Here is a 57,671-nt window from a genome sequence, read left to right as displayed (position 1 = left end):
CGTGGGTTGGGGATTGAAACGAGCCTCCACCGGCAAGCGTCCCGTTGTCGTTCATACGGTCCACGGGGCACCGTTCCATGAGTACCAATCCAAACTGGCTCATGACTTCTTTGTTCGTTGTGAACGGTGGGCCGCTTCGCGTTGCCACAAGCTGATCTCCGTCGCGGACGCGATGACGGATTTGATGGTGGAAGCGGGCGTCGCACCACGCGAAAAATTTGTGACGATTCACAGCGGGATGAATGTCGACCCATTCGTTCATGCGGTGGATCACCGCGAGGCTGTTCGGCAAAGGTACGGCTTGCGAGACGAGCATGTTGTGGTGGGCAAAATCGCTCGATTGTTTCATTTGAAAGGTCATGCTGATTTGGTTCCTGCCGCCAAGTTGGTCGCGGATCGGCATCCCAACGTTCGGTTTCTGCTGGTCGGAGACGGAATATTGCGAGGGGAATTGGAACAACAAATCGAATCGCTGGGACTGAAAGAACACTTCATCTTCACCGGCTTGGTCCCTCCGTCAGAGGTCCCCGCCATGATTGGAGCGATGGACATTTTGGTTCACGCGTCCTACCGGGAAGGCCTGGCTCGAGCGTTGCCTCAGGCGTTGATCGCCGGTCGTCCGGCGATCAGCTATGACATCGACGGAGCTCGAGAAGTCGTGATCGATGACCAAACTGGGTATTTGGTTGGGGCAGGGCAGGTCGCTGACTTGGCGGACCGAATGATTCGTTTGGTTGGCGACGGGGAGCTTCGCCTGCGAATGGGGGAAGAGGGGCGAACTCGATTCACCGACCTGTTCCGCCACGAAACGATGACCCAACGGATCCGCGAGCTGTATGCGGATCTGATTTCTGCTCGCTGAACGGGGGTTCGCTACCGGGCGGTCCCGTGTTTGGAACTGCGTTGGTGAGCCGAGGAGGGCAGGGTGGTATCGAGCGGAAACGCCGATTCCCATGGCGGTATCCCGCCTCCCGCCGAGCGATTTACGGTGTCGGGCACACGTCTTTCGGCTGTGGGGGCGGTTGGACTATCATGCGATGCCACAAAATCGTTTTGATCGTTCAACTCGATCGTCCCGTTTCCGACAAAGCCCCAGCCGCTCGATGTCTAAATCACGCGACTTTCTAGGTCCTTACCGACTCGCTCGTCTGATCCGTATTGGGTCGACCGCCGAAGTTTGGGAAGCGATTGATGAAGGGGATCAAAAGCGATACGCGCTGAAGATTTTGCGGCAGTCGATGTCAAACGACAAAGCTGAGTTGGCGTCACTGAAACATGAGTACAACGTCGGCAAAGCGCTGAACAGTCCGCGGATCATCAAGATGATCGATCACCGCGTCGAAAACGGTCGCCCGTTTTTGGTGTTGGAATTGTTCAGTGAAATGAACATGAAACAGGCACTTCGCAAGGGCCCCGAATCGCTGGCCTACATGCTCGACAAAATCATCGAGCAAGCCGCCGAAGGCCTCTACTACATGCACACGAAGAATTGGATTCACCGCGATATCAAACCAGACAATTATCTGGTTTCTCATACCGGCGAGACCAAGCTGATTGACTTCACAATCACCGAACCGAAGCGAACCGGTTTGAGCAAGATGTTCTACAAGGCAAAGAACATCCAGGGCACGCGCAGCTACATGGCTCCCGAACAAATTCGCGGGAAGCTTTGCGACGAACGCAGTGACATTTATTCGTTTGGATGTGTGCTGTTCGAAGCCTGCACGGGCAAGCCGCCTTACACCGGTCAGACTCCCAACGATCTCCTTTCCAAACACTTGTCGGCATCGATCCCGAGTCCAATTGTCTACAACGACAACGTGACCAAAGATTTTGCGGACTTGGTCAAAAGCATGATGGCGAAGTCGCCCGATGCTCGGCCGCCATCGGTTTGGGAATTCTTGAAAGTCTTCCGCAACATCGAAGTTTGGCGGAAACGTCCTCGTCGACCTGAAGTGACCATCTTCGATGATGACACTTCCATGAAGTCGCCCGAGGACATGATCAAACGCCCCGAACCTACCAGCGACGAAGAAGAGGAAATTTAAGCGATGGCCGGACCCGGATTAGAATTCGAAAACGAGATCGCGGATCTGGAGGAGCAAATCGCTTCGCTGGAACGGAACACTGATCGCAGTGAAGAAATTGACTCAGCGATTCGATCGTTGCGTTTGGCTCGTGTTGCCAAATTGAAAGAGACGTACTCATCGTTGGACCCTTGGCAAACGGTCCAAGTGGCTCGTCATAAGAACCGTCCTTACACGCGCGATTACCTCAACTTAGCGTTTGACGAATTTGTCGAATTGCACGGTGACAAACACTTTGGCGACGACCGCGCGATGCTGTCGGGTTTCGCGAAGCTGGATCGATTCAAGGTGATGGTGATCGGTCACCAAAAAGGTAGGACCTACAAGGAACGTGCGGCTTGTCACTTTGGTTGCGCTCATCCGGAAGGTTATCGCAAGGCCATGGTGAAAATGAAAATGGCCGAGAAATATCGCTTGCCGGTCATTTGTTTCATTGACACGCCGGGAGCGTATCCGGGGATCGGTGCCGAAGAACGTGGCCAAGCTCAAGTGATCGCAGAAAGCATGTTCATGATGAGTGATCTGAAGACGCCCGTGATCTGCGTCGTCATCGGCGAAGGCGGATCCGGTGGCGCTCTCGGGATCGGCGTCGGCGATCGAGTCGCGGTTTTGCAGCACGCTTACTACAGCGTTATCAGCCCGGAAGGCTGTGCCGGAATTCTGTGGAAGAGCCACGAACACGCGCCCAAAGCGGCGGCCGCACTTCGGTTCACAAGCGACCATTTGTTGCGTCTCGGCGTCGTCGATGATGTGCTCGAAGAACCGCTCGGTGGCGCTCATCGGGACCATCATCAAATGGCGACTCGGATGAAGACTTATCTGTCGCGTCAGTTGTCTGAACTGGAAGAGATGCCGGTCGATCTGATGCTCGAGCAACGCTACGAAAAGTTCCGCAAACTCGGCGTCTTCTTGGAAGAGAGCTGAGGCCGACGCTGAAGAGTCGTCGCGTCTCTCAGCGGAGCGGCGCGAGCCGCCCGGTGTCGCCATACCGAGGGCTGGCAGATGGGATCGACGCGTCGAATCAGGGCGGATTTCGACCGCCCCGCAACGTCCGATAATGCCCCTTATGTTGTATTCGAGGTGCGTAAAACCCGTGTTTCAGGCGTTTTCCGCGTCTGGGCTTTGGCTTGGTGACGTTGCAGATCGCTGTGCCCCGGCGATCTCGAATACGCCCCGCCCCGATCGTTCGCCGTCATCGCGATTCCAAGATGGCGGGCGATCATCGTCGTGGCGTTTGCCACAGCGGCGTCGCGGATTGACGCCAAGTCGGAGCCGGTTGTTGCGAGCCCGCGGCAGAGTTGAAATCAGCGTTGGGCGTCGGTGTTGAGCTTCCTCCAAATCCACCAAATGGCGACTGCGATCGCGGGTCATTTTGGGCTTGTTGAAAGCCGTTTTGCGGCGCGAAGTTGTTCGCCGTTGGAGCGTTCGAATGGGACCAGTTTGGATCGATGTTTGGTGCGATCGGAGTTTGTGAGAGCCAGGATCCTTCTGAGGCCGATGGCTCGCCCAGTTCTTCGTCGCTGAACTGGTCCAGGTACGGTCGGACGACGCTGTCCAGTTCCGGCGGCATGATCGAGTTGGACTCGGCGAGCACGCGAGCGATCAGGCGGCCGCTTTCGCTGGCGACGATCGCTCGTTGAGTTCGTTCGCCAAACAACGTGACCGCGAAGAGCGTGATGATCGTGCACAGGAGTGCTCCTTTGGCGAGTCCAAACAGAGCTCCGATTTGGCGATCGAATTCTTTCAATCGCATTCGGTCGATCATCCCGCTGACCATTCGCAGTGCGACCCAGATTACGAACGACGTGCCAACGAACAGGATGAACATCGCCAGGAATTGATTCCATGGCGGAGCTGCATGAATGTTCTGGCTGAATGGTTCGCGATAGTGGTACGCGACGCAATAGCTGACGACGATGGAAGCGATTGATGCGAGTTGCCATGCAAATCCACGAATCGCGCCCAACAAGGTTGCGCCGACCAGGATGACCGTCATCAGAATGTCGTAAGTCTGCATGAGCGCAATTTCACCGCTGCAACGGATTCGGACCGTTTTGACGCTTGTAGCAAAATGGAAGGGGCAGGGCGAACAGCAATTTTTTTCGGGCCGGCGATGGGGACTCGTCGGGGGCAGGGGCCCAATTGGCGGAGCAAAAATTTCCGGTGGCGGGCGCGGGCCCGAATTTGGTAACGCCAATGGTTCTCGGTGCGCGACCGCCCTGCTCCGCCCTCGTGGTTGGGTGGCCTTGCGGTTGGTGTCTCGGGAAATCTTGTCGGACCACCCTTCCCCGCCCGTCGTCTCCTTTCCGTTCGCGTTTCATTGGCTGGCTTCAAAACCCATATTTCGACGAGCACCGTTGTCGGATGCGCCTATGGATATTGGGGCGTGTTCGATCAAGGCATGTCGATGGAGAGTGCGCTGTTGGCCGGTGGGCTGTGCAGCGTCTCGGGGATGTTGCCGGATTTGGACAGCGATTCCGGCGTGCCGCTTCGCGAAACGAGTCTGTTTTTGGCGGCGGTCGTACCGATGCTGATGATCGATCGATGGCGAGACTTGGGGTTGTCACACGAAGCGATGGCGCTCGCCGCAATGATCGTCTACATCGCGATTCGATTTGTTGCCGTGGAGGGTTTCCGTAAGTTCACGGTTCACCGAGGCATGTGGCACAGCATTCCAGCGGCGCTGGTCGCGGGATTGATCGCATACATGGCGATGCCTTGCGCCAGCGAAGCGGTTCGCGTCTACAAGTCGTGCGCGGTGCTGGTTGGTTTCCTGACCCATTTGATCTTGGACGAGATTTGGTCGTTGGATTTCAGTCGTGGCTCGATGCGAGTGAAAAAATCGTTCGGCACGGCGTTGAAATTCTTCGGCAGCAGTCCGCTGGCCAACATTTTTGTTTGGGGCCAGCTCGGGTTGTTCATCTATTTGGCATGGGGCGATCACGAAATTTTGGACCGGCTTCGCCAGCGAGTGCGAATGGATCGCGATCGCTACGCCGTTCCGAGCCAGGATGAGATCAATCCGGACTACACCAATCCGTCGTTGTTCGCGCCCTGGGAAAGTCGCGAGCCGCCGCAGTGGCAACCGCGAGTGACATCGCCGCAGGAGTCGCCTTCCAACTTTGGCTGGCCCTCACCGGCTCAGCCTGGTGCGACGCAGCCCGGTGTGGTTCAGCCGGGAATGGGCCAGCGAGTTGCCCGACCGAATTGGCCCCCTGCCCTGCCCCAGCGATAACTGCCGCTCACCTTTGAACGTGCGTCACAGTTCCAAGATGATGGTGACGGGGCCATCGTTTGTCAGTGAAACAGCCATGTCGGCCGCGAAGATCCCACAAGGCACCGACAATCCCGTTTTGCGAAGTTCACTGACGTAGTGCTCGTAAAGCTCGTTCGCACGATCTGGCGGTGCCGCATCGGTGAACGCTGGCCGGCGTCCTTTGCGGCAATCTGCCAGCAAGGTGAACTGACTGATCGCGAGCACGTCGCCACCGGCATCGATTACATTGCGTTCCATTTTGCCGTTGTCGTCCGAAAAAATCCGAAGTCCAGCGGTCTTATCGGCCAATGCGGATGCGGTTGCTTCCGTGTCCTCGTGACCGATGCCAATCAACGCCACCAATCCACGCTCGATCTGACCGACGATTTTGCCATCCACAGAAACGCTGGCGTGTTGGCTGCGTTGCAAAACAATTTTCATTGGGTGGTTCGCGATCCAAGTCGTGGCGAGATGGGCTAAATTGGTGGCTGGACGCACACGCGGTGCATCACTGATTAGATGAAAGGATCGTATGACGTTTCTGTTCACTTGCCCACACTGCCAATCGCAAACCGAGGTGGAAGATGAATACAGTGGTCGCACGGGCGACTGCGTCGTATGCGGTCGCGAAATCACGATGCCTGAGTTTGCTGGTTCGCGGCGGATGGGAAATCGTCCTGGCAAACGCAACAAGTCGGCGATTTGGTTTGTCGCGGCCGGATTGGCGTTGCTGCTGATCGGAGCCGGTTTGATTGCAGCGGTTCAAGTTGGCAGCCGGACGGCCAAGAAAATTCGCACGGGCCGCCAGCGATTGAGCAGCATCAAGAATCTGGAAAAGATCGCCTCGGCACTCAATGCGTACGCTGCCGATCATGGCGTCTACCCTGCCCCGTACACGGTGGATGCCGCGGGACGAAAACTGCACTCGTGGCGGGTGACGATTCTGCCGTATCTGGACGAGGACGGTTTGTACAACCAGATCGACAAGGATGTTCCCTGGAATGAGGGCGAAAACCAAATGCTTCTTTACAGCCAAACACCGGCGGTCTATCGGCATCCGGAAAGCAGTAGTTGGGGAACAGGCACCGTCTATCACTTGGTGACCGGCGCCGGGACATTGTTTCCCAGTACGGGACCATTGGGACCTCGGCAGGTGACCGATGGGGCGACGAAGACGATCTTGCTAGCCGAGGGTCAGATGAACACGATGACTGAATCGTGGATGGAGCCCTACGATTTGGATATCGGGTCGGTCGGTGGACTCATCAATCCGCCTTCGGGAAATGGTTTGGGGGGAGCAACCGATGGGGGTGTCTGCGTCGCGACGGTGGAAGGCAGCGGATACTTCTTGCCCGATACAACGCCACCGTTGACGGTCCAGGCATTGATCACTCCGACGGGAGGTGAGCCGCTATCGGACGATGTGCTGGACGAATGGGCGTCGACGCAACCTTGAGTCGAGCATTGGAGAGATAACTCGCGTCCATAAAAAAACGGCGAGGTTTTGAACCTCGCCGCGATGCTGAGTTGGCAAAGACTTGAGTCGTTGCCCTGTCAATCGTTGATCCAAGTTAGAACTTGCGTGGTGACACGCGGCCTTGGACTCGCGACGGCAAGCCTTGGATTCGCAGGAAGCCTTCGGCGTCGTCTTGGTTGTACGAGCCGCCGCCTTCCATGGTTGCGATCTCTTCGTCGTACAAGCTGTTTGGGCTGGTTCGTGAAGACACCATGATGTTGCCCTTGTAGAGTTGCAACGTGACTTCGCCGGTGACTGGACGCTGAGCGGTTTCGATGAACGACATCAGTGCGTCCATCTTGGGCGTGTACCAGAAACCGTAGTAAACCATTTCAGCCACTTCGGGAGCCATGCGGTCGCGAAGGTGCATCAGGTCGCGGTCCATGGTGAGTTGTTCGACGTACATCAATGCGTCGTACAACACAGTCATGCCGGGCGACTCGTAAACACCGCGGCTCTTCATGCCGACGAAACGATTTTCGACCATGTCGATGCGACCGACGCCGTTGCGTCCAGCGATGTCATTGAGTTGCTCGACCATTTCCAAAGCGTTGACGGCTTTGCCATTCAACGTTTTTGGTACGCCGGATTCAAAACCGATCGTGACTTCTTCTGGTTTGTCGGGAGCATCTTGAGGTGAAACGCCCATTCCGAATTCGACCAGCTCCACGCCGTTGACGTCGAGTTCTTCAAGCTTGCCCGCTTCGTAGGAAATGTGCAGGACGTTTTCATCGCTGCTGTATGGCTTTGCAGTCGAGGCTTTGACAGGAATTCGCTTCACGTCGCAGTACTCGATCAGTTCGGTGCGGCCAGGGAAGGCATCGCGGAACGATTTGATTCGCCAAGGAGCGATCATTTCGATGTTTGGATCAAGAGCTTCGGCAGCAAGTTGGAAACGACATTGGTCATTGCCTTTGCCTGTTGCTCCGTGAGCGTAGGCGGTCGCGCCGACTTCGCGAGCCACTTCCAAGCAAACCTTGCTGATCAGCGGGCGAGCGATCGAGGTGCCCAGCAGATAGATTTGTTCGTACTTGGCTTGCCACGCCAACACGGGGAAAGCAAAATCGCGGCACAGTTCTTCACGAACGTCCACCAAACGAGAGGACTTGGCCCCGCAGGTACGAGCCTTCTCCATGATGGCATCGCGATCCTCACAGGGCTGCCCGAGGTCCACGTAAACACAGTGAACTTCGTAGCCTTGGTCCTGGAGCCAGCCCAGAATGACGGACGTATCGAGACCACCGGAATAGGCCAGCACACAACTTTTCATCTCAGATCTGCATCCAAATGCGGGGGAATCGGCTATGTTTGAAGGCCTCGCATTTAAGTTGTCCGGTGCGAAACACGCAAGGACGGTCAGAAGGATCCTGGCCGGAAAGTCAAGCAGCACGCTATGAACCTACCCTCCAATCAACCCCCCTCCCCTGCCCTGCTGCAGATTCTGCAGGACCTCGCTTCGGGGCAAACCGACGTGGAAGCCGCGGCGGAATCCATTCAGGCCAGCTCGATCGGGTCAGCTGCGGACATGCAAACGGTGCCCGGCGCGACCGTCGATTTGGGACGTCTCGCCCGCTGTGGTTTTGGCGAAGTGATCTACGGCGAGGGGAAATCAACCGATCTGATGACCCAGATCGTGCAAACTCAGGTCGCGGTCGGCCAAGGGTGTTTGATCACGCGAATTGATGCGACCGCGGCGGCTCAGTTGCGGCGAGTTTTCGAAAACACTCGGTACAACCCGTCCGCACGCACGCTGAGAATCGGTTGCGGGGACGAAAATTTGGATCCGATCGGTGTCGAAGGTCACTCAACCCACGTTGCCGTTGTCACCGCGGGCAGCACCGATGCGCATGTGGCGGAAGAAGCCGCGGAGACATTGGCATGGATGGGGGTCGCTTGTGAACGCATCGACGACATCGGGGTCGCCGGGCCTCAACGTTTGTTGGCCGCCGTCCCCCGATTGCGAGCGGCTGCCGCTATTGTGGTGGTCGCAGGAATGGAAGGCGCTCTGCCGGCGGCGTTGGCCGGGCACGTGGCCACACCCGTGATCGCGGTTCCCGCCAGCACTGGATACGGAGCCAACTTTGCGGGCCTGACGCCACTAATGGGCATGCTGACATCGTGTGCCGCGAATGTTGCGGTGGTCAATATTGATGCAGGATTCAAAGGCGGCTACTTCGCTGGTTTGATCGCCAGCGGCATTGCCAATGCGAAATCAGAGGCGGCTTCGGCAGAAGAAGCATGATGGCGGATCGCGATCAGCCTTTGACGCCCCGATAGAGAATCTCTTGTCGTTGGACTTTGTGAGCCAAGCACAATTCGGCAATGTCGTTTTGGTGACCGACCACGATCACGATATCGTTGACTTCCAGAATCAAAGTGCCGCTGGGGTTCATCTGAATCGGATCCTCGCCACGCTTCACACCGACAATTAGAAAACCACGATTGCCGCGAACTTGGATTTCGGCGAGCGGTTTGCTCACCAATGGAGAGCTGCTGGTCAGTCGCAGTTCCTCCAAGTTCAAACCGATGGCAGACAGTTCTTCGCTGATCCCATGCGACAGTCCATGGGATTCCAGCACCGCAGACGCGGTCGGGCGAACAAGCAACTGAGTGACCCGCATCGCACCGATGGTTGCTGCCATCACAACGTAATTGGCACCGCAGCGAATCAGTTTCTTTTGAGCGGAATGGTTCTCGGCTCGCGAAACAATTTCGACTTTCTCGGCCAGGTCTCTCGCCGTCACGCAGATGAACGCATTGGCAGCGTCGTCGGGCAGCAACGTTGCTAGGCCGCGAGCGTGGTCGATTCCGGCCGCCATCAGGATGTCTTCGTCCGTGGCATTGCCGACCATGGCCAACATTCCCGCTTGTTGAGCTTCCTCGACGCGGGCCGCGTTTTCATCGATCACGACAAACGGTTGGCCAAGCTCCTGAAGTTCTTCGGCCACGCGGACACCCATGCGTCCAAATCCGCAGACGATCGTGTGTGCGCGAAGACTGGCAATGCCTTGGCTCATTTTTCGATTCCTCAAAAGGCTTTGTAGTTCGCCATCAACTAGAAACTGAATGAATCCACCGACGGTGTAAATCGCGGCTCCATACCCCAACACGATGATCGCAATCGTCAGTGTTCGCAGAGCGGGTGTGTCGACGGGTTTGACTTCGCCATAGCCGACACCAAAGATCGTGATCACGACCATGTAGATCGCGTCGCTGACGGACCATCCCATTTGGATGTAAGCGATGATCGCGATCGCACAAATCAGCGAAAACACGCCCAAGCCGAGCAGAATTCGACGGAGCGGTGTGGGCTGCATAACAAACGGAAATTGCGACGAATTAAACGTAGAGAAGTTTGGCTCGGGAAAGCCACGCGACTCATGAATCAGGATCCGGTTCAGCGGTGCAACGTTTGCACGCCATTTGCATTTCATCCGCTCCGATTGATACGTTGATCGCGACGGGAGGAACGGTCGGGAAATCTTCTTCCCGCTCACTGCTAAGTTCGTGAGCGGGAGTCATTGGGTTTGATCACGTAGCGGCGTCTCTCCGAGACGCTGTCATTTGCGAGTCTCAGAGAGACTCGCCCACGTGAGGTTCTACCCGATCATTCCTGCCGACCTGCATAGTGCGACAATCAATCAACCTGCGAGCCTGAAATGCCATCCATTGAGACTCAGTCTACCAGCCCGCCGCCGCTGCGGATTCCGCATCGCGAAGCATCGGCTCACAAAGGCAATTTTGGTCGCGTTTTGTTGATCGGTGGCTCACGCGGCATGGCGGGCTCGATCGCGTTGTCATCGATCGCTGCATTGCACACGGGATCGGGTTTGGTGGCGGCAGCGGTTCCCGATTGCATTCTAGATTGTGTAGCCGGTTTTCATCCGGCGTTGATGACAATTGGGCTGGGCGATGACGGGGAGAAGTTTGCCGATCCGGCGTGGCAGTCGTTGAAGGATCGATTGTCAGCTCAGGCGGCCATCGGTTGTGGACCCGGCATGACGACGGGATCAGGTGGGGCGACGATCGTGGAGGGGCTGCTCGCGAAAAAGGATCTGCCGTTGGTTTTGGATGCGGATGCGTTGAACATCATCGCTCAAAACGATTGGCTTTCAGATGGCCGGTTCGAAAGAAGCAAGGCCGATGCCGCGTGCGTTCTGACGCCACATCCTGGTGAGCTGCAGCGTTTGACGGGAGCGTCTGCGAAGGATGTCGATGCCCAAGTCGAAGCCGCGGCAGAGTTGGCGTGTCGATTGGGTTTGACCATCGTTGTAAAAGGTGGACCGTCACACGTTGCGTATCAAAATGGGGACGGAGGAAAGCAGGTTTGGCAGAACACAACGGGCAATCCAGGGATGGCCACGGCGGGCTGCGGCGACGTGTTGACCGGCATCGTGACATCGTTGCTTGGGCAAGGTTTGAGCGGTCCCGATGCGGCGAAGTTGGGTGTATGGATTCATGGTCGTTGTGGTGACGAGGCGGCGGCCCGATGGAGTCACGCGGGCATGACTTCTCTGCATGCACTGGATGCGTTGGCCTTGGTCGCGGATGAAATGACTCAGCCTGCGGACTGAAGCCACTGAATCAAAGATTGCGCCCCGCCATGGGATCTGACGAAATCGAGGTGAATCAGGCATACTGAGGCCAATCTGTTCGTTTCTTTTTGCCTCTCCCCTGCCCTGCTCCGTTTGAATGACTTCCCTGATCCACTTGAGCGACCTTGCGGGCGACTCCGACCTGCATCTATCGCTTCAGGGTGGTGCGGTCAGTATCGGCAATTTTGATGGGGTTCATTTGGGACACCGTGCTTTGCTCGAACGTGTCCGATGGCATGCTCAGCGGGTTGGCGGTAAAGCAATCGCAATCGTGATGGATCCGCACCCAGCATCGGTGCTGCGGCCACACGGGGCACCACCCAGTTTGACCAGTTTGTCGCGTCGGGCGGAGTTGATGTCCGGTTCGGGGATCGATCATTTGCTGGTTTGCGAGGCCACTCGCGATTTTTTGAATCAAACCGCCGAAGAATTCTTCCAGCGATTGATTGTGGAACAGTTGTCAGCCAAGGCGATCATCGAAGGCCCGAATTTTTTCTTTGGACGCGATCGTGCCGGCAACACAACTCGTTTGAAAGAGTTGGCTGCGGAGCGTCAAATTGACGTCGAGATCGTGGTTCCATCGGTTCGCGACGAACGCATGGTCAGCAGTTCACGCATTCGCGAAGCAATCGCATCAGGCGATATCGTCTTGGCGAATCAAATGCTCGGCAGTCGCTACCGTCTGACCGGTGTGGTGACGACCGGTGAACAACGCGGCCGTACATTGGGATTTCCCACCGCGAATTTGGGCGGCGTGACGACCTTGCTTCCTGAGCACGGTGTTTACGCGGCGCTGGCGTGCGGAGATGAATGCGATGGACCGACCAATCATCCCGCCGCGGTTCACATTGGTCCGAACCCAACGTTCAACGAACGCCAAGAGACAAAGATCGAAGCCCACTTGCTCGACTATGATGGCGATCTTTATGGGAAATCGTTGTCGCTGACTTTGGTGAGTCAAGTTCGGGGCGTGATCAAGTTCGCCGACGCGTCCGCCCTAAAACAACAATTGCAAATCGATTTGCAAACCGTTCGTGAGACGGTTTCATCTCTTCAATCTCGACCTTGAAAGAAAGACCCGCTCGTGGGAGTTAACTGGAAAGCATTTGTTGATCAAATTCAACATTACCAATCGTTCGTTTTGGTCAGCCATATTCGTCCCGACTGCGATGCATTAGGCAGCGAATTGGGAATGGCAGAAGTCCTGCGAGCGGTTGGGAAGGATGTTCGCATCATCAATGCTCACCGGACCCCGCCGGCTTTGTCGTTCTTGGATCCCGCTGGCAACATCGAGGTGTTGGGCGATTCAGTGGAGGCCGAAGATGTGAAAGCGGACTGCATTATGATTCTCGACACCAGCGCATGGGCTCAGCTTGGGGACATGGGCGATGTCATCCGTGCGTCTCGCGCCGACAAGATGGTGCTGGATCACCACGTGGGTGAAGATGAGTTGGGTGCGAGGATGTACAAGGACTACCAATCCGAAGCGACAGGTCATTTGGTCGTTCAAGCCGCCGATGCACTGAATGTTCCACTGACGCGAACGATGGCGACGCCTTTGTTTGCTGCCATCGCGACCGACACGGGATGGTTCCGGTTCCCGAGCGTTACATCGGACACATACCGCACGATCGCTCGTTTGATCGATGCAGGTGTCGTTCCCAGCGAAGTCTACGGCGATCTGTATGAACGTGACACGCTCGGCCGGCTGAAACTTCGCGGGCTGATTCTGTCTCGAACGACCACCGAGATGGATGGGGCGTTGGTTTATACATCGGTCAACAAAGAAGACTTTGAGTTGTGTGGCGCGCAACCCAATGACACCGAGGACGCGATCAATTTGACGTTGGCCATTCGTGGCACCCAAGCCGGTGTAATCTTCGTCGGGCAAGTGCGAGGTGGTTTCAAATTGAGCTTTCGGAGTCGTTGCAGCTTGGATTGCAACGAGGTCGCTCGTCAATTTGGCGGCGGTGGCCACAAAGCTGCCGCGGGAGCCTTTTTGGAAGGCACGTTGGATGAGGTCCAAGACCGAGTTCTGCCCATCGTTCGAGAAGCACTCGCCGTCGCGCTGGGGTAAACTGGCACACGGGCCAATCCAACTGTTGCATCACTGTCGAAGAACGGTTGGGAGAAAGTGTCAGGTGCTTTTTGCCGGAACGGCCTGCTGCGTGCTTTGCATCAAAAGTATGTGACACTTTTTCCCGCTCATTGCTCGATGATGAACCGCGGGAGTTTCGATGGCCGGACGTCGGATTGTGTGTCCTCAATGCAAAACCACTTTGCAGATTCCCGCGACGATGGGCGCAGGAAAAGTGAAGTGCCCGAAGTGTGAGTTGATGCTTGCAGTTCGGGCGCCCGTGACGGTCCATGTTCCCGAAGAAAACCTGTTTGATAACCTGCCCAGTTTAGGTTCTTCGGCAGCGGCACCGCCGAGCTCAGTCTTTCGTCCCTCGGGACCGGTCACCGTTTACCAACCGCCCAAGCCCGCGAAAAAGCGAGGTGGTGGATCCAAGGCTGCTGTGAAGATCATCAGCACGATCGCGGGGCTTGGCCTATTGTGTGTCTTGTTGTGCGCCGGCGGAATCTTTGCGGTTGGGTATCTGGGGTCGCGTCACAGTGGTTGGACATCGGTAACGTACAAAGGCTACACCGTCAGCATGCCTGCGGGTGAAGACCGGAGAGACAAGTCGCAGCAGTTTCCAGGCACGACCGTTCATGAGCTCACCGGCCGGAGGAAAGAAACCGGATCTCAGTATTCACTGGTGGTGGCTGATTTGCCGGCTGTCATCGATCCGAACATTCCCATCGCGGAATTGTTGCGAGACATGAGAATCCGTCTGTCGAATCCTCGTCCCGTTACCCGATCTGGTGTGGAGGGAATGGCGGGGACCATGCAATCCGGTGTGGGAGCGATCGAAGGGTCGGACTGCGAAATCTATGTTCACAATCGAAACCTTGTGGTCGCGGTGTACTCGCCGTACTCCGAAATCAAAGATCTGGTTGGCGGCCAACGCAAGCCACGATCCAACGAAAGTGAATTGGACAAGCCATCGGAGTTCTTTGACTCGTTGGAGTTTAAGTGACGGCATCTCAACTTGGCCGGAATGTCTCGCTCATGAAACGTCAGCGAATCAACGTATGACAATAGTCCTAGGTATCAAGAACTACGTTACCCCATGCCTCTTTGCTCGAGATTCAACTAAGTGCATGACGACGCTTTCGAATCACGTAGGCTCGCACAGGAAAAGCATCTTGCCCTGATCGCTCAGCCTGAAAGGCAAACCAATCCAAGTTCATTCATCGTCTTGACTGATTGCTTTCGCATTTCCCTTGGATGGATCATTATCCGCTCACCCTTGCCTTGATTGTTGTCCGAGGTCGAGCGATCGATTCGATCCAGCTCGCTGGTCCGAACGGGCTACCGAGTCGCATCAAACCATGCGCTGGAATCGAAAAAGGGTTGGAGGGTGAATGCCGAATTGTTGTTCCACTCCTGTTTTTTGACTTCCATTTTGTGAAGCTCTGCAACAACGATCACAAAAGATCAGCCATCTAAAATCAATTCAATTTGAAACATCCCACCCTGAATCCAAGCGGCTTCTATTTTGGAACCGCGCAGAAGCCTCGTTCCGAGCAAGGGTTCGTCGAGTACTTGGGCTTGAACGGTCAGCGGATTTCCATGCCAGATCACGGTCAGTTCAACCGTGTCGAAGAAGCTTGAGCGTCCGTCGGCGGTCACGCCCTGCTGAACATCCGACAATGGCAAGCCGAGTTGGTGGACCAAGCGGAATGGTATCGAGAGGAATCCATTGAAACCAGTATCAACCAAGAAAGCGATCGTGTGGGTCGTGTCATCAAGTTGAATCTCTAAGTCAACGAAGGCTTCAACGTTATTGTCGATCCTGCCTTCAATCATTCCGCTCGATCCCGTCACCGCTAGTAAGCCTCAGGGCGTGGAATGCAGCTGAATGGCCGACCTTGGCGATGAAGACCTGTGGATCGGAACGACGCTGGCGCAACCGTGTTCCAGCAGCATGAGCTTCATCCGCCACTTCATAGTCACCGGTTTCCACATCAATCGCAACGAACTGGTCTCGCGAGCCTTGTTCAAGCAGTTTTTTCAATTGCGTTTCATAGATCTCCGAGCCACGACTACCGATCTCTTCGCGTGATAATCGTCGTGTTTTCATCGTTCGGCTCCGGCGTGTTGAGTCCAATCGGCCCACAGCAGTGTAACTTTCCCGTATTCAATTGCCAAATCGAACACTGGTGCTGGAATCGGAATGGTGGGCTCATGTGTCGGCAGCCTGCAATGGCACCCAACGAGGTTTTGAACGAAGCCTGAACTGATGAATTGCACCATCCGCGTGTTGCTTTTGGAAGCAAGGAGCGGAAGTCGTTCTCTCAATTCCCCGATGAAAAGGCTCGCCCGGGTGTGGACAATCGAATTGGGGGGATCATCAGTCTTCGAATGTCCTTCACGCCGTTCTAACTACCCCTACGCTTGGGTTTCGCTGCGTGAGAGTTCGTTGATATCGGTGCCGGTGGCCGGCAAGATCATTCGGAAACGGGCTCCTCCACTTGCCGCATCGTCGACGGTCAATGTGCCTCCGTGTTCACGCAGCACTTTTGCGCTGACGGGCAAACCCAGGCCCGTGCCTCGTGCACCTTTCTTGGACTCAAAGAGCGAGAAGATTTGCTCACGGTCTTCTTCGGGAACACCTTCGCCATCGTCTTCCACATCGACGATCCAGCCTTGAGCCGCATCGTAAAACGTTTTGACCAAAACTGTTTTCGTGGCGGCATCGATTGCATTGGTGACCAAGTTCAGAACGGCGCGGTGAATCGCTTCGCTATCAAAGGTGGCGATTGGCAATGTGGCATCCAGGTCGGAAACCAGTTCAATCTCGCTCTGCCCTGCCCTGCTCTGCATGAGTTCGACCACGTCGCTGACAACTTCGTTCAGATTGCCTTCCTGCAGATCCGGTTCGCGTTCCTTTGAGAACGTCAGCATGTCGAGCACGAGATTGCTGATTCGTTCTTGGTTGCGATCAACGATGGACCATCCCCGGCGGATCGCATCGGTGTCGTCTTTTTGCAGACCTGATTCGATCAGATAGCTGCCGCCTCGAACGCCTTGAAGGATGTTTTTGATGTGATGTGAAAGCGTAGCGATCGTTTGGCCCATCGCGGCCAGTCGTTCGCCTTGCAGGAGTGCTGAGTAATAGAACGTGTCTTCGATCGCGAGTGCGGCTTGGTGCCCAACGGCGGTGATCAGCCGTAGGTGTTCGTCATGGAATCGCGTCGCACCGCCCTTGCGGACCAGTTCTCCTGGTGTGGTGTAAGTGTCGACATATAACATGCCGACGATTTCGTATCTGCCCTGCAAAGGAACGCAAAGGGCTTCGCGAACGCCGCCTTGAACAATCGAAGCGGCGGAATCGAATCGTTCGTCATCGAGCGCGTCGTTTGTGCGAACGCCCTGTTTGTGTTGCAGAACGTAATCCAAAATCGTATGGCTGATTTGGATACGGTCTTGTGGTTTGGATGAAGGGTTTTGTTTTGTTCCACCGGTCGCTGATTCGCGATCGCAGCGAGCGGCCGGGGTCAGTCGCTTGGATTCCGGGTCGCGAAGCATGATGCATCCGCGATCGGCTTCGACCCAGTCAAAAACTAACTTGAGAACACGGTCCAGCACCTCATCCAAGTCGTCGGTCCGTCCCACCGCGATCGCGGTCAAGTACATGACTTCCAGTGAACGGTCTGCATCGAGTCGACCGATGACAGGCGGTCCGTGGAACTGACCAGGTGGATCAGAACCCGAAGCCGAGGAATCGACTCTTTCGTCCTCAGATGGCGTCGGAGGATTTTCGACAGGTGGCGGGATTGGTGGCGGCAGAGTCGTCGGCGAGGTCGCGGGTTTATCGGTTGATGGGCCGTTGGATGAAGAGCCACCCGGTGTGTATGGCGAGACGACGCCTTCGCGGGACAACGAAGAAACAATGTTGCTGGCATCGCCCCCGCGGACTTGCCGGACGATGTCGACGCCGTGAGCCGCATCGAGAGCCGACACGTTGCCGGTGCCGGTAAAAATTAGCAGCGTCGAACCGATCTCCACTCGGTCGCCGCTAGTCAGTACGTGCCGTGTGATCTTGCGATTGTTGACGAGTGTGCCGTTACTGCTGCCCAGGTCGACCAGTTCGTAACGACGCCCCGTCCCGTCACCGCGAATTTCGGCGTGGCTTCGCGAAGCCTCGTTGTCGAGTAACTGCACATTGTTGCTGGATTCACGTCCCAGTCGCGTGACCGTCGGTGCGAGCTGGAAGTGTTTTCCTTGGTCACGTCCTCGAATGACGAACAACGAAGCCATACAAAAAAATCAGCGTGGGGCGAGAACGAGTTTCACGGACAGTTTCTAAGTCTAGTTCACACAAGATAACTTGCCGCGAGACGCTCTGTTTGGCTACCGTCCGCTTCGGGTCCATTTCCGCGGGGATCCGGTTCGTGTTCGAAAGGAAGCTAATTTTCTGCATGCTAGGCTCGGCGATTCCCATCGAGCGACGCTGGCCCTCACCTTGGGTGTCCCGAGGTGCTTGGATAGGGGTGTGCGCCTGCTGGATCTTGCTGACTGGCTGCAAGACCACCGCCCCAGTCCACGTTTGGCAACCGCCACAGCTGGCCGTCGAGCCCGCTGGAGTCGCTTTTATGGGCATCTCAGGGCCTGACGAGTGGGCCGAACCGATTGAGGATGCTCTGCTGACGGACCAACCCTCGCGTTGGCGATTGATCGCGGCGGAGCAACTGGAAAGCCCAGCGAACATTCGCCTCGTTTCAGGTTTCGAAGAGGAACCCAACGATATGGCAGTCAGCGCGGCCGCTCGACGCGAAGGGTTGCGTTATCTGCTGCATGGTGAAATTCTGCAGGCTACCGGTCACGAGGATCGCGACGATAAAGTCAGCCTGTCTTGGCGATTGACTGGACTGCAGGCCGATGCGGAATCGGCCGGGATGCCGGTTTCAGTCGACGAGGCGCTGATCTCGCAACGGTATCCGCATCTGTTGAATATTCCCGATGTCGCTGAACGAACACGCCGAGCGGTTGTTCTAGAAACCAAACGACTGCTCGCCGCCAGCGTTGATCGGCAACAGGTGACATTGGCTTCGCCGAGATTGTCTCCAGGCAGTCGAGCGATTCGACGTGGAAACGAATTGGCCCGATCAGGCAATTGGCCGGCGGCGGAGCATCGTTGGCAGCAGGTGTTGGAATCGCACCCACGCAATGCGGCAGCACTCATCAACGCGTCGATCGCCGCGGCAGCACGACAAGACTTCACCATGGCAAAGGAGCGAGTGACTGAGGCGGTTCGCTGGTCGGCGTTCTCTCCCGCGAACAAGTCACTTGCCGAAGAGACATTGTTTTGGATCGAGATGCGCCAGCGAGACTATCACAACGCATTCGACCTACCACCACCGCCGGAAGGTTGGCTAATTTCTCGAGGCGAATGAGGCATTTCGAACTGTTGCTCGATGGTCCTCCACCGAGACGGGCGGATTCACGTTCGGAACCAACGTGCTACGGGTTGCCGTGTTCACTCCACTCGTTTGGCGACGCGTAGTTTCGCGCTGCGGCTGCGAGGATTCGCTTGGACCTCTTCGTCGGTGGGACGCAGCGGTTTCTTCGTCAGGATTTCCCATCGGTGATCCTCACGGAAAGCATTTTTGACGATGCGGTCTTCCAAGGAGTGAAAGCTGATCACCGCGACTCGACCACCGGGGGCGATCCAGTCGGGAGCCGACTGCAACGTGCGGGTCAATCCGCCGAGCTCATCATTGACCGCGATCCTCAGCGCCTGGAACGTTCGCGTCGCGGGATGAATGTCATGGTTGCGTGAACGAGGCACACAGCGGCGACAGATCTCCACCAGTTCACCCACCTTGGTCACCGGATTGCGTTCACGAGCCCGCAAGAAAATCTGCTTGGCAATGCGTCGGCTGAATCGTTCTTCACCGAATCGATAGATTGCGTCGGCGATTTCTTTTTCGCTGTGTTGTTGCAGCCAGCGGTGCGCTGGTACTCCGTTTTCTGGATCGAAACGAAGGTCCAATTCCGCGTCATCAATTGTGAATGTGAAGCCGCGATTCCGGTCGGCAAGTTGATCACTGGATAGACCGAGGTCCAGTACCAACGCATCCGCGTGCGTCAGGTCCAACGCATCGAGTGCCTTGGGCGAGCTTTCGTAGCTGCCCAGGAACAGCTCGATTCGCGGATCATCTTTGATCCAAGACTTTTGTTCATCCCGACGAACAACAGCGGGATCACGATCAATCGCAATCACACGTGGGGTGTCTGAGTCGGAACCCGCGTCGGCCAAAACCTCGGCCAACAAACGCGTGTGCCCACCGCCACCGTAGGTGCCGTCGATGATCGTGGTCGGGTTGATTTCTCGAACCCATTGCACGATCTCATTTGGCATCACGCTGACGTGCTCTGTCTCCGCGGCGGATGAACCTGCGGAGGATGATTCAGAGTCTTGGTCGGCTTGGTCCAGTGGTTGCGACGCCGTCACGCGGTCTCCGCCTTGATTTGTGAAAGCGATTTTGAGCAGTGCAACGCGGTTTCAATTTGGCCGTGAATCTTCTTCAGTCGTTCAGCATCGCCGCCACCGACTTCCGCCGCGACCCAGCCTTCGAACTTAATCTCAGCGAGTGCCTTTCGGACGCTCGCCCAATCGATGTCACCTTCGGTGACGTCGGTGAAGCGTCCCTGTTCGCGCGAGAATCCCTTGATGTCAAGCTTTCCGATGCGATGCCCCAATGTCTTCACCCACTCGGCCACATCGCCGTACTTCCAGTGGTTGCCAAGATCGAATTGGACGCCAATCGACGATGTGTTGAACGAGTCAACGAAGTCTGCCAGTGGTTGAGCCGATTGCTTTTCGTCCCCACCGTGGTCGTAGAGGAAGTGATTCCAAACGTTCTCGATCAAGATTTTGACGCCAAGCTTCTCGGCCAGGGGAACGGCGCGATCAAGAGCTTCGAAAGCTCGTTGGCGGACTTCTTCGGCCGTGCCGTCTTTGCCGTGGCCGGGAACGATCAGGAACGTGTTGGCGCCCAAGTCGGCGGTTTGTTGCAGCGACTCCTCGAGCAATTGCTGTGCTTTCTTGCGAGTCGCTGCATCGGAGCTGGTGTGCGTTGTACCCCAGTGATAGCCGCCGACGGTTCCGTCAATCGTCAAACCGGTTTCCGCCGAGGCGGCGACCATCGCTTCGACATCCATACCGGGTGACGTGTTGGGTTCGACTCCTTCAAAGCCGGCATCCTTGGCAATTCGAAACCGTTCGATCCAAGGGTTGGCTGCGTCGGATTTCCCGGCCCGAATCATGCCGGCTTTCAATGATTGCTTGAGATAACCAGTGCTGGTTTCCGTCTTGGATTCGCTGAGTTCTTCGGCCCAAAGTGCCCTGCCCTGCCCCGGCAAACCGTTGACGCTCAGTGGTGATGGACTCACTTGATGAGCCAAGTAGGCGGCGTAGCCGACGGCGGATGTGACTCCGATGCGGCGAAGGAATTGGCGGCGGTTGCTGAGCGATCGGGTAGGTTGGTCAGGACGCATTGGGAGGGCACCAGGAAGGAAAGAGTCAAAGAGCTTTACGTCAACAATGCTTCGGGAACACGTTGCAATCGACCGGTCTTATCTATCACCGCCAAGGTCACGGTCGCTTGCACGAGCACCTCGTCTCCGCGGCGAATCTCATATTCATGGATGATTTTGGCCGCAGTGATTTTGGCGATTCTCGTCACGATATCAATTTCATCATCATAACGTGCGGAGGCACGATAGCGACAATCGATGTGGACCACCACGACATACAGCCCCGCTTCTTCCACTTCACGGTACCGGCCCCCCGACGATCGAAGGAATTCGGTCCGTCCGATTTCGAAATATCGCAAGTAATTTGAATGATGAACCAGTCCCATCGGATCACATTCGTCGTAGCGAACTCGTAAACGGAACACATGTTGCGGCAAATCAGTCGTCATTGCAGGCGTCTTTGGGTCGCGGCGGAATGCCATAAAGAAATCGTTGTGAAAACAGGCGGTTGCAAGTTGCGAAAGTTTAGCCGTCAATGGTTGATCGGCGAACCTCGTGTCCTCGATCTTCGTTTCCGCAGAATCTCTTGTGAAGGATCTTGTCTTGAATCAGCCCGACTCAACCTTGTCGTCAACATGGAAGGGGTTTGACCCCGAGCAAGATGCCGCTGCCGCGATTGAGATGGCGGCTGATCTTTTGCGAGAGTCGCGTGCATTGCAGACACCCCAGGAACGTCGCCAGCAATCGGAACTGGACCGAATGATCGGCCACGATGCCGACAAGGCGACTTTGGTCGAGATGACCGACCAAGCGTTTCGCACACACACGCCGGCCCGTGTGGCGGACCAGATGACCCACTTGTTGGATCTGCAAGGTATTCCGCGATTCTTCAGTCCGGTCGAACAGGCCATGCTGAAAGGGTTCCAATCCTTTGGCGAGTATCTGCCCGGCGTGGCGGTGCCGTTGGTCAAAGAAAAGATGCGCCGTGAAACGGCCAATGTGATTTTGCCAGCAGAACCGGATCTATTGACTCCGCACTTGGCATCTCGCCAGCGTCACGGCGTGGCGATGAATGTGAACCTGCTCGGCGAAGCGTTGCTGGGTGACGACGAAACGCGAAAGCGGATGCAGTCGTTCTACGAATTGCTTCGCATGCCCGAGGTGCGTTGCATCTCGGTCAAACTCACCACGCTCTACAGCCAAGTGTCTCCGCTGGCACGAGAACACACGATTCGCATGGTCGCCGATCGCTTGGAACGTTTGTATCGCAACGCCAACCACATGGACGATGGTTCCAAGGCCAAAGACAAGTTCGTGTACTTGGACATGGAAGAGTACAGCGATTTGTATCTGACCGCGGACGTGCTTCGCGAGACATTGGAACGCGGCGATCTGGATTCCGTTCAAGCTGGGATCGCGTTGCAAGCCTACGTGCCAGATTCTTGTTTAGTCATGCGAGACCTGATTGAGTGGTCGACGAAGCGAGTCGCCGGTGGCGGTGCTCCGTTGACGATCCGTTTGGTCAAAGGTGCCAACCTCGAAATGGAACGAGTGCATGCTTCCGTTGGTGGATGGCCGCTGGCTCCGTACACGAACAAGCACGATACGGATGCGAACTTCAAACGCATGCTCAGGGAGCTGATCAGTGCTGCTGCGGATGGGAACATTCGCGTTGGTGTCGCTTCGCACAACTTGTTTGATGTGGCGCTGGCGATGATTTGGACTCAGCGATCAGGAGCCTCGGATTCGGTCCAGTTCGAAATGCTGGAGGGCATGGCCAATCATCAACGCCGGGCGTTGACGGAACGAGACGCGGCGATGTTGTTGTACGCTCCAGCTTGCAAAAAATCAGATTTCTTGCATGCGATCACGTATTTGATTCGCCGCTTGGATGAAAACACCGGCGCCGAGAACTTCCTGCGTCATGCGTATCGATTGCAGCCGGACTCACCCGACTTTGAATTGTTGGCGGGACGGTTCAAGGACGCGTTGATGGATTGCGAAACGGTTTCCGTGCAGCCTCGACGAACCCAGAATCGATACCAGACTCCCGTGCAGCCACCCGCGGCGGAGCATTGGACGCAGTTCGTGAATGAACCCGATACCGATTGGTCGCTGCCTCATAATTCGAAATGGGCACAAGAAACATTAGATCGTTGGAAGCCACTTTGTGACGAGCAGGCAACTCGTGTGACGCCGGTGCTGGTTGGTTTACCCGACGTGGATTCGCTGGACGGAGACGATCGCGTTTCAGCGGAATGGTTCACCACCGACGATGTCTCGCGTCCCGGCGTCGTGACTTGTCGTTACAAGAATGCAACTTCGCCCGCAGTTGAATCCGCCGTCAGAGCATCCAGCGAATCGACCTGGGCGGCGGATCTATCTGTTGATGAGCGTTATTCAGTCCTACGTTCAGTCGCGCAATTGGCTCGCGAAAGACGTGGGGATTGGATCGGAAGCATGGTGGCCGGTGCTGGAAAAACGGTGGCTGAGGCGGACCCTGAGGTTAGCGAAGCGATTGACTTCCTGGAGTTCTACCCGCTGACGATGAAAGCTTGGGACGAATGTGCAGGCATCCAGTGTGAGCCACGCGGAGTCGTTGCTGTGATCACGCCTTGGAACTTCCCATTGGCGATCGCATGTGGCGGAATCGCTGCCGCGATCGCAGCGGGAAACCCCGTGGTTGTGAAACCATCGATGCAAACTTTGTTGCCGGCGTGGCTGATGTGCCAGGCATTCTGGGACGCGGGCGTTCCTCGCGACGCATTGCAATTTGTGATTTGTGATGATGAGGTCGCTGAGGAGCAGTTGGTCAAGAATCCGATCGTGGACACGGTCATCCTGACCGGTGGCACATCGACCGCGAAACGCATGTTGGATGTTCGCCCCGATTTGCACTTGTTGGCGGAAACGGGTGGCAAGAATGTCACGATCGTGACCGCGATGGCGGATCGCGACTTGGCGATCAAGCACGTGTTGCACTCGGCGTTTGGTCATAGCGGACAAAAATGCAGTGCCACGTCGCTGTTGTTGCTCGAAAACGAAGTGTTCGACGATCCGGAATTCCGAGAAATCTTGGCCGACGCGGTTCGAAGTCTGCCGGTTGGTTCCGCCTGGGATTTGCACACGCGCGTGACCCCGTTGGTCGATCCGCCAACCGACAAACTGCGACGTGGTTTGCAGGAACTCGAGGGTGGTGAATCTTGGTTGGTGATGTCCGAGCATGTCGATGGCAACCCAACGTTGTACCGGCCGGGCGTCAAATGGGACGTGCAACCGGGCAGCTTCACTCACACGACCGAGTTGTTTGGACCGGTGATGGGTGTGATGCGATTTGGTCGACTGGAAGAAGCGATCGAAATCGTGCGTTCGACCGGTTATGGGTTGACCAGCGGACTGGAGAGTTTGGACGATCGAGAAATCAAATTGTGGCGAGAATCCATTCCTGCTGGCAACCTCTACATCAATCGTCCAACGACCGGCGCGATCGTGTTGCGGCAACCGTTTGGCGGAGTCGGTCTGTCCGCCTACGGTCCCGGTATCAAAGCCGGCGGTCCAAATTATGTGCTTGCCCTTTCCAAGGTCACACATGCCAGCGATTGGACACCACCGACGGACGAAGTCGAAGCTTCGCACGACCAGCTCGATCGGATGCGGGATTGGATCGAGCGTGGTCGCTATTCCGACGAGATGTTGGGCGATGGTCAGAAGTTCCGAATCGAACGAGCGATCACGTCGCAAGAAATCGCCAATGCAACTGATTTCGCGTTGGAACACGACACCTATCGATTGACCGGCCAAGACAATATTCGTCGTTATCGATCCGTCGATGGCATGACGATTCGAATCGAGAAGGACGACGACATTGTGGATGCGATCGTGGCGATCTCGGCGGCGGTTTGCGTGGGCACCCAGTTCACGCTTTCGCTGTCACCTGAGCTGGATCGGTCGAAGTCGGCGATGCTGGAAACCACCGCCGATTGGTTGCCCGGATTGATTGATCCCATCGAAGAATCCGTGGAGCAGTTGATCGAGCGAATCGAAGGCGGTGGTGTTAGCCGAATGCGTACGCTGACCCACGCGAAAGAATCGATTCGTCGAGCTTGCGGACGCCGCTTCATCACGGTGATTGATGAACCAGTGGTGGATCACGGACGCATTGAATGCTTGCGATACCTGAACGAGCAATCGATCTCGCATGATTATCACCGCTATGGCAACCTTGGACGTCGATCAGCCAAGTTGTCACAGCCAACTGATGCTGAGTGATGAGCGAGCCAGGAGCAGGACTGGATCGACAATGCGATGGATTGACATGGAGGTTTCGCGTGCGGGTCACTCCCAAAGCCAAGAAGGCATCCGTGGGTGGGCTGCACGATGGAGCTTTGAAAGTGTCGGTTCACACTGTGCCGGAAGATGGCAAAGCCAACAAAGCGGTCATCGCTTCACTTGCGAAATGGTTGCGCGTCAGCAAGGGCCGTGTGGCGATCGTCGCCGGCGAAACCTCTCGGCTGAAGACGATCGTGGTCGAATTCAAGTCGCAGGATGAGATGAACACTGCCGACGCAAAGCTGAAAAAAGAGTTGTCGTGATCACAGTCAATCGCAGCAAGCGATTGGGCTCCCTAGCAGGTGTGAGACAATGAGCTCGCCGAAGTCTGATATCTGTCAATTGCCAGCGACCTTCTGCTCGGGGGAATTGCTGTGTCGACCCTTCGGACCTTGTTGGGTGGAACGATGGTGATTGGCAATGTGGCTCATTCGTTCGTTGCATCGGCCTGCCTCCGGACGGGGCTGTCGTGGGAAACAGAGTAGAACATTTGTCCCCAAATGTTTGCGTGGGCCGTCGCTGTCGTCGAGTCGCGTGACGCGAACGGTTGGAAGTGGACTTGGTTGCCGACGATGCCTGGCCTTTGAAGGCTGCCCGACGGAACAGTTGAGACAACTGTTCTACTCTGGCCTCGCGGTCCTTGCCCCGGACGGGGCCGTCTTGGGAGATGTCGAGTTACTTGTCGCCGACGGAGGCCCTCCGTCGGCCTGAACGCGACCAATCGCAGCAGGCGATTGGGCTCTCCAGCAGGTGCGAGGCAATGAGATTGCCGATGTCTGGAGTCTGTCAGTTGCCAGCGACTTTATAGGTTTTCGTTCCTTAGCCGCGGCGGCTGATGATGATCACGGGGCAGTCGGATTCGAGCGCGACCTTGCGGGTGAAGTCACCGAATAGCTTTTGCCGTGGTCCCAGTCGTTGAGCACCCAGAATGATCAGTCCTGCCGTGCCGGCTCGGTCGGCGATTGTTTTGACTGGATCATTGCTCCGCACGACCTCGCGTTCACAAACCCTGCCCGCGTTGACTCGAGTTGTCCGATCCAACTCTTTGCGAATACGTTTTTGATCGGCACGAAGTGTATCGGTGGGGATCACTCGCAGAAACTTGACTTGTCTTTGTTGTTCACGAGAGAGACTGCTCAGCAGTCGAGTGAGCAAGTAGTCGTGGCCGCCACGTCCACCGACCGGAACGAGAATCTGCTGGCTTTGGTCGAGCTGCCAATCCTTGGGAGCACGAAGCACGACAACATCGCTGGATAGTTGCCCGAGCAAACCTTCCAGCGGCGTGTCGCGTGCCTCCGGAGTGATCTCGCTCAAGCCCAACAGCACCGATTGGCATTGGTGCAGTTTGGCGACGCGGGCGATTTCCATCATGGGTTCCGCAGAAACCGTGGTCAGGGTTTCGCACCGCACACCCAGACTCGCGGAGGCGTGCAAGATTTCGTTCATCACCGAGTGAAGTTGAGCGGAGGGCCGGTGATTGACCAACGGATCCCAGTCGTGAGGTGCGACGACAACGGTTTGAACCAGCACGCGTCCCAGGGCGGCGGGGACCAAGGTGTCCGCCAACGCAATCATCGCGCGAGCGTTGTTCGGATTCGCGATTGGCACCAATACCAACGGCGAGTTACCGCGCAATCGCGAGAGTTCAGGATTGCTGGCGATGTTGGACACATCGGTCAGCCGGGCTCGACGAGCGAACAAGGATAGGAACAGTACGCCGCCAATCGCGATCCACATGACCGCGATGATTCCAGCTTCAGGCACCGCGATGCCTTGGAAGATAGCCAACGCCAAACAAGCCAAGCCGCCAACGACAGGAACGGCTGGGTAACCCGGAACTCGGAACGGTGGCGGTGTCAGCACGCTGCGTTGCCGTACCAATATGGCCAACCAATGGGCGATCGCGAATGTCACCAGGAAGATCAAGCTGGATGCCGCCCCGGCCGCCGCAATGTCTGGCAAAAGCTGAATCAGCAAGCACACCAAACCGGTCGTCACCAACACCGAGATCCAGGGGGAACCGGATCCGGCGGCCAAACGACTCAGTGCGTTCGGGAGTGTGTTGTCCCGAGACATCGCGAGAGCAATTCTCGATGCCGCAAACAGGTTGGCTTGAAGAGCCGAGAACATTGAGAGAACCGCCGCGATCAGCACCAGCCAATAGCCTGATGTGCCGAGGTAGTGCCGCGCGGCCAGTGCGACCACGGCTTCGGGATCGGATGCGGCCAATTCGCGAATGCTTTGGGATCCATCGGTACCAACGGTGGTCAGCACAAACAAAAGTGGCAAATAGATCAGCAACGCAATGACCAGCGACAGCAACATCGCTCGTGGGATGTTCTTGGTCGGTTCGCGAACTTCACCGCCGACTGCGGCGATCAAGTCAAACCCCTGCAAGGCGATGAAGCTGTATCCCATGGCTTGTACCAAACCGCCCCAGCCCGATGCGAGAAACGGACGCAATTCCGCGGTGGTTTTGGAAACGGGTTGCCCGGTCAGCATCCAGAATCCGCCGATGATCAGAACCGAGAAGACAGCCACTTTGGCGACGTTGATCCAGGCTCCTCCACCGGACGTTCGAAACGTCATCAGGCCGCCGATACCGACGGTCGTCGCAAGCGAAACGACAGGGACGCTCCAGGGTTCGCCAAGCCAATGTGGGACCGAACCCTGAGTCGAATACAGTTCGCTCAGCAACAGCGTCGCAAAACTACCGAAGCCGATCGCATAGAGAACGGAGGCAACGATCGATGCAAACCAAACGACCCAACCCACCGTGAAAGCGGATTCGACTGAGAGGACTTTGCGGCTGAAGGTGTAAGTGCCGCCGGATTCGGGGAACTTCGACGCCATCTCCGCGAAACTGAGCGCGGTCAGGATCGCGATGACGCCGTTGAGGCCAAACGCCAGAATCGCGGATGGACCTGTTGTCGCAAACGCGACTCCGGCCAGTGCGAGGATCCCGCCGCCCACGATCGCGCCGACGCCGACGCTGGTGGCTCCAAACAAACCGAGGTGGCGATTAGCGGCGATGATGCGATCCGTCGATAGAAAAGAGATTCAATCGGCGAGACCAGACGGCAGTGAACGCACGACAGCCCTGCCCTGCTCCGACCTCGCTCCAACCAACGTTTGTAGCAAGATTTGGTTAGTGAACCAACGAGGTGAGCCGGGCAACTAGATTGATGCGAGTTCGAGATCAGGTTTTGGCGGACACCGTTCGCAGATGCAGTTCGTTGAGTTGATCCGCGTCCACTTCGCCAGGAGCTCCGGTCATCATGTCGGCAGCCTTTTGCGTTTTGGGGAACGCGATCACTTCGCGAATGTTTTCGAGGCCAGCGAACAGCATCACCCAGCGATCGACACCCAAGGCGATCCCGCCGTGTGGAGGTGCACCGAAACGCAACGCGTCGAGCAAGAACCCGAAACGATCGCGAGCGGTTTCTTCGTCCATGCCCAGCAGTTCGAACACTTGCGATTGAACCTTGCTGTCGTGGATCCGAATCGTTCCGCCACCGGCTTCCGATCCGTTGATGACCAAGTCATAGGCTTGAGCACGACATTTCTCGGGCGACTCTTTCAGAAGCGGCAGGTCTTCTTCGAGAGGAGCGGTGAAGGGGTGGTGCATGGCGACGTAGCGACCGGCTTCTTCGTCCTTCTCGAACATGGGGAACTCGGTCACCCAACTGCAGTTCAGCTCGCCGTCTTCGTAGAGCTTCAGTTCCACGGCCAGTCGTTTGCGAAGACCGGACAAGCCTTTGCAGGTGACTTCCCAGGTGTCGGCCAAGAACATCAGCAAGTCACCGGGTTCGCCGCCCATGAGTGCTTTGATTTCAGCCAAGTGTTCTTCATCGAAGTTCTTCGCGATCGGGCTCCAAAGCGTTCCGTCATCTTCGACGCGGAACCAAGCCAAACCTTTGGCACCGAAGTCTTGTTGAACAAACGCGGTCAGTTCATCGATTTGGCGTCGTGAGAACTTGAGGGCCGAGTCTTTGACGTTGATGCCACGAACGAAGTTGCCGGCGTCGGCGGTTCCGCGGAAGACTCGGAAGTCGGTCTTCGCAGCCACCGAAGTGACGTCGACGATTTCCAAACCGAATCGTAAATCGGGAGCATCGGAACCGAAGCGACGCATGGCTTCTTCGTAGGTCATGCGTGGCAGCGGCAGCGTGATGTCCTTGCCCAAAACCTGCTTTGCGGTTTTGGCGACCAAGCCATCGATCAATCCGATGATGTCCTCTGAGTCGACAAAGGACATTTCCAAGTCGAGCTGCGTGAATTCGGGTTGGCGATCGGCTCGCAAGTCTTCGTCGCGAAAACACTTGGCGACTTGGACGTAGCGGTCGAAACCGGCGACCATCAGAATTTGTTTGTAAAGCTGCGGCGATTGAGGCAACGCGTAGAAGTTGCTGGGATGCACGCGGCTGGGGACCAGGTAATCGCGAGCTCCTTCGGGGGTGCTGCGACCGAGGATGGGCGTTTCGACGTCGATGAAATCGTGCTCGGCAAAGTAGTCCCGCATGCACTTGATGATTTCGCTGCGACGGATCAGGGCCTGCTGCATTTCTTTGCGGCGAAGGTCCAGGAAGCGATACTTCAGACGCAAGTCTTCGCCTGGCAGATCGGATTGGCCGGGTGTGAAGGGAGGCGTTTCGGAGGCCGAAAGGATTTCGAAGTGTTCGCTGCGAACTTCGATTTCACCGGTTTCCAATTTCGCGTTGGTTTTGCCTTCCAGGCGATCCGCCACCACGCCGCGGATCAGGATCACGCTTTCGTTTGGCACGTGGCCAGCTTGTTTGATCAGTGCTTCATTGGCTTCCGGCGGTCCGATGACGACCTGGGTCAGCCCGTAACGATCCCGCAAATCGATGAAAACGGCTCCGCCATGGTCTCGTTTGCTGTCCACCCATCCGCACAGGGTCACGGGGGAGCCGACGTCAGATTTGCGAAGCGCGCCGCAGGTGTGGGTTCGTAACACGGGTCGAAATCAAAGGGTTCGAGGGGAAGAAAGCTACGGGACGATCCCCCAGGAGCTGGCGGATGGTCCGAATTTCGCGAAAACGAACCGCAAAGGATACGCGATCGTCGCTCATTCGTAAGTGGGACGATTTTCCGACCAACCCCGAATTGCGAAGTGAGATCGCGAATCGGCGGGGGATTCGCTTTCTCAGCCGCTACCGCAGATGGCGGTTGAGGTGTTGGCACGCCATGGAGTTGAGCAGCAAGGCGAGTTCTGGGTCGTAGCGATGCCCCTCGTCTCGCATGAAAGCGTGCTCGCCATTGAATTCGTGCCAGGAAAAACTGACGCCGGCAGCAGTCATCGCGTCGTAAATCATCCGGCGTCCTTCGGCTGGGATATGTGGGTCTTGCCTACCCCAAATCATCAGCATCTCGGCCTGAATCTCTGGGATGCGGTCGAGGCTGTTGTCGTGCATGCCTTTGCCGAGACTTCGTTTATGAATGTCGGTGGCGTAGAAGCAGACTCCGGCTTTGACTTCCTCGTTCATCGCTGCCCGAAATGCCAGGTGGCCGCCAAGGCAGATGCCAACCGTGCCGACTTTTCCGGTGCAGCCTTCGTCACTGCCAAAAAAGTCGATGACGGATCGAGCGTCGGCATCGTAGGCGGCGATTTCCTTTTCGATCTTCAATCGGTTGCCGCGGTCGGTGCCTTCTTTGTCGTACGCGAATGACTCGCCCAGTTCGGTGTACTCGTGGTAGACATCCGGAACGGCGACCAGCAAACCGTGTCCCGCCAGCACAGCAGCGGTGCGAGCGATCGGCGCCGTCATCTGGTAGATCTCGCTGTAAAGAATCACACCGGGATAGCGGCCGGGACCGTCCGGGCGAAACAAATGCGTCCGCATCGGACCGGTGGGCGTTTCGAGATCGACGAAAGAAGGAGCTTGAATTCGCATGCTGAGTTGGGACGGTGTCAAATCAGTGAGTGGGGACAGCGAAAGGGGCGCTGTTGATCAGGGGTGCGACACGTTTTACCAGCTCGGTGAAGGCGGAGGGAATCGCTGGTCGTGACCGATTGATTTGGGTCGGCGCTGTGACGAAACAGACGAGGCAAAGAATAGGCATGACGATTGCATCATGCTGCTCATTGGGTGATTCGGTTTCAATTCAAATTCTCTACCAGGAGTGATGCAGTGCGTGGTTGGTTGATGCTTGGATGTCTGTTGTTTGTCGGTCCGTTGATGGCTCAAGAGGAATCGACGGCGGTCGCTGCTGATTCGGAAAGCGATGGCGAATTGGTCACGCAAGTGGAAGAGGCAATCGTCAAGCAAATCAACGACTACCGCAAAAAGAAGGGGCTCGGTCAGTTGCAGGTGAACGACGAGTTGCAGGCAACCGCGAAGAAGTTTGCGGAGTTCATGGCTGAATCGGGCAAGTACGGTCATCACGCGGATGGCAAGACGCCGGCGGAGCGTGCCGAAGCGGCGGGGTACGAGTACTGCGTCGTGAGAGAGAACATTGCTTATCGCACCAACACTGGTGAAGTCACTGCGAAGAGTTTGATTGATATCTTTGTTCCGGGATGGATCGATTCACCGCCGCACCATGAGAACATCGTGGCCAAACACATCACGCAAACGGGGGCGGCTGTCGCGACGAAAGATCAAACGACTTACTACGCCGTTCATTTGTTTGGTCGACCCAAATCAGCGCAGATTGAGATCTCGGTGCTAAACCGTTCCGGCAAAGCTCAAACGGTGTCGATCGAAACCAACGAGAGTGTCGACGAGTTCGAGATGCCGCCACGGACGACCGTGAGCATGAAACGCTGCTTTCCAACCACGTTTCGAGTTGATGGCTTGGAAGCAAGGACAGTGGACAAGTCGCAGGAGCTGGTTTTGACAAAGAAAGGTTGGGAAGTGGCGGAATGACACTCCGCCCTGCCCTGCCCCGATCGCAACGTCAAGAAATCGGCGTATTCGCCTGCACCGCGTTGCGGTCGACATTCACCGGCATTGTCACGGACGAGGTTGTCGTGGGAGTGTTGAGTTACCTGTTGCCGACGGAGGCCCTCCGTCGGCCTGAGCTGTTTGAGTGGTTCATCGTTCCGGGGCCTGACGACTCTGACAATGGATCTGTCGCCCCTTCGGACCTTGATGGATGGTGATGAGGCCTGGCCGTTGAGGGTTGCCCGGCGGAACAGTTGAGACAACGGTTCTACTCTGGCCTCGCAGTACGCGAAGCTGCGGCCTGCCGTTTTCAGAGAACGCTTTCCGGCGGATTTTCACCCTGCGCACCTCTCCCGAAACGAAGTTTTGGGGGAGGTCAAGCGACGCCGTTCAGGCATACGCGAGGGAGGGGGCCGAGCGTGGGACGTGGCGCGGATTGCCCTCCCCCAGAAATCTCGCTGAACGCTCGTTATCCGAACCCTCCCGCTGCGCGGTCGGGGGTCTTAAGACGCTAGCGGCGTTTCTTGTTGCCGGGCTTCTTCGATGGTGGGCGTTTGCGATCTTTGGGTAGCGGGGCGGCTTCTTCTTCGGGAGTTCCCAATCGCTCGCGAAGTCGGTCGGCCATCGTTTTGGGTTTGCCGTCGGAGCTTTTCTTTCCATTGGCACCCGCCGAATTGTTGACTTTGCCATCGACCGTGCCGCCACCCGCGGCGGCGCCCTGCAGGGTTGCTGGATCGAAGTGAGGCTTCGATGGCAGCGTTTTCTTGACCAAGATCCGCTCGCCGATTCCCCACAGACTGCTGGTGATGAAGTAGATGCACAAACCAGCCGGGACACGGAAGAAGAACAAGCCCATGACCAACGTCATGTAGTTCATCATCTTCTGCGTCATCGCCGTTTGCTCGTCCGTAGCCGGTGGCATGAACATCTTTTGCTGAGCCAGGAACAACGAAACCACGATCATCGGCAGGATGTTGAAGTACGGACCCAACCAACCGGTGCCGCGGCCTCCCAAGTAGTCCCACATCCAGTCGCCCCAGTAATACATCATGTCGGGAGCGGCCAGGTTTGACGCCCAGGTGGTCCACGAGGCAAACGCAGCTTGTCGCAGTTCAATGTCGACGGAGAGTGTTCGGTACAAGCCAATGAAAATTGGCAACTGCAGGAACATGGGGGCACAGCCCGCCATCGGGTTGAACCCGACGCGTTGTTGCAGTTCCCGTTGGGCTCGGACGCGAGCTTCCATGTCGTCTTTGTGCTTCTCGGCAATCTTCTTCAGCTCAGGTGCCAACTCTTGCATGCGTTGAGCGTTGATCGCCGCTTTTCGCGAAAGCGGGAACATCAGACCTCGCACACACAGTGTCAGCAGAACGATTGCCAAGGCGTAGTTGCCGACGTTGGAAAACAGGTGCAGCAACCCGCCAAGAGGTTTAGCGACGAACGAGAACCAACCGTAGTAGATGCAGTCGCCCAAACCGTAGGCTTCCATCACGTCGGGCTGTTTGGGCCCAGCGAACAATCGGAGTGATTGTTTGAGCGACGATCCCGGGGGCACGTCTGCGATGGCACTGTCGAGATAGAAGCTGGCGTTGACGGCGCGTTCTTTGTTGTCGGGAACAGCACTTGGGTCGGCGATAATATTCGCGGCGGCACGACGGAATGTCTTGAGTGACTCTTGTCCTTCCGGTGGCAACATCGCGACGGTGAAGTACTGGGCATCGACGCCGATGTAACTCAGGTTGCGAGCCGGTGGTGCGGAATCGGGAGCGAACAGTGTTTGGTCATCCGCTTCGGATTCGTTCTTCGCCCGCTTCAACAGTGCGTAACCGGAGACCAGTTCGTGACCTTCGGCGGTGGTTTTGTAGACGATGTCGCGAGCGGCCGAGCCGCCCCAGTTGGGACTGATTTTGTTGCTGTACCACCAGCCTTCCAGCGTGATGCCGTTGGCACCTTCGATTCGGTAAGCCAGCTCTTGGGCTTCCTCGGCGCGGTTGTCGATCTGAACGTCCATGTCCAGCGAGTAGCTGTCTGGTTTCAGCGAGTAGGTCCGTTGCAGTCCGACTGATTTACCCGAAGCCGGCTTCATCTCAGAGTCGGACAACTGCAGCTGGTAGGAAACGTTGTCCCCGTCTTGGGAGGCATCCCAAATCAGATCGCCGGTGTCGACCATGCCTTCGATGGTCTTCTCGCCGGATTGAATTTCGCGGCGACCGACGCGTCCCACCGTCAGCAGGCAGGAAAGCCGCGAGAGGTTGCCTTCGACTTCATCGTCGCCACCGTGTTCAGCCAATCGAATCAAGTCCAGCGGGTGTTCGGTCAGCGTGGTCGTGAAGTCGATCGATTTCTCGTTCCGCAGAACCGTGACGGTGGCGGATTCGCCTGGTTTGGTTTCCAGCATCGCTTCGCGAAGCATGGACAGGTTGTTGACGTTGTTTTGGTTGAACCCGGTGATGATGTCGCCGGGTTTCAGGCCACCTTGCACGCCGGAAGCGGTCGCCAGATCCGCGGGAGTTCCCGGTCCGACCACGTTGACTCGGATCCCGAGATCCGTGGCGGTCGGGTCGGCGGCCAAGTAGCCGAGGTAGCCGGAGCGAACATCGACGCGTCGGTATTTCAGACGTCCGTTCTCTTTGCGTTCGGTCAGTTCAATTCGTTCGATGCCACCGCCGCGACTGTTCAATGTCACCAGCATCACATAGCCACTGGTCGGATCCATGGAACCGAGGGTCGACCATGTTGGCGAGCTGGGACGCTCAACCGCATCCGTGTCTTCGTTAGCTTCTTCGCCTTCACCTTCGCCGGGCTCGGATGCATCCGTGTCGGCAACCAAGTCCTCGGCTGGTTCAACGGTTTCGCCGTCGACTTCGGCGATCGCGTCTTCCTCCGGTGGCAGTGGTGGCGCGAACATGGTCCGAAGGGACATGTAGATCAGGAAAAACGCCATCGACGAGAGGATGAACGAAAATAGTCGGCGTTCCACTGAACTGTCGGCCAATCAGAAGGGAGGCGGGTGGGGAAGCCCGCTATTCTTGCCGCCCGACGCGTTCTTGAAAAGCCAAACTCAATGCGCGAGGCAGCCTGGAGGTCCAAAAACGCAAGCTCAAGCCGTCAAAGGCAGGGGCGTTTCGCACAATCGTTTCAAATACGCTTGGAGATCCGCCTCGGAAACGCCCTGTTCGGAGCGATCCAGCACAATCCAAGGCCGAGCCTTGCGGATCACGCCTTTTTCTAGGAATTCGCCGAAGAGACGCAGTTGCAGGTGCCCTTCTCGACGCAAATCGGTCGTGAACGGGGCGTCGGTGGGTGCGAGCAGCACGGCGATGGAGCCGGTTTCACCATGCAATTGAACGGTTGAAATCGGTGGACTGCCGTCACCCAGGGTGTCGCCCTCGTCGAAGATCACGCCGCAATCGCCCAAGGCGGTCAGGTCGAGCGTTGGGTGCGTGTCCAGCAACAGTGTTTGAATCGACAGCGTGGGTTCAATGACCAGTCGAGTTTCCGTGGCTTCCACGACTCGCAGAGCCAGACGAAGTGAGTACTGGCTGTCGGCTTGAGGAAGCGTCACGTTCCAAACGTCGCCTCGGACGGATTGTTCCGTGGCGACGGGAAGCGCGTCGTCGCCAACCGGCAACAAGTTCACGTGCAAAGAACCATCGGGATCGCCGAAGCTGATTCCTTTGGAACCGCCCGCGGTGTGGCAAACCCAGTCGTGCCCGTCCGCATTCCAGTGCGCGGTGAAGCACTGGCCTGCGTTCTGGTCACAAGCGGAGCCAGGGGTCGGCGCCGCGAAATCTTGAAATTGCCACATGGGATCAGCTCGATTGCTTGCTTAGCTTTTGTATTCGGCGCCGAAGAACTCTTTGCTGCCTTCCACGTCCGCTTTGATTGTACGCGAGCCTTCTTGCCAGTTGGCTGGGCAGACTTCGCCATTGGTTTCGAAGTACTGGAGGGCTTTGACCATTCGCAGTGCTTCGTCGACGCTGCGGCCCAGCGGCAAGTCGTTGACGACTTGGTGACGCACAACGCCTTCTTGGTCGATCAAGAACAAACCACGCAGTGCGACGCCGCCGTCCAACAGCACGTCGTAATCACGCGAGATTTGCTTGTTCAAGTCGGCGACCAATGGGTAAGCGGTCTTGCCAATGCCACCTTCGTTGCGTGGCGTGTTGGTCCATGCCAAGTGAGTGAAATGGCTGTCGATCGAAACGCCGACAATGTTCACGCCGAGGTCTTCGAAGTCCTTGGCCCGGTCGCTGAACGCGATGATTTCGGTTGGGCAGACGAAAGTGAAGTCGAGTGGCCAGAAGAACAACAGGACGTACTTGCCCTTGTAATCCGACAACTTGAAGTCGTCTTTGAACGTGCCATCGGGCATGACGGCGGTGGCGGTGAAATCAGGGGCTTTTTGGGTGACCAAAACACTCATGGTGATATTAGCTTTTTAAAAAGAGTGAAACGTGGTTGTGAAGGTTGGATGGCATCAGTCGCGAAGATTCGAATCGAACACGCGAACTTCGGCCCAATTGGGTTTTTGACGCTCGATGAATTCCAGGTGCCGAGGTGCTGTTTGATAAGCGTCATGGGCGGCACGGTCTTCGAAGACTGTATGCAGCACCACATCGAAGTCCATGTTGACCGGACGATCGTATTCGGGCTCGCAGCGTCCCACGGCGAAGCTCACCAAACCGGGATGATCGTTCAGATAGGTTTGGCAATCGTCCAACAACGCGTTGATGGTTTCGTCGCTGCGGTCTTTGGTCGTGAAGAAGACTTGGTGGGCGAGTCGAGGCATGGTGCTCACGAAGGATCGAAAAGGGGGCAGAAACACCGCTTCGTGGACAGACGACGAAGCCGATGTGGCCGGAATCAGGATGGCTCGTCGGTGATTCTAGCCGCCGCATCAATTGGCTTGAACCGGTCGCCCGCCCGCCACCGGAGGCCGCCGTGGCGTGTACAAGCAGCAATCCTGCGGGCAGACATCATGCCAGGGACCCAGTTCACCTAGAGCGGGTTTTTCGTTCAGTTTTCCGAGCCGTTCTTGCACCAATCCGCAGATCATCTCGACGAAATCTGGGTGGGTTCCCGCCGCGGAGGCTCGTGCCATTTTGATTCCGCGTTCTCGGCAAAGCTGGGCGGCTTCCTCGTCCAAGTCAAACAGAACCTCCATGTGGTCGCTGACAAATCCGATCGGAAGGATCACCAACGATTCCAATTTTTTAGCGTCGTCCATCTCGGCGATCGCGTCCAGCACGTCTGGTTCCAACCAAGGCTGCGATGGTGGCCCGCTGCGACTTTGGTAAACCAAGTCCCAATCCACCGCACCGCAAGCATCGGCAACCAAACGGCATGATTCTCGAAGTTGTTTTTCGTAGTCGCAATTGTCAGCCATGCCCATCGGGATGCTGTGGGCGGTGAACAGCACTTTGGTTCTGGCCGGCGATGCCCCGATGGTTTGGGCCGCTTTTGAAACGTTGTCCGCCATCGCAGCGATGAAGCCAGGATGGTTGAAGCCCATCCGGACTTTCTCGACCAGCGGTGCTCCCTCGCCAACTTCTTCGCGAGCCTGAATGATGTTTTCGCGATACTGGCGACAACCGCTGTAGCAGCTGAACATGCTGGTGAAAAACGCCAGCGATCGCTTCTTGCCATCCGCCTTCATTTGGCGAAGCGTGTCGGCAAAGTATGGATCCCAGTTCCGATTGCCCCAGTAGATCGGCAAGTCGATTCCGTTGGCGTCAAATCGCTTTTGCAGTGCTGCGATAAGCTGACGGTTTTGCTCGTTGATGGGGCTGACACCGCCGAAGTGTTTGTAGTGCTCGGCGACTTCCAGCATCCGTTCGCGCGGCACGTTCTTGCCTCGCAAAACGTTTTCGAGAAACGGCATCACATCGTCCTGCCCCTCCGGGCCTCCAAAGGACACCAGCAAAAACGAATCGTAAGGAGGCAGTTCACTCATGGCGGGAAGTCAAGAAGGCGGCAGTTGGATGAGATGTGCGATGTCCTTCCAAGGCTGTCGAACCTGCTGATTCAGATGGCCGTGGGAAGTCGCCAGCATAGGATTCGACGGCCTTGGAAGGCCATCGTACGGAGCGATCAACCATCGTACGGTGCGGCCTGAGAAGCAAGTCGACTCAGTAGATGTCTTGCGGCGGAAGATTGTCAGCGTCCAAGTCATCCTCGGTGATGATTCGGAAACCTTTCTCCGTCAGCGTTTTCATCGCCAAGTCGATGTTCTCTACCATGATCGCGACCGCTGGCTTGCCGTGCGGACGCATGAACAAGGGGTACGCCTGGATGATGTTCAGTTCCGCTTGCAACAACGCCGTGCAAACACGGAGCAGTGGTTGGGGGCCTTCGGGAAGCTCCACGCCAACCAGATCGGATTCGATGATGGCCAGCCCGGCTCGCTCAAGAATCTCTCGGCCGCGGTCCGCGTCGCTGATCAGAAAGCGAACGAACGCACATTCCGCCGCGTCGTTGATCGACAGGGCCACAATTCGGATCCCAGTCCCCTCAAATCGCCGAACGACCTCGAGCAACTGCCCGACTCGGTTCTCGAGGAAGATGGTGAATTGACGAATCGCAGGAAATTCGCGACCGCGCATGGTTTCGAATTGCGTGTCTGCACCGGCACCAAAGCTCATGCTCGCAATCTCTTGTTAGCGTCAAAAAGGCAGAATCGCCGGAGTCTACCGGTCGGTTCAGCACACGGCAAACCGTCTGGTTGACCGATTTGATGCGGGATGCCGCAAGTATGCAAGCATTTTTCGGGTGCGAGTCGATTTCGCGCGACGATGCGAAATGATCGCTCGGCGACCGCAGTGGTGCGAGATCAGGTGGTGCAATCGCGTGAGGTCTGTCATGCGGCCGTAAACGGGCAAGGTGGCGCGCCGTTTGCCTTCTTTGGTGGTGTTTTCACCCATGTCCGCAGCAGTCGCGGGCACTCGACAACACCAATCAAAAGGTTCACCCCATGAAATTCCTTCATCGCCAACAACCACTCCTTCGTTCCTTGGTCGCGACCGCCGCCGTCTCTTTTCCGTTGGCTTGCACGCCGGTCGCGATGGGACAAACCGGCGACTTTGACCCGGAAGACCGCGGCAGCAAAGTTGAGGACGATGCCTGGTACGACATCTCGGAATGGTTTGACGGCAACGATTACAACCCGACGGACGAGGCTATCGGACGTTGGGACGACGAGATCTTTTCCTATGAAGACGCTCGAACAAGCAGCGACTCAGACAACGACCAGCTGATCATCCCCGCCGATACTTTCTATGGCGAGGACTACAACGAAAGCTATGTGTCCTACGAGGATCGCGATGAGGACGGAACGTACGAGCGATCGACGCGGTACATCGATAGTGACGGTGATTACCTAAATGACGCCTACGTCACCTACGACGATGAAGACGGCGATGGCGTGTACGAAAGCTACGACTATTCGGAGCTGGGCAGCACGTCAAAGAACGCGGTCCCACCGTCCAGGATCGCACAGTCGGTAAAAGACGGCTTGAGCGGCAAACGTCATGAAGTGAAGGGCACGGTTCGCGATATCAAAACCGTTCAACGAGGCAACGAGTACTCGTTGATGATGCAGGTGAAGTCGCAAGACGGAAAAGACGTCTGGATTGATCTCGGCGGACATGCAACCGGAGTCCAGCTATTCAAAGATGACCAGGCCACCTTCTATGGACCGATGGTAAAGAGGGGCGAGAAGGAAGTGCTAGTGGCGACCGCTGTCGATTTACCGAAGCACGGAATGTACAAGGTCGAACGCTCCGGCAGTCGGTACACCGGTCAAGTTCAGTCAACCAAGACTGCCAAGGTCCGTGGGAAAGAACACTTAGTCGTCAAGTTAAAGACCAAGGGCGACAAGATGATGACCGTCGACATGGGACTCTCATCGGAGGCCAAAAAGCCGAGTGAGGGCGACCAAGTCACCGTGACCGGGGTGCCGGTCAAAATCGGGGATCGAGTCATTCTGATCGCTGACAAGAAGCAAAGCTGATCTGGCTCGTACACCGTTCGCCGCGAAACAGACCTGTGTCTCTAAGTTGCTGAGTCTCTCTATAGGCCTGCTTTGCGGTGCCTTCCTTCGCTTAGGAGGAGGGGTTTTCAGTCCGCCCATGCGTTTTTGGCACGGGTTTTCGACCGATGACTCTTTCCTCCTTCGTATGGCTGGCCCCATATCGGAACAGGCAAACTTCTTGAAATCGATACAGTTTCGGGAGTGAAAGATGGCCGAAAACGTGTCATATTTGCATGCTAATGTGAAAATCGGTTGATTTAACGTGTCTTTTGAGCATGATTCCTGCTCGTTAATTGCTTTTCACCTTTTGGCCAATCTTGAGCTCTCACTTCGCTGAGTGGTTTGTGGCCAAGGAAAAATCAGAAGTTTTCTTGATCTGGCGTTGTCACGATCAATCACAAGTCTATGGAGTTTTGCCTGTGAATTTTTGTCGTTTCAAAGCGTGCGGCTTGGCTGCGTTGCTCGGTGTCGCCGCGATCAGTGGGTGCGGTGGTTCTTCCGAGCCGGAAGCCACCTCGACCGACGAGTTGACGCAGTTTCTGAATGAGAACCCAGAGCTGAAAGAGCCCAAGCCCGAGGTTTCTCCATCGGATCCGACCAAGCCCTAATTGTTTACCGGGCATGCTCGTCGTTGACCTGTCACGCCCCGCCTTTTCATCGGACATCTTTCTCCTTCAAGGTCTTTTCAATGAGTTTTCAAAGAAAGCACCGGGGCTTCACGTTGGTGGAGTTGCTGGTGGTGATCGCCATCATTGGCGTTCTGGTTGGTTTGCTTCTGCCCGCCGTGCAAGCGGCCCGGGAAGCCGCTCGCCGAATGAGTTGCAGCAACAATTTCAAGCAACTTGGTTTAGCAATCCACAACTATCACTCGGCGTACAACGCGATGCCGAAGCACGGATCGGGCACGTACACACAGTATCCACCAGACACAGGGATCAACCCACCCGGCGGTAACCGGTCCGACTTGTCTGCTTTGGTTGGCATGTTGCCATTCATCGAGCAACAAGGTTTATGGGAAGTAATCAGCAATCCGACCGACACCGGTTTTCAAGCAATGGGGCCATGGCCCAACCGTCAGTTGGCCGACCACGCCGCGATTCCTTACGACCCCTGGTTGACGAACCTTCCGAGCTTCCGTTGCCCCAGTGATCCTGGCGTTGGCTTGCCCGCTCACGGGCGTACGAACTATGCCGTGTGCTTGGGCGACTCGGGAACGCTGTGTGATGTCGGCGACACCGCTGACAATGGTACCAGTCGTGGTCTACGGATTTATCAGCAGAGTGCCTGCCGTGGTGCTTTCATTCCACGAACGCAGACGAAGTTCCGAGACATCCTCGATGGTTTGTCCAATACCCTCGCTATGGGCGAAATCATCACTGACTTGGGCGACTACGACACGCGTTCGCATGCTGTCGACAGTCCGGTTGAGGTCTGGCGAGAAGGAAACGCGTTGTCGTGCCGTCAATTCATCGATGTGGAGCGTCCTCAGTTCTGGCGGAACGATGGCTCGACACCCTTCACCGGAGATGCGGAGCAGCGTCGCGGATTCAAATGGGCCCTCGCCCGTCCGCTGTACACCGGTTTCGTCACAGTGTTGGCGCCCAATGATGAGCTTTGTTTCCAGGGCAACCAAGAACGCGAAGGTGATGTGACGCCTAGTAGTCGCCACCAAGGTGGAGTCCACGTCCTGATGTGCGATGGAGCGGTGAAGTTCATCACCGATTCGATCGAAGCTGGAAACAGCAACAGCGCTCAAGTTCGCGAAGGTGGCGGATTTTTGACGCCTGGTTCGAAGTCACCGTTCGGTGTCTGGGGAGCCTTGGGCACTCGCGCCGCACGCGAAATCATCGATACCGAATTTTGATCGATTGACCTTCGGACGACGCTCGTCGCCCGAGGTCATTGTGAATCAAGTTCAACGGTTTTCGCGGTGAAAAGCAATCACCGCGGTATCGGCATTCAGATTGGGATCGTTGTCGGGTTCAATGCGTTGACCCTGATCAACATCCCAAAAGACTTCTTCATCGATCACGACGTTCAGTTGGCCCAAGAGGTCGCGAACGTCGGCGATCGTGGGGAAGCGTCGGTTAGGCGTGTTGTGCCAATCGAAGTCGAACTCGCCGGGGGCTTTCGGCGATCGCCCATGTGTCACGTAGTGATCTCTGAGTTGGCGATACGCAAAGTTGGGAAAGCTGATGATGGCATGTCGGCCAACTCGCAGCATCTCGTTGAGTAGTTCCACCACGTTCTCAACCGCTTGCAACGTCGCGTTGAGGATCACGTAGTCGAACTGGTCATCGATGAATGCGGGCAGTCCGTGGTTGAGGTCGTAGTCAATCACATCGATGCCTCGCATTGCCGTTGCCAGCAGGTTCTCCTGTGCCACCTCGACGCCCATCAATCGATGTTCCGTTGTTGGCGGTCCTGGCGTGCGATGTCGATCACGAATCGCGGCGAGCAGTTGTCCGTTGCCACACCCGAGGTCCAGCACGCTGGATCCGGCTGGAATGATCTCCAGGATTGATTCTTCGTCCACGTTCAACGTGATGTCGGATGGAACCGCGGGATGCGTTTCGGTGTCTCTCAGTCGTTCGCGGATCAGCGGTCCATAAGTCGCAATGTCTTTCGCGATCAGGAATGCATCGTGGCCGGCATTGGTGGTGATTTCGGCATAAGTGACACGTTTGTCCAAAGCGGTCAGAGCGTTGACGATTTCTCTGGATTGAGCAGGTGGGAACAACCAATCGCTGCTGAAACTGATAAGCAGGAAATCGCAAGTTGCTTCGTCAAACGTTTCCATCAGCTTCAGTCGCGTGCCGCCCAGGTCGAATAGATCCATCGCCATCGACAGAGTCACGTAGCTATTCGCATCGAAGCGTGTCGTGAACTTTTGGCCTTGGTGTGCCAAGTAGGAGCCGATGCTGAATCGTTGCTCGAACTGTGATGCGATCTGCCGTGGGTCGTGGCGATCGGGGTCGAATTTGGCCTCCATCGCTTCGACGGAAAGATAAGTGATGTGACCCAGCATCCGTGCGATTGCCAATCCCGTGTCCGGGCGTTGGTCTTTGTCGTAGTACTGGCCGCCGGCGTAGTGCGGGTCGGTTTGGATCGCATTGCGAGCGATGACATCGAAACCGAGTGCTTGGCTGTTCAGTCGAGGAGAGGTAGCGATGGCGACGCAGGTTTTCGCCGCGTCGGGATAGCGATTGATCCACTGCAAGACTTGGTGACCGCCCAGCGAACCGCCGACCACGGCCCGCCACTGCCGGATTCCCAGGTGGTCAGCCAGGAGTTTTTGGGCTTCGACGATGTCGCCGATGGTGATCCGAGGGAAGTTGGCGCCGTAGGGTTTGCCATCGGGCGAGGTTGGGTCCGCGTCACCTGGGCCGGTGCTGCCGCGACAACCGCCCAGGACATTGGGACAGACCACGAACAACCGATCCGTGTCGATGGGAAGTCCGGGGCCGATCAAGCCGTCCCACCAACCTGGTTGGTCGTCTTCGTCGTGGCGAGCCGCATGTGAGTCGCCTGAAACGGCGTGGCAGACCAACACGGCGTTGGATCCGTCGTCGTTGAGTGTGCCCCACGTTTCGTAGCAGCATCGAATTTCGGGCAGTTCGCCGCCGCGTTCGAGCGGCAGCGACTGGTCAAACGTCACGTACTTGGCGTACGCCAATGGCGCATCAGTCCGCACATCATCGGTGCTGGACAGATCCTCGTTGGAAGGCTCACCCATAGAAGCTTGGCTCTCGAACATCGTTACCCGAGTGGATCTCCCGGATGTCATTTCGCGGGAGGATCAATTGTTCGGAAGCAACGTTTCGATTGCTTTGACGGTCACGCGGTCGCAACAGCAAGAGCCTGTTTCAAGTCATCGAGGATATCGTCGATGTCTTCGATTCCAACCGAAACGCGAATGTACTCTGGGCTGACGCCCGCTCGGCGTTGTTCGTCTTCGGCAAGCTGTTGGTGTGTGGTGCTGGCGGGATGAATGACCAATGTTTTGGCATCGCCAATGTTGGCTAAGTGAGAGCACAGTTGGCAGGCGTTGATAAATTTCTTGCCCGCTTCCATGCCACCTTTGATGCCAAAGCCAAGGATCGCGCCTTTGCCGTTGGTCAGGTACTGCTCAGCCAATTTGTTGTGCGAGTGCGTTTTCAATCCGGGGTAATTGACCCACTCAACTGCGTCGTGAGCTTCCAGGAACTCAGCAACCTTCATCGCATTTTCGCAGTGGCGAGGCATGCGAAGGTGAAGAGTCTCGATGCCTTGCAGGAACAGGAACGCCGCGAAGGGGCTCATGGCCGCGCCGGTGTCACGCAACCAGTGGGTGCGGATGTGAACGTTGTAGGCGATGTTGCCCATGCCACGCAGGTGCTCTTCGAAAACGGCACCGTGGTAAGAAGGGCTGGGGCCGCAGAACTCAGGCCACTTTTCAGGTTGGTCGGCCCATTTGAAATTTCCGCTATCGACGATGCAGCCACCGATGTGAGTGCCGTGTCCGCCTAAGAACTTCGTCGTGCTGTAGATCACAATGTCGATGCCGTGATCGATCGGACGCAGCAAGTAAGGCGTCATCACGGTGTTGTCGCACAACACTGGGATCGCCCCGTGTGGTGCCGAGTGAGCTGCGTCGGCGATTGCCTTGAAGTCAGGGACATCGTTTCTTGGGTTGCCGATGCTCTCCATGTAGACCAGTCGAGTGTTTTCATCGACCAAGCCGTGGATTTGCTCGGGGTGATCCGGATCGAAGAAGCGAACTTCGATACCAAGGTTCTTCAACGTTTGTGTGAACAGGGTCCATGTTCCGCCATACAGCGAGGTGCTGCTGACAATGTTTTGACCGCTGTGTGCGATCGCCAAAACCGCTGCCGTGATGGCCGCCTGACCGGAGGCGAAGCACAATCCCGTTACACCGCCGTCCAGTGCCGCGATGCGTTTTTCCAGCACATCGACCGTTGGGTTCATCAACCGGCTGTAGATGTTGCCAAATTCAGCTAGTCCAAACAGGGCCGCCGCGTGTTCCGTGCTATCGAACTGGTAGCTGGTGGTGGCGTAGATCGGCACCGCGCGGCTTTTGGTCGTTGGGTCAGCGACTTGTCCGGCATGGAGAGCACGGGTGGCCAGACGATGATTTTGGGTCGGATCGGCGGACATGCAAAAACTCGATCAGGGATGTTTGAAAGTAGGAAATTTCTGCGTTGGGAACGCAGCAGGCTAACAAATCGGTCAGCGATTGTCGCCAGCCAGCTTGATCAGGCGTTCGGCACCGCGACGCAGCGTGTCATCGCTGGCGGCGAAGCTGACGCGGAAGTGAGAATCGCGGCTGCTGAAAATCTTGCCGGGAATGATCAGCAGGCCGTCCGCGATCGCTCTTTCGACAAACGCCGTCCCCCCTTCGGTGCCGGGGGCTTTCGGGAACAGATAAAACGCACCGCCGGGGCTGGTCAGTTCGAAGTGCGGCGAAAGTTGTTCCACCATGAAGTCGCGTTTGCGACGGTAGTCGTCAATGTGGCCGTCCAGCGAAATTTCCATCGCACGGAGAGCTCCCCACTGAGCGGGCTGGGGCGAGCAGACGAACGAATACTGTTGGATCTTGAGCATCGTCGCAATGATCTCGGGCGGTCCGTGGACGTAGCCCACTCGCCATCCGGTCATCGCGTGCGATTTGCTGAAACCGTCGATCACGATTGTGTCGGGATTGGTGGCCGCGGGAGATGCGAAGTCGCCGTCGTAGAAGAATCGGCTGTAGATCTCGTCCGAAAGCAGCGCGATGTTGTGCTTGGCCGCCAAATCGCCGACATCTCGAAGATCTTGCTCCGACGCGGTCACGCCGGTTGGATTGGCGGGACTGTTGACCAGGATCATCTTGGTTTTGGGTGTGATCGCGGCTTCGATCTTGGCTGGATCCAACCGGAAATCCGGGTACGAATCGACCGTCACGGGGATACCACCGCACAAGCTCACGAGAGCCGGGTACATGACGAAATAGGGATCCAGGAAGATGACCTCGTCACCCGGATTGATCATCGAAAGCAGCGAAAGGACCAAACCGCCCGAGGTGCCGCTGCTGACAAACACGTCGCGATTTTGGCCGGGATACTTGGCGTTGATTTCCGCCAGCAGTTTCTCACGCAGCGGCGCGATACCCTGGGTTGGCGAGTATGCGTTTTTGCCCGATCGAATTGCATCGACGGTCGCGTCCTGAATTTCCTCGGGGACATCAAAGTCCGGTTGCCCGATGGACAAGTTGATCGGGTCTTTCAGTTTCGCAGCGAGATCGAAGACTTTTCGAATTCCGCTGCTATCAAAGGAGGCCGTTCGATCCGCGATCCAGGGATGCATGTTGACTCGTTGCCTGTTGGATGAAGGTTGAAAGCGATGGTTGCTTGCGGAAGAAACCTCAGGCAAATCATGCTCGTTTCGCGGATCAGGATATCATTCGCTTCGGCTTGCGGTAGTCCGTGTTTGGGGCGAGGGCTCGATCGATTGACACCCCTGCCCTGTGTCGCTCAAGATCCGAGGGCTCGCTCAGAATCGGTGGGCCACCCAAGATTGGATGCCCGGCCAAGTTCGGATGCCCGACTAGGTTCGGATGTCTAGTGGTGAGTTTGTTGACGGCGGAAAGGGAGAGATTGATTTGCGAAGGGGAACTGGCGTGCGAAGGATGACCGTGACGGAATGAGCGAAATTCGATTGATCGAACCGGTGGTCCGTTTCTGCGCCGTGATTTCGCGGCATCAGGAGGCTCGTCAGTGGGCGAAGCAGCGACTGGCAGAACGCTGGGGCGAGCTGGGCGAAAAAGGTGAGCCCAGTCCGTTCGAAGCCGGCGGGTTTTACCAACCTGAAATGGGCGATGGGCTGACAAAAGAACTGATCGGAATCGCTGAATTCGCGGATCCGGCCGGATTGGCGGACTGGAAAAACGTCACCAACGAATGGGAATCCGAATACGCATCGCTGTCGGATCATCCCGAGCCGCGGCCGTTGAATTTGGATCCGGGGTACGTCAGCCAAGCAAAATTGGTGTTGGCGACGATCAAGGACCGCGACCACCGAATCTATTTGCGTGATGGGATCTTTGCGGAAGTCACCCTGAACTATGTTGGTGGGCGTTGGATTCATCACCGATGGAGCTACCCTGATTACCGCACCGAAACGGTTGCGAGCTTTGCAGCAAACTGCCGGAGCAGACTGCGTCAGCATTTAAAAGCGACCGGCGGTTTTCGCGTTGGGGTAAAGAAAACCCCCGGGGTGAAGCCCAGTCCGAAGGTTTGATTCGCCGTTTCATGGCTCGCTTCATGGCTCGTTCGATCAAGTTGATCACGCCGGCCAACAAATCCACTGAATCCGAGCCTCGGCGGCAAACCAAATGGGTTGGTCTCACGTAGCAGCCTGACCGAAGGTTCATTTCGTACTTTTCTCGACACGAGTCGCCAAGCATGATTGCTGGGTCCGCTATTTCACTGTTCTCTGATTTTGCTGGTGCTGAATCGGGTTTGCTCCCTCTGGCCCAGGTCGGCAAGTGGTTGCCCGTATTCGTCACTCCCATTTGGGTGCTGTCGATGGGGTTGCTGCTGGGGGCTTTGGTGACCGCTGTGATCCACGGCATCTTGAGTGCCCTGTCCTTCATTCCCGGTCTCGGGAATTTGGCAGACGATCCAAAACGCGGCGTGACATTGTCGCTGATTGCCGGTGCGATCTTCTCCGCGTTGCTGTGCTATTTCTATGTTCCGCAAGGCGGCGAGAATGGCCAATTGCTTTTCTTGCCCTTGGTGACGTTGGGAATGATTTTGGGCTTTGGGCTGATCTACGGAATGTGGCATCGGACTCGATCGGAGTGGATGTCGATTCTGGGCGAAGGTGTCATCCCGTACATCTTGGGCACTTTGGGTCTTTTTGCCGTGATCGGTTTGGGATCGACGCCGTTTGTTGAAAACCCGATGGCGATTCTCGAGAGCGTCCCCGCGGTCAATTTGGTCGGTGACGGTACGGTCGTGGAAGTCGCGACAATCGAACCTTCGGCTGACCCAGACATCCCCGAGTTCCTGCCAGCCGGAATCACTTACAACTTCCGCAACGTTGCCGAACTGCGAATTGAGAGTGACAAGAAAGTCTTCCTGGCTGACTCGGACAAAGCGGAAGCCTTCAGCCGTGCTCCCATCGAATTGAACCCGGGCAGCACCGAAGCGGTTACCTACAAATATCAAGACCGTGAGCAGCCACCAATTCCAGGTGACCCGGCCAAGCTTCACATCTACAACCAAGAGATTGACCCGGCTGAAGTGACTTTCACGTTTAAAAACCTGCCGCAAATTCCGCAGGCTTCGTCGATTGTCTTCTCCGCCGTCGCCCTGTTCCTGACGCTGACGGGCTTTATGGCAATGCGACAAGCGGCCCCGCGAGTCTGGGCATTGGCTTTGTCGACCGCGAAAAACGAAATGGCTCAGCCGCTTTATCTGTTGCTGTTGGCCATTGGCATTTTTGCCGTGCTTCTCTTTGGGATCTTCCCGTTCAACACACTCGGTGATGACATCCGTCTGCTGAAGGACAGCGGCGTGACGATGATCATGGTTCTGGGCATGTTGCTCGCCGTTTGGAGTGCGGGAACATCGGTTAGCGATGAAATTGATGGCCGAACCGCTTTGACCGTGCTCAGCAAACCAGTTAGTCGACGTTCGTTCATCTTGGGCAAGTACACCGGAATCATGTTGGCAGTGTTGGTGCTGTTCGTGATCTTGGCGGCGGTCCTGCTGGTGGTGATGTCCTACAAGCCAATTTACGACGCTCGCGAAACCAGCCAGCAACAACCACCATGGCAAGTCGGTCACGAAGAGATCATCACGACGCTTCCGATCTTGGGTTTGTACTTCATGGAAACAATGGCGATCGGCGGAATCGCGGTGGCTTTGGCGACTCGTTTGCCGCTGTTGGCGAACTTCATCACCTGTTTCGCGATCTATGTTGTCGGCAACCTGCTCAGTCCGCTGGTCGCTTCTGCGAGGGAAAACACCGAGCTGGTCGGATTTGTTGGTAAATTGATAGCGGTCGTGGTCCCCAACCTGAACTCATTCAACGTCCAGGCGGCGGTGGATGCGGGAAATGCCATCCCGCTGATCTACTTGGCCGCCGCGTTCAACTATCTTGTGGTCTTTGTCATTGCCATTTGGATGGTTGCGATGTTGTTGTTCGAAGATCGCGATTTGGCTTGATCGCCATATCTGTTGCATTGGAAACTCGTTTGAGGATAACGGTGACCGGTCGTGACGGATCGTCGATCGCAACGAATGCGGTCGTGATGACAAACGAACGGTGGCTAGATATCCAACGAGGCTCGCAACGGTGAATCGCTTTTCCAGTCTGAAACAACCACGTCGCGAACCCGAGGCAGCGGGCGCGCCCCTGCATTTGGTTTGGGCCGCCATCGCGGGTTTGATCATTCCAGTTCTGGTGCTGGTCTTTGGCATCATCGCGGCATTGGTCGATGAAGGCGATGGGCTGACACAGTCGCCTGTTCGCCTGGGAACACACCTGTCGATCCCCGTGCCGGAGTTCTTTCTGGCGCAAAGCAAAGTCTCTCAGCTGTTTGGTTTGGTTGGATTGTCATTGGCAATCGCGGCTGTCTTTTGTTTGGCCGTTTGGTTGCATCGACGATCCGCCGATGCTCGTTCGCGGCGAGTGATCAAGATGTTGCATTCACGAACGCTAAAGCAAAGTTTGCGTCGCGCAGAAGTCGAAGGTGCCGCTGCTCAGCGTGAACGAGCCCGTGTCATCATTGGTCGCCACTTGCCCGAAGTCGGACGTGGTCTCTCACTGTGGTATCGATCCATCCCGCGAAGCGTGCTGATGTTGATCGGGTGTGTGACGCTCGCACTGCTCGTGAACGTTTGGCTGGCGATTCTCGCGGTCATCAGTGGCGTGGCGTTGTGGCGTTTGTACGCCAAGCTTCGCAATCCGGATTGGCTGGAGTTGTCGCGATTCGAGATCCCACAAATTCGTGATCGCTTGATCGGTTTGATTGGCGACGCACCCATGATGGCTCGACTGCAGGCCGGTGGTTTGGCTGACCAAGCCTACGAGGCGGAGTTGGACGCATTGGATCGCCGGATCGCTGGCGATGACGCGCGTCGAGGTCGACTGTGGCCGGTCATGATGATGGCCGGCGGCGTTGCCATCGCTGTGATGTTGTTGGGTCTCGGCCTGAACACGCTGCAAGGCGAACAAGGATTGAGTCTTCCCTCCGCATTGGTGCTTGGTCTTTCGTTGACCGGTGCTGCCTTGGCGGCTGCTCGATTGAGCGAACTGAACCGTCAACTTCGCCGCAGCAGCAAAGCTTGTGAATCGGTGTATCTGTACCTGCAACCCAACAGCGAAGTGTCGCCGAGCGAGCAACGTGTTGGACTGGGTGGTCTTCGCGATTGCGTGACGATGGAAGACGTGTCGCTGCAAGATTCCTCGGGCAAGGCGATCCTGCGTGACCTGAGTTTGTCGCTGCAGCCCAAGTCGCTGGTGGCTTTCTTAGGAACCGAAGATGTTTCGACGCGAGCTCTGCTGGAATTGTTGATGGGGTTTGGTCGCCCGCATCGCGGCAAGGTGCAGATCGACGGGATCTCATTGCTCGACGTTCACCCGCAAGCTCTCGCTAAAAACGTGATGTGGATCGGTCCCGACGGGCCTCTCTGGGAAGGTACTCTGCGAGAGAATTTGATGGCGGGAGTCGACCGCAGTGTCGACAATCGCGACATGGTCGAAACGCTCGAGCAACTCGGGATCTACGAGCGAATCACGCGCTTGCCTGACGGCCTGGAGACGATCATCGAACCGGGGTCCAATTTGGGAGCGACCGAAGATTCGGATTCGCTCGGGACCGATGTTCGTTACGCAGTCGGGATCGCGCGGGCGATGTTGCATCGGCCGCCGATCGTGCTCGCGAAAGAGCCCCCTGCCCCGACCGAGCATGTCAATGAAGACCCTTGTTTGAACGCACTGCGAGAGTTGGCGGATGCGGGATCGTTGGTGGTCATGTTGCCTCACCGGCTGAAGACGTTACGTTCATGTGATCGGGTGATGTTGCTCAATGGTCCCAATTTGGTCGGCGAAGGACGTCACACCGAGTTGCTGAATTCCAGTGATCTGTATCGCCACTTGAACTACTTGTTGTTCAATCCCTACCGACACCGAAGCCCATCCTGAGAGAGGCGTGTGACGCAAACCAACGCGGACGACGAACAAACCCCGGACGATGTCTTTCGGACTGCTGTCGCGGTCGAAGCCGGCTTGGGTGCCCTGGCGTTGATTCTCGGATACCTGCTCGGTCCCAGTGCCCGTGAATTGGTTCCGCCGCTAAACGAAGTCGCTTCGTCCGCGGTCATTGGCGGTATCGGGCTGGGCATTGTTGCGACCATTCCATTGGTGTTGTTCGTTGCCGTGTTGCGGCGAATCAAACACCCGGCAATCGAAGAACTCGACAAGCTCAGCGATCACCCCATGATCGGCTTGATGCTGCGACTGAACGCCTGGGAATTGTTCGCGATCAGTTTGTGCGCCGGCGTCGGCGAGGAACTCTTGTTTCGCGGTTGGTTGTTGCCTTGGTTGGCCGGAGACGCCGCGTCGCTTGCTCCTGATTTGGAAGCCCCATCGCGATGGTGGGCTTATGGCGGATGGCTGGGCAGTTTGCCAAACTCAGTCACCGAATTCGCTTGGCCGGAAGAAGGTTTGCTGGCTTGGTGGTCTCGCGTCGGAGGATGGGAATTAACTGCAGCCTGGCTGGTCTCCTCATTCGCGTTTGGAATGTTCCATCCAATCACCAAACTGTACATCGTCGTCACCGCGTTGATGGGTTTGTACTTTGGTGCCTTGCTGATTGTGACCGGCAATCTGCTGATTCCGATCACTGCTCATGCTCTTTATGACGCGGTTCAGCTTTGGGGTGCTGGGCGAGCGGCGGAAGACATGGATGAAGATGACACGGATGAGGATGAAAAGTCCGACCAAAGCTGATCGACTCGATCAGCGCTTGTTGCGACGGTGATAAAGTTGGCTGGCATCCCGGCGGCCAACCGTCCGTGAGTTGCTGAGCGTCCCAATGCGTCGGCACCGTTGGCGGTCGCCATGCGAAGCACGTCGGTCGGATTCAGGTCAGGCCGATGCTTGAGCAAGTGCTGGACCTCGCCCCAAAGATCCAGATCAGGATTGCTGGCGCGTGAATCAGTCCCGATGGCTACGTTGATTCCTGCGGCTAGCAATTCTGCGACGGGATGATTGGAATGCTGAAAGAAATGATGCGTTCTTGGGCAGTACACGATGCTGCAGTTCGGGTGCGATTTGACTTGCTCGATTTCGGTCTCACTCAAATCATTTCCGTGCACGATCAACGCACGAGGTGATTTGGCAAGCAGCTGAATCAGGTGTGAGACTGGATTCGCTTTTGTCCAGGGAAAGAACGCCTCGATAGGCAATCCTAGAGTTCGCAATGATTCGGCAAATGGGCCGGATCCGTTTGTCAGTAGTTCACGTTCGGCAGGTGATTCCGCAACGTGCATGGCGAGTGTCGTCTTGCGTTGCTTTGCAACTTGCACGCAGCGCTCGATCAACGGCAAAGGTGTCGAGTAGGGAGCGTGCGGGCTGATCGCGGCGACGTCACATCGCGAATCAGGCGAAGTGTTGTTGGCAAGATGTCGTTCAGCCTGTGACATCCGTTCGTCGCCTCGTTCCTGGCTGAGTCCGAGGACTTCCGCGAATGCGATCGTATTTGGTGCGATCGATTCCATCGGCGTGGTCTCGATGTCCGCGATCAGCTGTGTGCCTGACGCAGTTGCTTCCGCGTGCCCTTTGAGAACGTTTTGTTGTCGCGTTTGGTGATCGACCATCCCTCGAGTCGTGATGACTTCGCGAATCCAGTCGGCCAATTCCATGCCGGTGTGTCCGACGGGTTTTGGGAGGTCGCTGAATTCCAGGTGCGTATGAGTGTTGACCAAACCCGGCAAAATTGCGACGTCTCCCAAGTCGATCAATTCACCTTCGTTCTTCGAATCTTGGAATGAACTGATCGAAGCGATCCGGCCCGATTGAACAATCATCATTCCGTTGGGAATCGGATCACCGTCGATGGGCATCACCCAACGCGCGCGATAAGTTTGTTTTGATGAATGATGCAAAGCGAAATCAGTTCCGTGAGGATGACGAGGAAGATCGGCTGATCGATTGGGGATCGACGCAGTCGTTGCAGTCGCAATTTTTTGACCGTCGTCCCGCTGTCGTCGCTCGCCAGCTTTTGGGTTGCGGTTTCGCTCGACGAATCGAAGGGGTTTGGGTCGGAGGTTGGATTGTGGAAACCGAAGCCTACCTGTCCAGTCGCGATGCTGCGAGTCACAGTGCGCGGGGTGAGAAACCGGGAAACGCTTCGATGTTTGGGCGGCCAAGTACATTGTACGTCTATCCGATTCATGCCAAGCACTGTGTGAATCTGGTGACCGAATCGGTCGGCTGTGGTTCGGCAGTTTTGATCCGGGCTCTTCAGCCGGTTTGGGGCATCGACCGCATGTTTCAGCATCGAGGTCTGCACCGATCGGAAACGACCGACGGAAGAGCATTGACGACGGGCCCCGGCCGTTTGTGCCAATCTCTCGCGATTGATCGGACGTGCGACGGAGTGGATCCGATTCGCGATCCGAACTGGTGTGTTTTCTCTGGTCCCAAGCTTCCGAGCAGTCGTGTCACCACCACGCCTCGAATCGGAATATCGCAGGCCGCTGAATTGCCATTGCGGTTTTTCGTTGACGGGAATCGCTACGTCAGCGGTTTGGTCCGTCACCATCGTCGACCTCGACGGGATTCGCTCTGACGAGAATTCGTTACACTGCCAACGGCCAAGCGGGAGCGAATTTGACAGCCCCGGTTGGTTTGAACTTCCAGCTAGTCCACGACCTCGATTGCAGAATGTCCTCCAACGCCACCACCGAAGAACACGTCCTTGTCATTCCCGCGACCTTGATCGAATCGATTGGGCATTTGGAAGGGTTTGACCGCAACGTGGACCGATTCCTGCAGCCTATTCTTGCCAGCGACGAATTGTCTTATCGCCCACGCGGTGCAATGGAGCTCGATCCGAGTTTCAAACAATTGATCCCCTACGTGGTGATGCAGTGGACGGATCCGGCTGACGGCGCGGTCAAATGGTTTCAATACACTCGCGGTGGTGGTTCGGGTGAAAAACGTCTGCACGCCAAACGCAGCATCGGTGTCGGTGGTCACATCAGCCAAGAAGATGCGGGTGGCGAAGAAGACCCATACACCATCGGCATGCGTCGCGAGCTAGAAGAAGAAGTGACGATTGGAGCACCCTACGTCGATCAACGAGAAGGTTTGCTTTATGACCCGAGCAACGAAGTTGGTCGGGTGCACTTGGGAGTCGTCCATCGCTTCATCTTGGAGCAACCACTCGTCACCAGCAACGAGGCCGAACTCGCCGAAGGTCAGTTCGTTTCCGTAAAACAACTCCGCCAAGAACGCGAGCACCTGGAAACCTGGAGCCAACTTACACTGGACGCACTGTTTCCTGAGTCGGTCTAGAGCGAGAGTTCTGAATACAAAGAAACTGCCGCCATGAGTGACTCATGGCGGCAGTTCGTAATAGTTGGCAATGGATTCGGGTGGGAGTGACTAGAACTCTCCGTCGATCACTTCTTTTGCAGCACGTGACCCGAGTGATCCCCACAGTCCGTATGGGCTGGGGCTGCCTGGCGGGGGCGACCCGGCTCGGTTTGATACCTGCGGTGCATTTTTATTACCAGCTTCAATCGAGTCGGTAACGAACCTGACTGCGCCGTCTCCCATCAACACATGGACTCCGCCCTGGTGTTGGCTCGAAGGGGGCGATACCACATCGCGATGGTCTCGACCGTCGGAGCATAGTTCGCGGTTGGGCGATAACACCGTGGTCATCTGGGAATAGGGTGGCATGTAGTCGTGCCAGCGAAAACCACGTCCCCAAACAGCTTGCTTGGTCAAGCCGGATGGTGACCAAAACTGAGGGCGTTCAGGATCGATGTAGGGCTCGGCATAAGATGGATCCAGTCGACACTGGTTCTTTTCGTTTGGCGCCGCATGTCCACCGGTATTGGTCGGAACCGTCGTGCGTTTGTCGTTGTTGCCCAAGTCCGTCGTGATCTCGCCGCACATAATCGTGTTGGAAAGTCCGTCGAGCGTATCGCGAAATTGAACTTCTCGACCGTTGACGAACATGCCGCGCTGGGCTGAATTAGAAGCCGCCGCGTGCGCGGTGTCGGTTCGATAGGGCAATGTAGCGCCCGACGCAACTTCGTCCACGTCCAAATAAGAGTCTCGAGAGTAAACCGCTGAGTCTCCCATGCAGGCCGCGTAGTTTGTTCGCCCAAGCGATGGTAAGCCACGGCCTGGATCACTAGGGCAGCGGAATGACGGAATTTCAGTGGCCCACGGCGGATACTGAACGCGGTCGGGGTGAGGACCCATGGGCTGCCATGGTGGGCTCTTGGTCGATCCATCCGAATTCACGCTGAGTGGATTGGATATTTGTTCCCAAAGGCCTTGCTGTTCAAGGAACGGCAAAGTGCCAACCAGAAATGACAAACGCTTGTTAGACGAAATTTCGCGACCCGGATTTGTGTCCCAAGGGTCTCGCCCACCCACGGCATAGGTTCCCGATGCATGGACTGGAAGATTGTTGTAAGCCGAATGGTAGTTGTGGATCGCCAAGCCAATTTGCTTGAAATTGTTGCTGCAGCTCATGCGTCTGGCTGCCTCGCGTGCGGCTTGTACGGCGGGGAGCAACAGGCCCACCAATACGCCGATGATCGCGACCACGACAAGGAGTTCCACCAACGTGAACCCTCGTCTCCGTTTTCTGTTCCTTTGCATTTGATGCCTCAATGAATCGAGTTTCCAGAAATCTTGAGCGACAGAGCAGCCTAGGAATGGCTGCCTGCGCTGCAGAACTCGCATTCCAGGTGGTTTAGTTCGCCCTATGTGGGTGTTCCTGGCTAAGTCGATGGACTTTGTGGTTCTTTTCCGCTTGTTGCTTCGGTAACCGAGTCGGATTGGCTGGATACAAAAAAAGCGGCCCGCTTTTGCTGGCCGCTCACTTCTGTCTAGCGCATGAATCCAAAGGTGCCGGCGAACGTGTTTTCGCACGCCGAATGCAAAGCGGCGCTACTTCGTGCCTTCGTATCCTTCTGACATTGCGTCTGCTTCTGCGAGTGCAGCTTCGTATTCGGCCAACTTTTCCGCGTCCGAGTTGTCGACGATGTTGCTATTGCTTCCAGAGTCGCATCCGAGTGGTGCGACGAGCAAGCAGAGCATTCCGAAGGTCAGCATCCAGGTTTTCATCAATCCATCCAATAGTGAGAACTAAATCAATTCAAAACGAACAACTGCACTCCCTTCGATAGCGGAAGGAATGCAGTTGCAAAATCAGTTGTTGTCTAAAGAGGAGAAATTAGAATTCGCCGTCGATCACTTCTTTCGCGGATCGCGATCCGAGGGCTCCCCAAAGACCGTATGGGCTTTTGCTGCCAGCAGCAGGCGAGCCTGCTCGATCCGACACCTGAGGTGCATTCTTGTTGCCTGCTTCGATCGAGTCGGTGATGAATTTGACAGCACCGTCTCCCATCAGAACGTGAACACCGCCTTGGTGGCGACTCGAAGGTGGCGAAACCACATCTCGGTGGTCGGTTCCTTCTGAGCAGAGTTGCGCGTTTGGAGCCAAGATCGTGGTCATTTGGCTGTATGGAGGCATGTAGTCATGCCAACGATAACCACGTCCCCACACCACCTGTTTCGTTACCGTACTGGTCCAAAATTGTGGGCGCTCTGGGTCGAGGTAAGGTTCAGCATAAGACGGATCCAGTCGACATTGGTTCTTTTCATTGGGTGCAGCATGGGCGCCCACGTTGGTGGCAACTGTGGTTCGTTTGTCATTGTCACCGAGGTCGGTAGCAATCTCCCCACACATGATTGTGTTGGACAAGCCATCCAATGTGTCGCGAAACTTCATGTGGCGTCCCGTAACAAACATCCCACGGTGTGATGCGCTCGAAGCAGCGGCGTGGGCAGTGTCTGAGATATAGGGGAGTTTGCCGCCTTCGGCCACTTCGTCGACGTCGAGGTACGAATCACGAGAGTAGACAGCTGAGTCACCGTGGCAAGCCGCGTAGTTCGTCCGGCCAAGCGATGGCAAACCAGAGCCAGGATCGCTCGGGCATCGCAGAGTTGGAAGTTCAGTCGCCCATGGTGGGTATTGCACTCGATCGGGGTGAGGTCCCATGGCCTGCCAAGATGGACTTCGAACGGTGCCGTCCGAGTTGATGCTCAAGGGGTT

At 56.5% G+C, this 57,671-nt stretch carries 51 protein-coding genes (2 of these 51 running past the window's edge); 24 read left to right on the top strand and 27 right to left on the bottom strand.

What is annotated here, in order from left to right; all coding sequences use genetic code 11:
• The 3 genes from RB_RS17015 to RB_RS17005 form a co-directional block, all read left to right on the top strand.
• Positions 1 to 862: the 3' portion of a glycosyltransferase family 4 protein gene (locus tag RB_RS17015; protein WP_011121802.1), read on the top strand. 383 nt of this gene lie to the left of the window's left edge; only the last 862 of its 1,245 coding nucleotides appear in the window; its start codon lies beyond the left edge, outside the window; it ends in the stop codon at positions 860 to 862.
• Between the two features lie 241 nt (positions 863 to 1,103).
• Positions 1,104 to 2,048: a serine/threonine-protein kinase gene (locus RB_RS17010; protein WP_007338658.1), complete on the top strand. Its 945-nt coding sequence runs from the start codon at positions 1,104 to 1,106 to the stop codon at positions 2,046 to 2,048.
• Positions 2,049 to 2,051: 3 nt separating this feature from the next.
• Positions 2,052 to 3,011, top strand: coding sequence for an acetyl-CoA carboxylase carboxyltransferase subunit alpha (locus RB_RS17005; protein WP_007338657.1), 960 nt, complete (start codon positions 2,052 to 2,054; stop codon positions 3,009 to 3,011).
• Positions 3,012 to 3,306: 295 nt separating this feature from the next.
• Here RB_RS17005 and RB_RS17000 read toward each other — a convergent pair whose 3' ends face one another.
• Positions 3,307 to 4,104 (bottom strand): CvpA family protein, encoded by a 798-nt coding sequence (locus tag RB_RS17000; protein ID WP_011121799.1) that lies wholly within the window; start codon positions 4,102 to 4,104, stop codon positions 3,307 to 3,309.
• Positions 4,105 to 4,473: 369 nt separating this feature from the next.
• Between RB_RS17000 and RB_RS16995 the strand changes: the two genes are divergently transcribed.
• Positions 4,474 to 5,322: a metal-dependent hydrolase gene (locus tag RB_RS16995; RefSeq protein ID WP_007334974.1), complete on the top strand. Its 849-nt coding sequence runs from the start codon at positions 4,474 to 4,476 to the stop codon at positions 5,320 to 5,322.
• Between the two features lie 24 nt (positions 5,323 to 5,346).
• On the opposite strand, the gene dtd is transcribed toward RB_RS16995, so the two are convergent.
• Complete coding sequence (gene dtd / locus RB_RS16990; RefSeq protein WP_164922140.1) at positions 5,347 to 5,784, bottom strand: D-aminoacyl-tRNA deacylase; 438 nt, start codon at positions 5,782 to 5,784, stop codon at positions 5,347 to 5,349.
• 91 nt (positions 5,785 to 5,875) lie between these two features.
• Here dtd and RB_RS16985 point away from each other — a divergent pair, with 91 nt between their 5' ends.
• Positions 5,876 to 6,799, top strand: coding sequence for a DUF1559 domain-containing protein (locus RB_RS16985; RefSeq protein WP_007326488.1), 924 nt, complete (start codon positions 5,876 to 5,878; stop codon positions 6,797 to 6,799).
• Between the two features lie 115 nt (positions 6,800 to 6,914).
• Here the strand turns inward: RB_RS16985 and RB_RS16980 are convergent, their stop codons facing one another.
• On the bottom strand, positions 6,915 to 8,129 hold the full coding sequence (locus RB_RS16980; RefSeq protein WP_007326489.1) for an argininosuccinate synthase: 1,215 nt from the start codon (positions 8,127 to 8,129) through the stop codon (positions 6,915 to 6,917).
• Between the two features lie 123 nt (positions 8,130 to 8,252).
• Between RB_RS16980 and larB the strand changes: the two genes are divergently transcribed.
• A complete protein-coding gene (larB, locus tag RB_RS16975) occupies positions 8,253 to 9,101 on the top strand; it encodes a nickel pincer cofactor biosynthesis protein LarB (protein ID WP_007335257.1) in 849 nt (282 codons plus the stop codon).
• A gap of 13 nt (positions 9,102 to 9,114) precedes the next feature.
• Here the strand turns inward: larB and RB_RS16970 are convergent, their stop codons facing one another.
• A complete protein-coding gene (locus tag RB_RS16970) occupies positions 9,115 to 10,176 on the bottom strand; it encodes a potassium channel family protein (RefSeq protein WP_164922139.1) in 1,062 nt (353 codons plus the stop codon).
• Positions 10,177 to 10,237: 61 nt separating this feature from the next.
• Positions 10,238 to 10,381 (bottom strand): hypothetical protein, encoded by a 144-nt coding sequence (locus RB_RS28155; protein ID WP_231845722.1) that lies wholly within the window; start codon positions 10,379 to 10,381, stop codon positions 10,238 to 10,240.
• 137 nt (positions 10,382 to 10,518) lie between these two features.
• Here RB_RS28155 and RB_RS16965 point away from each other — a divergent pair, with 137 nt between their 5' ends.
• From RB_RS16965 to RB_RS16950, 4 genes are all read left to right on the top strand, one after another.
• Positions 10,519 to 11,433 (top strand): NAD(P)H-hydrate dehydratase, encoded by a 915-nt coding sequence (locus RB_RS16965; RefSeq protein WP_011121794.1) that lies wholly within the window; start codon positions 10,519 to 10,521, stop codon positions 11,431 to 11,433.
• 118 nt (positions 11,434 to 11,551) lie between these two features.
• On the top strand, positions 11,552 to 12,523 hold the full coding sequence (locus RB_RS16960) for a bifunctional riboflavin kinase/FAD synthetase (RefSeq protein WP_011121793.1): 972 nt from the start codon (positions 11,552 to 11,554) through the stop codon (positions 12,521 to 12,523).
• A gap of 15 nt (positions 12,524 to 12,538) precedes the next feature.
• Positions 12,539 to 13,531, top strand: a complete 993-nt coding sequence (locus tag RB_RS16955) for a DHH family phosphoesterase (RefSeq protein ID WP_007327113.1) — start codon at positions 12,539 to 12,541, stop codon at positions 13,529 to 13,531.
• Between the two features lie 259 nt (positions 13,532 to 13,790).
• Positions 13,791 to 14,537 carry a hypothetical protein gene (locus tag RB_RS16950; protein ID WP_231845721.1) on the top strand — a complete coding sequence of 249 codons (747 nt, stop codon included), beginning with the start codon at positions 13,791 to 13,793 and terminating at the stop codon, positions 14,535 to 14,537.
• Positions 14,538 to 14,998: 461 nt separating this feature from the next.
• Here RB_RS16950 and RB_RS16945 read toward each other — a convergent pair whose 3' ends face one another.
• From RB_RS16945 to RB_RS16935, 3 genes are all read right to left on the bottom strand, one after another.
• Positions 14,999 to 15,370 carry a clan AA aspartic protease gene (locus RB_RS16945; protein WP_007327109.1) on the bottom strand — a complete coding sequence of 124 codons (372 nt, stop codon included), beginning with the start codon at positions 15,368 to 15,370 and terminating at the stop codon, positions 14,999 to 15,001.
• Entirely contained in the window at positions 15,363 to 15,644 is a 282-nt protein-coding gene (locus RB_RS16940) for a hypothetical protein (RefSeq protein ID WP_007327108.1), read from the bottom strand. Before RB_RS16940 ends, RB_RS16945 begins: the two co-directional genes overlap by 8 nt.
• 308 nt (positions 15,645 to 15,952) lie before the next feature.
• Positions 15,953 to 17,824: an ATP-binding protein gene (locus RB_RS16935; protein ID WP_011121786.1), complete on the bottom strand. Its 1,872-nt coding sequence runs from the start codon at positions 17,822 to 17,824 to the stop codon at positions 15,953 to 15,955.
• Between the two features lie 335 nt (positions 17,825 to 18,159).
• Between RB_RS16935 and RB_RS16930 the strand changes: the two genes are divergently transcribed.
• Positions 18,160 to 18,960 carry a hypothetical protein gene (locus tag RB_RS16930; RefSeq protein WP_231845720.1) on the top strand — a complete coding sequence of 267 codons (801 nt, stop codon included), beginning with the start codon at positions 18,160 to 18,162 and terminating at the stop codon, positions 18,958 to 18,960.
• Positions 18,961 to 19,043: 83 nt separating this feature from the next.
• Here the strand turns inward: RB_RS16930 and rsmH are convergent, their stop codons facing one another.
• From rsmH to RB_RS16915, 3 genes are read right to left on the bottom strand one after another with little or no spacing between them, the layout of a single operon-like run.
• The gene (rsmH, locus tag RB_RS16925) at positions 19,044 to 20,021 is read right to left on the bottom strand and encodes a 16S rRNA (cytosine(1402)-N(4))-methyltransferase RsmH (RefSeq protein ID WP_011121784.1); all 978 of its coding nucleotides are present in this window, start codon (positions 20,019 to 20,021) and stop codon (positions 19,044 to 19,046) included.
• Complete coding sequence (locus RB_RS16920) at positions 20,018 to 21,067, bottom strand: sugar phosphate isomerase/epimerase family protein (RefSeq protein ID WP_011121783.1); 1,050 nt, start codon at positions 21,065 to 21,067, stop codon at positions 20,018 to 20,020. The genes rsmH and RB_RS16920 overlap by 4 nt, the downstream gene beginning before the upstream one ends.
• Before the next feature lie 35 nt (positions 21,068 to 21,102).
• Positions 21,103 to 21,528 (bottom strand): acyl-CoA thioesterase, encoded by a 426-nt coding sequence (locus RB_RS16915; RefSeq protein ID WP_011121782.1) that lies wholly within the window; start codon positions 21,526 to 21,528, stop codon positions 21,103 to 21,105.
• Between the two features lie 73 nt (positions 21,529 to 21,601).
• Here RB_RS16915 and RB_RS16910 point away from each other — a divergent pair, with 73 nt between their 5' ends.
• The gene (locus tag RB_RS16910) at positions 21,602 to 25,315 is read left to right on the top strand and encodes a bifunctional proline dehydrogenase/L-glutamate gamma-semialdehyde dehydrogenase (protein WP_011121781.1); all 3,714 of its coding nucleotides are present in this window, start codon (positions 21,602 to 21,604) and stop codon (positions 25,313 to 25,315) included.
• On the top strand, positions 25,315 to 25,638 hold the full coding sequence (locus RB_RS16905; protein WP_193427739.1) for a DUF167 domain-containing protein: 324 nt from the start codon (positions 25,315 to 25,317) through the stop codon (positions 25,636 to 25,638). The genes RB_RS16910 and RB_RS16905 overlap by 1 nt, the downstream gene beginning before the upstream one ends.
• 556 nt (positions 25,639 to 26,194) lie before the next feature.
• On the opposite strand, the gene RB_RS16895 is transcribed toward RB_RS16905, so the two are convergent.
• The 3 genes from RB_RS16895 to RB_RS16885 form a co-directional block, all read right to left on the bottom strand.
• A complete protein-coding gene (locus tag RB_RS16895) occupies positions 26,195 to 28,384 on the bottom strand; it encodes an amino acid permease (RefSeq protein ID WP_011121777.1) in 2,190 nt (729 codons plus the stop codon).
• 190 nt (positions 28,385 to 28,574) lie between these two features.
• Positions 28,575 to 30,353: an aspartate--tRNA ligase gene (aspS, locus tag RB_RS16890; RefSeq protein WP_011121776.1), complete on the bottom strand. Its 1,779-nt coding sequence runs from the start codon at positions 30,351 to 30,353 to the stop codon at positions 28,575 to 28,577.
• 196 nt (positions 30,354 to 30,549) lie between these two features.
• On the bottom strand, positions 30,550 to 31,290 hold the full coding sequence (locus RB_RS16885) for a dienelactone hydrolase family protein (RefSeq protein ID WP_164922137.1): 741 nt from the start codon (positions 31,288 to 31,290) through the stop codon (positions 30,550 to 30,552).
• A 237-nt stretch (positions 31,291 to 31,527) separates the two neighbouring features.
• Here RB_RS16885 and RB_RS16880 point away from each other — a divergent pair, with 237 nt between their 5' ends.
• Both RB_RS16880 and RB_RS16875 read left to right on the top strand, forming a co-directional pair.
• Positions 31,528 to 32,265, top strand: a complete 738-nt coding sequence (locus tag RB_RS16880) for a CAP domain-containing protein (protein ID WP_164922136.1) — start codon at positions 31,528 to 31,530, stop codon at positions 32,263 to 32,265.
• A complete protein-coding gene (locus RB_RS16875; RefSeq protein WP_011121772.1) occupies positions 32,262 to 32,501 on the top strand; it encodes a hypothetical protein in 240 nt (79 codons plus the stop codon). Before RB_RS16880 ends, RB_RS16875 begins: the two co-directional genes overlap by 4 nt.
• 293 nt (positions 32,502 to 32,794) lie before the next feature.
• On the opposite strand, the gene RB_RS16865 is transcribed toward RB_RS16875, so the two are convergent.
• The 6 genes from RB_RS16865 to RB_RS16840 all read right to left on the bottom strand — a co-directional run bounded on the left by RB_RS16865 (position 32,795) and on the right by RB_RS16840 (position 38,927).
• Positions 32,795 to 35,263: a YidC/Oxa1 family insertase periplasmic-domain containing protein gene (locus tag RB_RS16865; protein WP_164922134.1), complete on the bottom strand. Its 2,469-nt coding sequence runs from the start codon at positions 35,261 to 35,263 to the stop codon at positions 32,795 to 32,797.
• A 120-nt stretch (positions 35,264 to 35,383) separates the two neighbouring features.
• A complete protein-coding gene (locus RB_RS16860) occupies positions 35,384 to 36,091 on the bottom strand; it encodes a hypothetical protein (RefSeq protein WP_011121769.1) in 708 nt (235 codons plus the stop codon).
• A 21-nt stretch (positions 36,092 to 36,112) separates the two neighbouring features.
• On the bottom strand, positions 36,113 to 36,709 hold the full coding sequence (locus RB_RS16855; RefSeq protein WP_007327091.1) for a peroxiredoxin: 597 nt from the start codon (positions 36,707 to 36,709) through the stop codon (positions 36,113 to 36,115).
• Positions 36,710 to 36,763: 54 nt separating this feature from the next.
• A complete protein-coding gene (locus RB_RS16850) occupies positions 36,764 to 37,075 on the bottom strand; it encodes a Dabb family protein (RefSeq protein WP_007336823.1) in 312 nt (103 codons plus the stop codon).
• A gap of 108 nt (positions 37,076 to 37,183) precedes the next feature.
• A complete protein-coding gene (locus RB_RS16845) occupies positions 37,184 to 38,239 on the bottom strand; it encodes a ferrochelatase (RefSeq protein ID WP_011121766.1) in 1,056 nt (351 codons plus the stop codon).
• 175 nt (positions 38,240 to 38,414) lie between these two features.
• Entirely contained in the window at positions 38,415 to 38,927 is a 513-nt protein-coding gene (locus RB_RS16840) for an acetolactate synthase (RefSeq protein WP_007327088.1), read from the bottom strand.
• Between the two features lie 329 nt (positions 38,928 to 39,256).
• Here RB_RS16840 and RB_RS16835 point away from each other — a divergent pair, with 329 nt between their 5' ends.
• From RB_RS16835 to RB_RS16825, 3 genes are all read left to right on the top strand, one after another.
• On the top strand, positions 39,257 to 40,294 hold the full coding sequence (locus tag RB_RS16835; protein WP_011121764.1) for a hypothetical protein: 1,038 nt from the start codon (positions 39,257 to 39,259) through the stop codon (positions 40,292 to 40,294).
• A gap of 440 nt (positions 40,295 to 40,734) precedes the next feature.
• Entirely contained in the window at positions 40,735 to 40,923 is a 189-nt protein-coding gene (locus RB_RS16830) for a hypothetical protein (protein ID WP_231845718.1), read from the top strand.
• A gap of 80 nt (positions 40,924 to 41,003) precedes the next feature.
• A complete protein-coding gene (locus RB_RS16825; protein WP_007331729.1) occupies positions 41,004 to 42,179 on the top strand; it encodes a DUF1559 domain-containing protein in 1,176 nt (391 codons plus the stop codon).
• A 51-nt stretch (positions 42,180 to 42,230) separates the two neighbouring features.
• Here RB_RS16825 and metX read toward each other — a convergent pair whose 3' ends face one another.
• The 3 genes from metX to RB_RS16810 all read right to left on the bottom strand — a co-directional run bounded on the left by metX (position 42,231) and on the right by RB_RS16810 (position 46,660).
• Positions 42,231 to 44,051 carry a homoserine O-acetyltransferase MetX gene (gene metX / locus RB_RS16820; RefSeq protein WP_164922133.1) on the bottom strand — a complete coding sequence of 607 codons (1,821 nt, stop codon included), beginning with the start codon at positions 44,049 to 44,051 and terminating at the stop codon, positions 42,231 to 42,233.
• 101 nt (positions 44,052 to 44,152) lie between these two features.
• Entirely contained in the window at positions 44,153 to 45,472 is a 1,320-nt protein-coding gene (locus RB_RS16815; protein ID WP_007327082.1) for an O-acetylhomoserine aminocarboxypropyltransferase/cysteine synthase family protein, read from the bottom strand.
• A gap of 72 nt (positions 45,473 to 45,544) precedes the next feature.
• On the bottom strand, positions 45,545 to 46,660 hold the full coding sequence (locus RB_RS16810; RefSeq protein WP_164922132.1) for a pyridoxal phosphate-dependent aminotransferase: 1,116 nt from the start codon (positions 46,658 to 46,660) through the stop codon (positions 45,545 to 45,547).
• 336 nt (positions 46,661 to 46,996) lie between these two features.
• Here RB_RS16810 and RB_RS16805 point away from each other — a divergent pair, with 336 nt between their 5' ends.
• The 4 genes from RB_RS16805 to RB_RS16790 all read left to right on the top strand — a co-directional run bounded on the left by RB_RS16805 (position 46,997) and on the right by RB_RS16790 (position 52,315).
• Complete coding sequence (locus RB_RS16805; protein ID WP_011121758.1) at positions 46,997 to 47,593, top strand: DUF4416 family protein; 597 nt, start codon at positions 46,997 to 46,999, stop codon at positions 47,591 to 47,593.
• A 164-nt stretch (positions 47,594 to 47,757) separates the two neighbouring features.
• The gene (locus tag RB_RS16800) at positions 47,758 to 49,527 is read left to right on the top strand and encodes an ABC transporter permease (protein ID WP_007327079.1); all 1,770 of its coding nucleotides are present in this window, start codon (positions 47,758 to 47,760) and stop codon (positions 49,525 to 49,527) included.
• Positions 49,528 to 49,657: 130 nt separating this feature from the next.
• The gene (locus RB_RS16795; RefSeq protein WP_007327078.1) at positions 49,658 to 51,508 is read left to right on the top strand and encodes an ATP-binding cassette domain-containing protein; all 1,851 of its coding nucleotides are present in this window, start codon (positions 49,658 to 49,660) and stop codon (positions 51,506 to 51,508) included.
• Between the two features lie 9 nt (positions 51,509 to 51,517).
• Entirely contained in the window at positions 51,518 to 52,315 is a 798-nt protein-coding gene (locus RB_RS16790; RefSeq protein ID WP_007331723.1) for a CPBP family intramembrane glutamic endopeptidase, read from the top strand.
• Here the strand turns inward: RB_RS16790 and RB_RS16785 are convergent.
• Positions 52,234 to 53,472 carry an amidohydrolase family protein gene (locus RB_RS16785; RefSeq protein WP_011121756.1) on the bottom strand — a complete coding sequence of 413 codons (1,239 nt, stop codon included), beginning with the start codon at positions 53,470 to 53,472 and terminating at the stop codon, positions 52,234 to 52,236. The genes RB_RS16790 and RB_RS16785 overlap by 82 nt on opposite strands.
• Between RB_RS16785 and RB_RS16780 the strand changes: the two genes are divergently transcribed.
• Together RB_RS16780 and RB_RS16775 are read left to right on the top strand one after the other, a co-directional pair.
• Positions 53,460 to 54,158, top strand: coding sequence for a DNA-3-methyladenine glycosylase (locus RB_RS16780; RefSeq protein WP_164922131.1), 699 nt, complete (start codon positions 53,460 to 53,462; stop codon positions 54,156 to 54,158). The two genes, RB_RS16785 and RB_RS16780, sit on opposite strands and share 13 nt — an antisense overlap.
• A 95-nt stretch (positions 54,159 to 54,253) precedes the next feature.
• Positions 54,254 to 54,886, top strand: coding sequence for a phosphoesterase (locus RB_RS16775; RefSeq protein WP_164922130.1), 633 nt, complete (start codon positions 54,254 to 54,256; stop codon positions 54,884 to 54,886).
• 90 nt (positions 54,887 to 54,976) lie between these two features.
• Here RB_RS16775 and RB_RS16770 read toward each other — a convergent pair whose 3' ends face one another.
• The 3 genes from RB_RS16770 to RB_RS16760 form a co-directional block, all read right to left on the bottom strand.
• Positions 54,977 to 56,212, bottom strand: a complete 1,236-nt coding sequence (locus tag RB_RS16770) for a DUF1559 domain-containing protein (RefSeq protein WP_164922129.1) — start codon at positions 56,210 to 56,212, stop codon at positions 54,977 to 54,979.
• Positions 56,213 to 56,503: 291 nt separating this feature from the next.
• Positions 56,504 to 56,680 carry a hypothetical protein gene (locus RB_RS16765; RefSeq protein WP_231845717.1) on the bottom strand — a complete coding sequence of 59 codons (177 nt, stop codon included), beginning with the start codon at positions 56,678 to 56,680 and terminating at the stop codon, positions 56,504 to 56,506.
• A 109-nt stretch (positions 56,681 to 56,789) separates the two neighbouring features.
• A protein-coding gene (locus RB_RS16760; protein ID WP_007331718.1) for a DUF1559 domain-containing protein crosses the window boundary here: on the bottom strand, positions 56,790 to 57,671 show its 3' portion. The gene runs 351 nt beyond the window's last position; the window shows 882 of its 1,233 coding nt (coding positions 352-1,233); its start codon lies beyond the right edge, outside the window; its stop codon occupies positions 56,790 to 56,792.

The organism is Rhodopirellula baltica SH 1, assembly GCF_000196115.1.
Classification (GTDB): Bacteria; Planctomycetota; Planctomycetia; order Pirellulales; family Pirellulaceae; genus Rhodopirellula; species Rhodopirellula baltica.
The sequence above is the reverse complement of the archived record's forward strand: the minus strand, read 5'-3'. Positions and strand labels throughout refer to the sequence as shown.

What these genes read in the sequence shown, in the direction of transcription:
- RB_RS16930 (WP_231845720.1), top strand. Translation starts at nt 18,160, where the DNA reads ATGGGCATCTCAGGGCCTGACGAGTGGGCCGAACCGATTGAGGATGCT.
- RB_RS16780 (WP_164922131.1), top strand. Translation starts at nt 53,460, where the DNA reads ATGAATGATGCAAAGCGAAATCAGTTCCGTGAGGATGACGAGGAAGAT.
- RB_RS16825 (WP_007331729.1), top strand. Translation starts at nt 41,004, where the DNA reads ATGAGTTTTCAAAGAAAGCACCGGGGCTTCACGTTGGTGGAGTTGCTG.
- RB_RS16875 (WP_011121772.1), top strand. Translation starts at nt 32,262, where the DNA reads ATGACACTCCGCCCTGCCCTGCCCCGATCGCAACGTCAAGAAATCGGC.
- RB_RS16840 (WP_007327088.1), bottom strand. Translation starts at nt 38,927, where the DNA reads ATGAGCTTTGGTGCCGGTGCAGACACGCAATTCGAAACCATGCGCGGT.
- dtd (WP_164922140.1), bottom strand. Translation starts at nt 5,784, where the DNA reads ATGAAAATTGTTTTGCAACGCAGCCAACACGCCAGCGTTTCTGTGGAT.
- RB_RS16855 (WP_007327091.1), bottom strand. Translation starts at nt 36,709, where the DNA reads ATGAGTGTTTTGGTCACCCAAAAAGCCCCTGATTTCACCGCCACCGCC.
- RB_RS17005 (WP_007338657.1), top strand. Translation starts at nt 2,052, where the DNA reads ATGGCCGGACCCGGATTAGAATTCGAAAACGAGATCGCGGATCTGGAG.
- RB_RS16950 (WP_231845721.1), top strand. Translation starts at nt 13,791, where the DNA reads ATGCTTGCAGTTCGGGCGCCCGTGACGGTCCATGTTCCCGAAGAAAAC.
- RB_RS16835 (WP_011121764.1), top strand. Translation starts at nt 39,257, where the DNA reads ATGAAATTCCTTCATCGCCAACAACCACTCCTTCGTTCCTTGGTCGCG.
- RB_RS16940 (WP_007327108.1), bottom strand. Translation starts at nt 15,644, where the DNA reads ATGAAAACACGACGATTATCACGCGAAGAGATCGGTAGTCGTGGCTCG.
- RB_RS16885 (WP_164922137.1), bottom strand. Translation starts at nt 31,290, where the DNA reads ATGCGAATTCAAGCTCCTTCTTTCGTCGATCTCGAAACGCCCACCGGT.
- metX (WP_164922133.1), bottom strand. Translation starts at nt 44,051, where the DNA reads ATGGGTGAGCCTTCCAACGAGGATCTGTCCAGCACCGATGATGTGCGG.
- RB_RS16845 (WP_011121766.1), bottom strand. Translation starts at nt 38,239, where the DNA reads ATGAGTGAACTGCCTCCTTACGATTCGTTTTTGCTGGTGTCCTTTGGA.
- RB_RS16915 (WP_011121782.1), bottom strand. Translation starts at nt 21,528, where the DNA reads ATGGCATTCCGCCGCGACCCAAAGACGCCTGCAATGACGACTGATTTG.
- RB_RS16920 (WP_011121783.1), bottom strand. Translation starts at nt 21,067, where the DNA reads ATGCGTCCTGACCAACCTACCCGATCGCTCAGCAACCGCCGCCAATTC.
- RB_RS16860 (WP_011121769.1), bottom strand. Translation starts at nt 36,091, where the DNA reads ATGTGGCAATTTCAAGATTTCGCGGCGCCGACCCCTGGCTCCGCTTGT.
- RB_RS16765 (WP_231845717.1), bottom strand. Translation starts at nt 56,680, where the DNA reads ATGAAAACCTGGATGCTGACCTTCGGAATGCTCTGCTTGCTCGTCGCA.
- RB_RS16850 (WP_007336823.1), bottom strand. Translation starts at nt 37,075, where the DNA reads ATGCCTCGACTCGCCCACCAAGTCTTCTTCACGACCAAAGACCGCAGC.
- RB_RS16905 (WP_193427739.1), top strand. Translation starts at nt 25,315, where the DNA reads ATGAGCGAGCCAGGAGCAGGACTGGATCGACAATGCGATGGATTGACA.
- RB_RS16770 (WP_164922129.1), bottom strand. Translation starts at nt 56,212, where the DNA reads ATGCAAAGGAACAGAAAACGGAGACGAGGGTTCACGTTGGTGGAACTC.
- RB_RS16805 (WP_011121758.1), top strand. Translation starts at nt 46,997, where the DNA reads ATGAGCGAAATTCGATTGATCGAACCGGTGGTCCGTTTCTGCGCCGTG.
- RB_RS16965 (WP_011121794.1), top strand. Translation starts at nt 10,519, where the DNA reads ATGCCATCCATTGAGACTCAGTCTACCAGCCCGCCGCCGCTGCGGATT.
- RB_RS16800 (WP_007327079.1), top strand. Translation starts at nt 47,758, where the DNA reads ATGATTGCTGGGTCCGCTATTTCACTGTTCTCTGATTTTGCTGGTGCT.
- RB_RS17010 (WP_007338658.1), top strand. Translation starts at nt 1,104, where the DNA reads ATGTCTAAATCACGCGACTTTCTAGGTCCTTACCGACTCGCTCGTCTG.
- RB_RS16980 (WP_007326489.1), bottom strand. Translation starts at nt 8,129, where the DNA reads ATGAAAAGTTGTGTGCTGGCCTATTCCGGTGGTCTCGATACGTCCGTC.
- larB (WP_007335257.1), top strand. Translation starts at nt 8,253, where the DNA reads ATGAACCTACCCTCCAATCAACCCCCCTCCCCTGCCCTGCTGCAGATT.
- RB_RS16970 (WP_164922139.1), bottom strand. Translation starts at nt 10,176, where the DNA reads ATGCAGCCCACACCGCTCCGTCGAATTCTGCTCGGCTTGGGCGTGTTT.
- RB_RS16935 (WP_011121786.1), bottom strand. Translation starts at nt 17,824, where the DNA reads ATGGCTTCGTTGTTCGTCATTCGAGGACGTGACCAAGGAAAACACTTC.
- RB_RS16985 (WP_007326488.1), top strand. Translation starts at nt 5,876, where the DNA reads ATGACGTTTCTGTTCACTTGCCCACACTGCCAATCGCAAACCGAGGTG.
- RB_RS16815 (WP_007327082.1), bottom strand. Translation starts at nt 45,472, where the DNA reads ATGTCCGCCGATCCGACCCAAAATCATCGTCTGGCCACCCGTGCTCTC.
- RB_RS16810 (WP_164922132.1), bottom strand. Translation starts at nt 46,660, where the DNA reads ATGCATCCCTGGATCGCGGATCGAACGGCCTCCTTTGATAGCAGCGGA.
- RB_RS16960 (WP_011121793.1), top strand. Translation starts at nt 11,552, where the DNA reads ATGACTTCCCTGATCCACTTGAGCGACCTTGCGGGCGACTCCGACCTG.
- RB_RS28155 (WP_231845722.1), bottom strand. Translation starts at nt 10,381, where the DNA reads ATGACTCCCGCTCACGAACTTAGCAGTGAGCGGGAAGAAGATTTCCCG.
- RB_RS16775 (WP_164922130.1), top strand. Translation starts at nt 54,254, where the DNA reads ATGTCCTCCAACGCCACCACCGAAGAACACGTCCTTGTCATTCCCGCG.
- RB_RS16945 (WP_007327109.1), bottom strand. Translation starts at nt 15,370, where the DNA reads ATGATTGAAGGCAGGATCGACAATAACGTTGAAGCCTTCGTTGACTTA.
- RB_RS17000 (WP_011121799.1), bottom strand. Translation starts at nt 4,104, where the DNA reads ATGCAGACTTACGACATTCTGATGACGGTCATCCTGGTCGGCGCAACC.